The organism is Streptomyces sp. NBC_01549, from assembly GCF_026339955.1.
Taxonomy (GTDB): Bacteria; Actinomycetota; Actinomycetes; order Streptomycetales; family Streptomycetaceae; genus Streptomyces.
This window is the reverse complement of sequence record NZ_JAPEPW010000002.1, coordinates 2,049,522-2,105,906: the sequence shown is the minus strand read 5'-3', so window position 1 is coordinate 2,105,906 and position 56,385 is coordinate 2,049,522. Positions and strand designations below refer to the sequence as shown.

The 56,385-nt window shown below is 67.5% G+C and carries 49 protein-coding genes and 9 pseudogenes (2 of these 58 running past the window's edge); 20 read left to right on the top strand and 38 right to left on the bottom strand.

All coding sequences use genetic code 11. The features are described 5' to 3' along the window. Positions 1-411, bottom strand: the 5' portion of a protein-coding gene (locus OG819_RS44780) for a Sir2 family NAD-dependent protein deacetylase (protein ID WP_266630713.1). 321 nt of this gene lie to the left of the window's left edge; only the first 411 of its 732 coding nucleotides appear in the window; it begins with the start codon at positions 409-411; its stop codon lies off the left edge, out of view. 35 nt (positions 412-446) lie between these two features. Here OG819_RS44780 and OG819_RS44775 point away from each other — a divergent pair. Next, a pseudogene (locus tag OG819_RS44775) lies at positions 447-977 on the top strand (histidine phosphatase family protein); the annotation flags it as partial. A gap of 101 nt (positions 978-1,078) precedes the next feature. Here OG819_RS44775 and OG819_RS44770 read toward each other — a convergent pair. From OG819_RS44770 to tgmA, 3 genes and pseudogenes are all read right to left on the bottom strand, one after another. Continuing rightward, positions 1,079-1,223, bottom strand: a pseudogene (locus OG819_RS44770) (IS5/IS1182 family transposase); the annotation flags it as partial. Positions 1,224-1,426: 203 nt separating this feature from the next. Continuing rightward, the gene (locus OG819_RS44765) at positions 1,427-2,383 is read right to left on the bottom strand and encodes an MvdC/MvdD family ATP grasp protein (RefSeq protein WP_266630715.1); all 957 of its coding nucleotides are present in this window, start codon (positions 2,381-2,383) and stop codon (positions 1,427-1,429) included. A 14-nt stretch (positions 2,384-2,397) separates the two neighbouring features. Further along, entirely contained in the window at positions 2,398-2,589 is a 192-nt protein-coding gene (gene tgmA / locus OG819_RS44760) for a putative ATP-grasp-modified RiPP (RefSeq protein ID WP_266634831.1), read from the bottom strand. Between the two features lie 286 nt (positions 2,590-2,875). On the opposite strand from tgmA, the gene OG819_RS44755 reads away from it, so the two are divergent. After that, positions 2,876-3,364 (top strand): DUF4291 domain-containing protein, encoded by a 489-nt coding sequence (locus OG819_RS44755; protein WP_266655579.1) that lies wholly within the window; start codon positions 2,876-2,878, stop codon positions 3,362-3,364. 172 nt (positions 3,365-3,536) lie between these two features. Here the strand turns inward: OG819_RS44755 and OG819_RS44750 are convergent, their stop codons facing one another. Continuing rightward, complete coding sequence (locus tag OG819_RS44750; RefSeq protein ID WP_266655141.1) at positions 3,537-4,166, bottom strand: hypothetical protein; 630 nt, start codon at positions 4,164-4,166, stop codon at positions 3,537-3,539. 306 nt (positions 4,167-4,472) lie between these two features. Here OG819_RS44750 and OG819_RS44745 point away from each other — a divergent pair, with 306 nt between their 5' ends. After that, on the top strand, positions 4,473-4,892 hold the full coding sequence (locus tag OG819_RS44745; protein ID WP_266655139.1) for a hypothetical protein: 420 nt from the start codon (positions 4,473-4,475) through the stop codon (positions 4,890-4,892). 243 nt (positions 4,893-5,135) lie between these two features. On the opposite strand, the gene OG819_RS44740 is transcribed toward OG819_RS44745, so the two are convergent. After that, positions 5,136-6,089, bottom strand: coding sequence for an IS481 family transposase (locus OG819_RS44740; protein ID WP_266651254.1), 954 nt, complete (start codon positions 6,087-6,089; stop codon positions 5,136-5,138). A gap of 118 nt (positions 6,090-6,207) precedes the next feature. Further along, positions 6,208-6,852, bottom strand: a complete 645-nt coding sequence (locus OG819_RS44735; RefSeq protein ID WP_266630722.1) for a CBS domain-containing protein — start codon at positions 6,850-6,852, stop codon at positions 6,208-6,210. 230 nt (positions 6,853-7,082) lie between these two features. Between OG819_RS44735 and OG819_RS44730 the strand changes: the two are divergent. Both OG819_RS44730 and OG819_RS44725 read left to right on the top strand, forming a co-directional pair. Further along, positions 7,083-7,238, top strand: a pseudogene (locus OG819_RS44730) (peptide-methionine (S)-S-oxide reductase); the annotation flags it as partial. Between the two features lie 420 nt (positions 7,239-7,658). Beyond that, the gene (locus OG819_RS44725) at positions 7,659-8,957 is read left to right on the top strand and encodes an ISAs1 family transposase (protein ID WP_266650140.1); all 1,299 of its coding nucleotides are present in this window, start codon (positions 7,659-7,661) and stop codon (positions 8,955-8,957) included. Positions 8,958-9,197: 240 nt separating this feature from the next. On the opposite strand, the gene OG819_RS44720 is transcribed toward OG819_RS44725, so the two are convergent. The 3 genes from OG819_RS44720 to OG819_RS44710 form a co-directional block, all read right to left on the bottom strand. Next, on the bottom strand, positions 9,198-14,594 hold the full coding sequence (locus OG819_RS44720; protein ID WP_266655137.1) for a hypothetical protein: 5,397 nt from the start codon (positions 14,592-14,594) through the stop codon (positions 9,198-9,200). Between the two features lie 373 nt (positions 14,595-14,967). Beyond that, the gene (locus OG819_RS44715; protein ID WP_266655135.1) at positions 14,968-15,261 is read right to left on the bottom strand and encodes a Tn3 family transposase; all 294 of its coding nucleotides are present in this window, start codon (positions 15,259-15,261) and stop codon (positions 14,968-14,970) included. Positions 15,262-15,472: 211 nt separating this feature from the next. Beyond that, positions 15,473-18,523: a Tn3 family transposase gene (locus OG819_RS44710; protein WP_266655133.1), complete on the bottom strand. Its 3,051-nt coding sequence runs from the start codon at positions 18,521-18,523 to the stop codon at positions 15,473-15,475. Between the two features lie 59 nt (positions 18,524-18,582). Between OG819_RS44710 and OG819_RS44705 the strand changes: the two genes are divergently transcribed. Further along, positions 18,583-20,070 carry a transposase gene (locus OG819_RS44705; protein ID WP_266655131.1) on the top strand — a complete coding sequence of 496 codons (1,488 nt, stop codon included), beginning with the start codon at positions 18,583-18,585 and terminating at the stop codon, positions 20,068-20,070. A 44-nt stretch (positions 20,071-20,114) separates the two neighbouring features. Here OG819_RS44705 and OG819_RS44700 read toward each other — a convergent pair whose 3' ends face one another. Further along, on the bottom strand, positions 20,115-21,776 hold the full coding sequence (locus tag OG819_RS44700; protein WP_266655129.1) for a hypothetical protein: 1,662 nt from the start codon (positions 21,774-21,776) through the stop codon (positions 20,115-20,117). Positions 21,777-21,971: 195 nt separating this feature from the next. On the opposite strand from OG819_RS44700, the gene OG819_RS44695 reads away from it, so the two are divergent. Beyond that, positions 21,972-22,664 carry a hypothetical protein gene (locus tag OG819_RS44695; RefSeq protein WP_266655127.1) on the top strand — a complete coding sequence of 231 codons (693 nt, stop codon included), beginning with the start codon at positions 21,972-21,974 and terminating at the stop codon, positions 22,662-22,664. A 10-nt stretch (positions 22,665-22,674) separates the two neighbouring features. Here the strand turns inward: OG819_RS44695 and ssb are convergent, their stop codons facing one another. Further along, positions 22,675-23,130, bottom strand: coding sequence for a single-stranded DNA-binding protein (gene ssb / locus OG819_RS44690; protein WP_266655577.1), 456 nt, complete (start codon positions 23,128-23,130; stop codon positions 22,675-22,677). Between the two features lie 257 nt (positions 23,131-23,387). Here ssb and OG819_RS44685 point away from each other — a divergent pair, with 257 nt between their 5' ends. Next, positions 23,388-23,948 (top strand): recombinase family protein, encoded by a 561-nt coding sequence (locus tag OG819_RS44685; protein WP_266655125.1) that lies wholly within the window; start codon positions 23,388-23,390, stop codon positions 23,946-23,948. Between the two features lie 287 nt (positions 23,949-24,235). Here OG819_RS44685 and OG819_RS44680 read toward each other — a convergent pair whose 3' ends face one another. Next, a complete protein-coding gene (locus OG819_RS44680; protein ID WP_266655123.1) occupies positions 24,236-25,345 on the bottom strand; it encodes an ISAs1 family transposase in 1,110 nt (369 codons plus the stop codon). Between the two features lie 427 nt (positions 25,346-25,772). Next, positions 25,773-25,982, bottom strand: coding sequence for a hypothetical protein (locus OG819_RS44670; RefSeq protein ID WP_266655121.1), 210 nt, complete (start codon positions 25,980-25,982; stop codon positions 25,773-25,775). 340 nt (positions 25,983-26,322) lie between these two features. On the opposite strand from OG819_RS44670, the gene OG819_RS44665 reads away from it, so the two are divergent. After that, positions 26,323-26,763, top strand: a complete 441-nt coding sequence (locus OG819_RS44665; protein WP_266655119.1) for a hypothetical protein — start codon at positions 26,323-26,325, stop codon at positions 26,761-26,763. A gap of 40 nt (positions 26,764-26,803) precedes the next feature. Here OG819_RS44665 and OG819_RS44660 read toward each other — a convergent pair whose 3' ends face one another. Both OG819_RS44660 and OG819_RS44655 read right to left on the bottom strand, forming a co-directional pair. Further along, complete coding sequence (locus OG819_RS44660) at positions 26,804-27,226, bottom strand: hypothetical protein (RefSeq protein ID WP_212726660.1); 423 nt, start codon at positions 27,224-27,226, stop codon at positions 26,804-26,806. Further along, complete coding sequence (locus OG819_RS44655) at positions 27,223-28,053, bottom strand: IS5 family transposase (RefSeq protein ID WP_266653077.1); 831 nt, start codon at positions 28,051-28,053, stop codon at positions 27,223-27,225. Before OG819_RS44655 ends, OG819_RS44660 begins: the two co-directional genes overlap by 4 nt. A 686-nt stretch (positions 28,054-28,739) precedes the next feature. On the opposite strand from OG819_RS44655, the pseudogene OG819_RS44650 reads away from it, so the two are divergent. Then, a pseudogene (locus tag OG819_RS44650) lies at positions 28,740-28,949 on the top strand (cell division protein FtsK); the annotation flags it as partial. A 256-nt stretch (positions 28,950-29,205) separates the two neighbouring features. Continuing rightward, positions 29,206-30,639: pseudogene (locus OG819_RS44645) on the top strand (replication initiator). Between the two features lie 111 nt (positions 30,640-30,750). Here the strand turns inward: OG819_RS44645 and OG819_RS44640 are convergent. The 5 genes and pseudogenes from OG819_RS44640 to OG819_RS44620 form a co-directional block, all read right to left on the bottom strand. After that, positions 30,751-31,164, bottom strand: coding sequence for a hypothetical protein (locus tag OG819_RS44640; protein ID WP_266655635.1), 414 nt, complete (start codon positions 31,162-31,164; stop codon positions 30,751-30,753). Positions 31,165-31,170: 6 nt separating this feature from the next. Then, positions 31,171-31,371: pseudogene (locus tag OG819_RS44635) on the bottom strand (zinc ribbon domain-containing protein); the annotation flags it as partial. A 237-nt stretch (positions 31,372-31,608) separates the two neighbouring features. Next, on the bottom strand, positions 31,609-31,980 hold the full coding sequence (locus OG819_RS44630) for a recombinase family protein (protein ID WP_266630734.1): 372 nt from the start codon (positions 31,978-31,980) through the stop codon (positions 31,609-31,611). An 88-nt stretch (positions 31,981-32,068) separates the two neighbouring features. Further along, positions 32,069-32,377 (bottom strand): hypothetical protein, encoded by a 309-nt coding sequence (locus OG819_RS44625; protein WP_266655117.1) that lies wholly within the window; start codon positions 32,375-32,377, stop codon positions 32,069-32,071. 126 nt (positions 32,378-32,503) lie between these two features. After that, entirely contained in the window at positions 32,504-33,469 is a 966-nt protein-coding gene (locus tag OG819_RS44620; protein WP_266655115.1) for an alpha/beta fold hydrolase, read from the bottom strand. A gap of 57 nt (positions 33,470-33,526) precedes the next feature. Here OG819_RS44620 and OG819_RS44615 point away from each other — a divergent pair, with 57 nt between their 5' ends. After that, entirely contained in the window at positions 33,527-34,114 is a 588-nt protein-coding gene (locus OG819_RS44615) for a TetR/AcrR family transcriptional regulator (protein WP_252846659.1), read from the top strand. A gap of 36 nt (positions 34,115-34,150) precedes the next feature. Here OG819_RS44615 and OG819_RS44610 read toward each other — a convergent pair whose 3' ends face one another. Together OG819_RS44610 and OG819_RS44605 are read right to left on the bottom strand one after the other, a co-directional pair. Next, complete coding sequence (locus OG819_RS44610; RefSeq protein ID WP_266655113.1) at positions 34,151-34,675, bottom strand: ISAs1 family transposase; 525 nt, start codon at positions 34,673-34,675, stop codon at positions 34,151-34,153. Further along, positions 34,669-34,827, bottom strand: coding sequence for a hypothetical protein (locus OG819_RS44605; protein ID WP_266655111.1), 159 nt, complete (start codon positions 34,825-34,827; stop codon positions 34,669-34,671). The genes OG819_RS44610 and OG819_RS44605 overlap by 7 nt, the downstream gene beginning before the upstream one ends. 32 nt (positions 34,828-34,859) lie before the next feature. Here OG819_RS44605 and OG819_RS44600 point away from each other — a divergent pair, with 32 nt between their 5' ends. Both OG819_RS44600 and OG819_RS44595 read left to right on the top strand, forming a co-directional pair. After that, positions 34,860-35,306: a hypothetical protein gene (locus OG819_RS44600; RefSeq protein WP_266655109.1), complete on the top strand. Its 447-nt coding sequence runs from the start codon at positions 34,860-34,862 to the stop codon at positions 35,304-35,306. A 588-nt stretch (positions 35,307-35,894) separates the two neighbouring features. Further along, the gene (locus tag OG819_RS44595; protein WP_266630748.1) at positions 35,895-36,260 is read left to right on the top strand and encodes a hypothetical protein; all 366 of its coding nucleotides are present in this window, start codon (positions 35,895-35,897) and stop codon (positions 36,258-36,260) included. 66 nt (positions 36,261-36,326) lie between these two features. On the opposite strand, the gene OG819_RS44590 is transcribed toward OG819_RS44595, so the two are convergent. Together OG819_RS44590 and OG819_RS44585 are read right to left on the bottom strand one after the other, a co-directional pair. Then, the gene (locus tag OG819_RS44590; RefSeq protein WP_266428582.1) at positions 36,327-36,779 is read right to left on the bottom strand and encodes a hypothetical protein; all 453 of its coding nucleotides are present in this window, start codon (positions 36,777-36,779) and stop codon (positions 36,327-36,329) included. Positions 36,780-36,897: 118 nt separating this feature from the next. Continuing rightward, on the bottom strand, positions 36,898-37,284 hold the full coding sequence (locus OG819_RS44585; protein ID WP_266630750.1) for a hypothetical protein: 387 nt from the start codon (positions 37,282-37,284) through the stop codon (positions 36,898-36,900). Positions 37,285-37,318: 34 nt separating this feature from the next. On the opposite strand from OG819_RS44585, the pseudogene OG819_RS44580 reads away from it, so the two are divergent. Together OG819_RS44580 and OG819_RS44575 are read left to right on the top strand one after the other, a co-directional pair. Then, a pseudogene (locus tag OG819_RS44580) lies at positions 37,319-37,411 on the top strand (DUF4291 domain-containing protein); the annotation flags it as partial. A 486-nt stretch (positions 37,412-37,897) separates the two neighbouring features. Beyond that, positions 37,898-39,211: a vanadium-dependent haloperoxidase gene (locus OG819_RS44575; RefSeq protein WP_266655107.1), complete on the top strand. Its 1,314-nt coding sequence runs from the start codon at positions 37,898-37,900 to the stop codon at positions 39,209-39,211. 177 nt (positions 39,212-39,388) lie between these two features. On the opposite strand, the gene OG819_RS44570 is transcribed toward OG819_RS44575, so the two are convergent. From OG819_RS44570 to OG819_RS44550, 5 genes and pseudogenes are all read right to left on the bottom strand, one after another. Next, a complete protein-coding gene (locus tag OG819_RS44570) occupies positions 39,389-39,709 on the bottom strand; it encodes a hypothetical protein (RefSeq protein ID WP_266630754.1) in 321 nt (106 codons plus the stop codon). Continuing rightward, positions 39,709-39,948: a hypothetical protein gene (locus OG819_RS44565; RefSeq protein WP_266655105.1), complete on the bottom strand. Its 240-nt coding sequence runs from the start codon at positions 39,946-39,948 to the stop codon at positions 39,709-39,711. The genes OG819_RS44570 and OG819_RS44565 overlap by 1 nt, the downstream gene beginning before the upstream one ends. Positions 39,949-40,585: 637 nt before the next feature. Continuing rightward, positions 40,586-40,942, bottom strand: a pseudogene (locus OG819_RS44560) (NUDIX domain-containing protein); the annotation flags it as partial. Positions 40,943-41,116: 174 nt separating this feature from the next. Then, positions 41,117-41,980: an ABC transporter permease gene (locus OG819_RS44555; RefSeq protein WP_266655103.1), complete on the bottom strand. Its 864-nt coding sequence runs from the start codon at positions 41,978-41,980 to the stop codon at positions 41,117-41,119. Beyond that, entirely contained in the window at positions 41,977-42,888 is a 912-nt protein-coding gene (locus OG819_RS44550; RefSeq protein WP_266655101.1) for an ATP-binding cassette domain-containing protein, read from the bottom strand. The genes OG819_RS44555 and OG819_RS44550 overlap by 4 nt, the downstream gene beginning before the upstream one ends. A 133-nt stretch (positions 42,889-43,021) precedes the next feature. Between OG819_RS44550 and OG819_RS44545 the strand changes: the two genes are divergently transcribed. Both OG819_RS44545 and OG819_RS44540 read left to right on the top strand, forming a co-directional pair. Continuing rightward, complete coding sequence (locus tag OG819_RS44545; RefSeq protein ID WP_266655099.1) at positions 43,022-44,191, top strand: histidine kinase; 1,170 nt, start codon at positions 43,022-43,024, stop codon at positions 44,189-44,191. Further along, positions 44,188-44,847 (top strand): response regulator transcription factor, encoded by a 660-nt coding sequence (locus OG819_RS44540; protein WP_266655097.1) that lies wholly within the window; start codon positions 44,188-44,190, stop codon positions 44,845-44,847. The genes OG819_RS44545 and OG819_RS44540 overlap by 4 nt, the downstream gene beginning before the upstream one ends. Before the next feature lie 114 nt (positions 44,848-44,961). On the opposite strand, the gene OG819_RS44535 is transcribed toward OG819_RS44540, so the two are convergent. From OG819_RS44535 to OG819_RS44515, 5 genes and pseudogenes are all read right to left on the bottom strand, one after another. Beyond that, positions 44,962-45,366, bottom strand: a complete 405-nt coding sequence (locus tag OG819_RS44535) for a hypothetical protein (RefSeq protein WP_266655095.1) — start codon at positions 45,364-45,366, stop codon at positions 44,962-44,964. Continuing rightward, positions 45,366-47,723 carry a hypothetical protein gene (locus tag OG819_RS44530; protein ID WP_266655093.1) on the bottom strand — a complete coding sequence of 786 codons (2,358 nt, stop codon included), beginning with the start codon at positions 47,721-47,723 and terminating at the stop codon, positions 45,366-45,368. Before OG819_RS44530 ends, OG819_RS44535 begins: the two co-directional genes overlap by 1 nt. Further along, on the bottom strand, positions 47,720-49,465 hold the full coding sequence (locus OG819_RS44525) for a site-specific integrase (RefSeq protein WP_266655091.1): 1,746 nt from the start codon (positions 49,463-49,465) through the stop codon (positions 47,720-47,722). The genes OG819_RS44530 and OG819_RS44525 overlap by 4 nt, the downstream gene beginning before the upstream one ends. A gap of 240 nt (positions 49,466-49,705) precedes the next feature. Continuing rightward, positions 49,706-49,846: pseudogene (locus OG819_RS44520) on the bottom strand (NUDIX hydrolase); the annotation flags it as partial. Between the two features lie 139 nt (positions 49,847-49,985). Next, complete coding sequence (locus OG819_RS44515; RefSeq protein ID WP_266630760.1) at positions 49,986-51,107, bottom strand: ADP-ribosylglycohydrolase family protein; 1,122 nt, start codon at positions 51,105-51,107, stop codon at positions 49,986-49,988. 148 nt (positions 51,108-51,255) lie between these two features. On the opposite strand from OG819_RS44515, the gene OG819_RS44510 reads away from it, so the two are divergent. Further along, positions 51,256-52,185 carry a transposase gene (locus OG819_RS44510; protein ID WP_266647792.1) on the top strand — a complete coding sequence of 310 codons (930 nt, stop codon included), beginning with the start codon at positions 51,256-51,258 and terminating at the stop codon, positions 52,183-52,185. A 175-nt stretch (positions 52,186-52,360) separates the two neighbouring features. Next, positions 52,361-53,479 carry a glycerate kinase gene (locus tag OG819_RS44505; protein ID WP_266634835.1) on the top strand — a complete coding sequence of 373 codons (1,119 nt, stop codon included), beginning with the start codon at positions 52,361-52,363 and terminating at the stop codon, positions 53,477-53,479. A 128-nt stretch (positions 53,480-53,607) separates the two neighbouring features. Here the strand turns inward: OG819_RS44505 and pssA are convergent, their stop codons facing one another. The 3 genes from pssA to OG819_RS44490 form a co-directional block, all read right to left on the bottom strand. Further along, a complete protein-coding gene (pssA, locus tag OG819_RS44500; RefSeq protein ID WP_266634837.1) occupies positions 53,608-54,426 on the bottom strand; it encodes a CDP-diacylglycerol--serine O-phosphatidyltransferase in 819 nt (272 codons plus the stop codon). 22 nt (positions 54,427-54,448) lie between these two features. After that, positions 54,449-55,096 carry a phosphatidylserine decarboxylase gene (locus tag OG819_RS44495; RefSeq protein WP_095851695.1) on the bottom strand — a complete coding sequence of 216 codons (648 nt, stop codon included), beginning with the start codon at positions 55,094-55,096 and terminating at the stop codon, positions 54,449-54,451. Between the two features lie 180 nt (positions 55,097-55,276). Beyond that, positions 55,277-56,385: the 3' portion of an acyl-CoA dehydrogenase family protein gene (locus OG819_RS44490; protein WP_266428568.1), read on the bottom strand. 97 nt of this gene lie beyond the right edge of the window; only the last 1,109 of its 1,206 coding nucleotides appear in the window; its start codon lies beyond the right edge, outside the window — the gene reads right to left on this strand; it ends in the stop codon at positions 55,277-55,279.

Genomic DNA, 56,385 nt, shown 5'->3' with positions numbered 1-56,385 from the left:
GGCCTCGACCCGCGCGAGCGCGTCCTCCATCGGCCCCTTGGCATGACACTTGGTGCACACGACGGTACGCGCGGTGCCATGCAGCTCGATCACCTTGCGGGCCGGCATCCCGGCGAGCTGGTGCAACCCGTCCACGTTCTGCGTGATCACCCGCACCGGCACCCCGGACCGCTCCAGCTCGGCCACCGCCCGGTGGGCCGCGTTCGGCTCCGCCCGCAGTGTCCGGTTCTTGCGCCGCATCTGCCACGACCGCTGCCGGATCTCCGGATCATCCATGTAGAAGTCGTACGTCACGAGCTTCTCGGCCTCCGGATCCCGCCGCCACAGCCCGTTCGGGCCGCGATAGTCGGGGATCCCGGAATCGGTGGAGATACCGGCGCCACTGAGGATGGCGACGAGGGGCTTGTTCATGGGCCGAGGGTAGGCCGCCTGCCCGGTCAGGGCGAGTGGATATCGGGGGCGGCCGAAGCCAGACACCGCGTCGCTGGGCCGGCGACGCGGACGCTCTCCGTCGCGGTGAACGGCAGTCGAAAATCAGTGACCGCCTGAAACTGCTTACCGACGTGGGCGAGGCCGCAGCCAAGTCGCTCGCTCCGAGGCTCGCCCGACGCCATCTGGTCGCCGTGTTCAGCAGCCCGCTGAGCCGCGCTGTGCGGACGGCCGAGTTGGCGGTCCTGACCGGTGTCAGACCCGATTCCGACCTGATGGAGTGGGACTACGGCGGCTATGAGGGCCTGACCGCGGCGCAAATCCAGGAGACGAGGCCGGGCTGGGACCTGTGGCGGGACGGCGTCATTCCCGGCGACGCCGCCCATCCTGGCGAGCAGCTCCAGCAGGTGGCCGCGCGCACGGACGCGGTGCTGGACCGGATCCGGCCGCTGTTGGACGATGGCGACGTCGCCGTCGTCGCGCACGGTCATCTGGCACGCGTGCTCACCGTGCGCTGGCTCGGCCTCGACGCGTCCGCCAGCCGACTGCTCGGCCACCCACATCCAGGCACCCTCAGCTTCCTGGCCACCGAGGACGAGCAGCCCTTCATCGCCCCGCCTGGAACGTCCCGTAGCGGCAGCGCGCTGCTTCACGCCTGCTGCGAGAGGCGCCGGAAGCAAATGAGCGCCGCGGCGATGCCGGCGAAGGCCAGGAAGTGTTCCGCCTTGAGCTCGTAACGGCGGTGCAGGCGGCGGCACCCCGGCCAGCCACGCCACCGTCCGCTCCACGGTCCAATTCCTAGACGACCGGATGTCGGCTTCTGGTGCCGCGGTTGTCACGGGCCAGCAGTAGTCCCGCCAGAGGGTTGTGAGCGAGGCTTGACGTGGATCATCAAGCCGCGTTCATGGCCTCTTCCATGGCAGATCCCCCCACGCGCAGCAGTGCGCTGAACGGGTGCCGTGGGCGAAGCTGGGGCGGCACGCGCGCGGTGGTCGCCTCACCGGTCGGTCTCAGGTACACGGCGAGCCGCCTTGCGCTGTGACAGCCATAGGGCGACCGCCTCCGCGATCGGCTGACCGGTCTCCAGTTCGACGAAACCGAACTGGCCGCCCTGGTTGCACTCCAGGAACCACCACAGGCCCTCCTCGTCCTCGGCGAAGTCGAAGGCGGCGTACGCCAGTCCGGCAAGGGAGACGTACTCGTGCACCGACTTGCCGATGCGATCGGGTACCGAGACCACCTCCCAGGAGTGCTCGGTGTCGCCGTAGCGCCCGTCCACCTGGCCGGGCCCGGCAGCCTTCCGCGCGGCGAACAGCCGAGTGCCGACACAGGTCAGACGAATGTCGGCGCGCTTGGGTATGTAACGCTGCAGCAGCGCAGGGCCGGCCGCGACGGCGGAGAAGTCCGCGTCGGGTCGGATCAGGGTGGTGGGCAGGGTCAGCGCGGGATCACCGGGCGGCGGTCCCGAGGCGGACTTCACCACCACGTCTCGGTGCTCCTCGGCGAACTGCTGTGCCAGGCGCGGGGCCGCGGTGAAGACGGTCGGCGGTACGGCGAAGCCGCTGAGGTGAGCGACCCTCAACTGCCATGGTTTCAGGCGGGCCCGGTCGGCGTTGGGCGGATGGTTCATCCATCGCGTGGAAGCGGAGAAGAGCATTCCGAACAGCGCCTGACGGGTCTCGGCGGTCAACCACGGCGAGGGGTGTGTCGCGTGCGCCGCCGGTTCGCCGGGCCTGCGCACCCATACCGAGCGCAAGCCTCCCATGCCGAGTACATGTCCGTTCACCGACAGGTGGCCGTCGAAGTCGCCGTGGGCGTAGTGAGCGGACAATACGACCTTGTCCGGCACGTCGGCGGGGTCCAGCCGCATGACGGGTGTCCCCATCTCGTGCAACTTGGCCACCACCATGTCGGCGGTCACGTCCTCTTCGGACGTGAGGATCAGCGCAGTCATTCGGTTACGGGGCGTCAGTCATCGAAGTGCGTCTGGGAACCGGCGGTGGATGCGGTCGTGCCGACAGCCAGCAGCAGGTCCGGGTCACTGACGGCCGGGCGGCCGTCGGGAAGCACGTTCAACTGACGCGACTCGTCGAAGTGGTACGGCGTCACCACGGTCGGAAGCCCTTTGGGGAAGGCGTAGTTAAGGGTGAACGGTCGCACTCGAAACCTCCACAAATGCACATAGCCTGCATGCGGTCCCCACGCGCCCTTGCGTAAGGAACTCTCGCTTTCTGTCACATCGTGGTGAAGGTCATCACAGGTGCGCCGCATGATTCGCATCGCGCGCATCAACAGCATCACTGTTCTCACCTTCCCCACAAGTCACACATCGAATGGAGCGTCAGAACTGTCACAGGGGTACGAACGGTGACTGCTTCCTCACTCACAGAGGGTCTTCACGGCCCCTTTCATGCGCAAATCAGTGGTCATCCAGCAGTGAAGTGGGCTGGGGGGCGAAAAGGTCTGCGAAAACGGATTGACCTGGATCAAGCCGTCCTTTCTGTGGATGATGTACCGCTGCGGCTGGGCGACGAAGGCCGGGCAGGAGACCGTCCTGGCCATCGAGATCACCCGCGACGGTTTCGAATGGGTGTTGCGCCACGCCTGCCTGTCGAGCTACGTACGCGGGCTGCACCCCGACCGCAGCACCTGGCAACGTCAGCTCAAGCGCGCACCGGCCCGGGTTCAGTGGGACCCCGAGCGTGACCTGCACCTGCGGCCCCTGACGTATCGTTCACTCCAACTCGGCCTCTCCGGCGAGGCCGTAGGGCGATACGCGGACGAGTGGACGGTGGCCATCAGCGACGTGACTCCGCTCGCCCGAGAGGTCCACGACCTCGTAAGCCGCAGCGAGCTGGACGCTGCCGCGGGACTGCTGCCCCAGAAACGCCCCTACCCCGCCGGGGACGAACTCCTGGCCATCCTGCGCCCGTGACCGACAAGTTCACCGAACGGCCGACTGCCGCCTACGGGTCACACGGCAGCACAGGCCCGCCGGAACGGGGGTCAAGCTAAGTACCCCATTCGAAACCAACTGGGGTGCCTCGTGCCCGACGGGCATCGCTCCGGCCCCCGACGCCGAATAGCAGCAGGCAGGTCCTCAGCGATCAGTCCAGCGGCTCACGGCGCGGTTCCGGTGGGTGGATGCGATGGGCCGGGTCGGGGGGCTGGGTGGATTTGCCCGTTCGCCACAACAACAGGCAGCACAGGGCTGTCACTGTCAGACCGAGCAGCCATACGACTACCAGGCCGACCGTCGCACCGAGTGACCGTTGGCCATGGTCCGCCGCGAACGTTGCGGGAGCTGCCGCTCCGAGAGCGAGCACTGCCACCCCCGGGTAGGTGACGAAGTACGCATAGATCCACAACAACCCCGGAATGCCGAACCTCGCCGGGTTCTGGGCGACCCAGGATTCCCAGCCGAGGCCTCCCGGTATGCGTGGACTCAGATACTCGCGGATGTAACGGCCCAACTGTCCGATGCCGAGATGATCCTCGACAAAGCGCGAGCACAGCATGTACGTGCTGACCGGGACGATCAGCAAGAACCCGCTCCGGGACGTACCGGTGAGGGCGAAACTGAACACCGCGCCGGAGATGGTCAGTTGCAACGCAAGGATGTTGTGCTGAGTGGCCTGACGCTGAATGATCTCCTGTCTCAGGGCGGCGAATTCCGCCAGCGGCCCTTCGGTCCCGTGATCCGTTGATGTGCTCACCCAGTACCCCCGATTGTCCACCCGACAGCTCACTCTGATCGCACAGACGTCAGCATCACCAGATAGACGCAGGCCCGCAATACCAGCCGCTGCCGAACCGGATACGCATCCGTCACGTTCGAGTGCGCCCGCTGAAGGGCAGCAGGGGGAAGCAACAGTCCTCACCGAAAAAGGCTTGCCTCGACTCCAGGCGTGCGGCAGGTCCAGCCGCTGAAGGGATGTCGCTCACGCCCACGCTCCATGGCACGGCCGACAGGCCATGTGACAGCACAGACCTGACGGGACCGGTGTGTCATGCCCCATCGGGGTCGCGAAGTTCACCGAAGAGTGAGTGACTCGCTTCCGGGAGATCAAGCGGTACGGCTTGATCTCCCGGATCTGCCGGCGGACATCCGGCGGCGCCCCGGCGCCTACGGCCTGGACGGCACTTTCTGGTGCTACGCGGCCTATCTCAACGGGTGCCACGAGGGCAGCGGACGTACGGCGCTCGCCGGTTTCCGCGAGTGGCTGGCCGAAGAGCTGGGCCATGGCACCAACCTCATCTGGGAAGCACTCGCCCTCCGCCCCGTACTGCCGGCGGTCGACGCATCGCGCTTCCGGTCGCTGACCGCAGACGAAGACGCAGCCGCGGTGACTGGGCTCTTCAACCTGCTCGGGCAGTTCCGTGAGTCCAGGACGCCGAGCGATCAAACCGGGACGTACGACTCGACGCGCATCGCTCCGGCCCGCGAAGTCACCAACGACTAGGGCCTGTCCGGTCGATCATGGTGGAGGGGAGCAGCGCGCGCCCTGTCGATGCCGGTGAGCGGGGTGTGGTGCGTGCAGCTGCAAGGCGGAGGAGGGCGTCGACGTGATGGGGGTCCCCCCGCTCGAGCGAAGTCGAGAGTGGGGGAGTCGGTGACCGACGACAATGCCGCAGATGTGCGCCCGCCGCGGAGCGGCTGATGTCACCGCCACCCCGCGTCTCCGCCGTGATCGACCGGACAGGCCCTAGGTGTATTGACCCGTGAGGTTGGGGACGCGGCTGGCGGGTGGCTGGCCCTTGAGCGCGGTGTGTCCGCGGTGGTGATTGTAGGTGTGCAGCCAGTGCGGGTAGGCGTCGCGTCGTTCGCTCTCGGTTCGGTAGGGCGTCGCGTAGGCCCATTCGTCGAGCAGGGTGCGGTTGAAGCGCTCCACCTTGCCGTTCGTCTGGGGCCGGTAGGGCCGGGTTCGCTTGTGGGTGATCCCGGCTGCGGCGAGCGCGTCGCGCCAGAGGAACGACTTGTAGCAGGAGCCGTTGTCGGTCAGGACGCGCCGCACGGTGATCCCGCAGGAGGCGAAGTAGGCGTGGGCCCGCTGCCAGAACGCGGTGGCGGTCTCCTTCTTCTCGTCGGTGAGTATCTCGCTGTAGGCCAGGCGGGAATGGTCGTCGACAGCGTTGTGCAGGTAGCTCACGCCGGCGTTGGCGCGGTTCCTGCGGCCTGCCTGACGGCCGAGGACCTTGTGGCCGCCGCCGTCAGGGATGTTGCCGAGTTTCTTGATGTCGACGTGGACCAGGTCGCCGGGTGCCGGGTGTTCGTAGCGGCGGATGACCCGGCCTGTGGCGCGGTCGAGGTGGGAGAGGCGGGACAGGCGGTAGCGGGTCAGGATGCGGTGGACGGTGGCCGGGTTCAGCCCGAGGAGGTAGGCGATACGAGCCGGCCCCCAGCGGCGCAGGACGCGGACCTTGATGACCCTGCGCTCGGTGCGTGTCGGGGTCCGGCGCGGGCTGTGGTGCGGGCGGGAGGAACGGTCGGCCATGCCCGCCTCGCCGAGCAGGCGGTAACGCCCCGCCCAGCGGGCAGCGGTGGTGACCGATACCTGAAACCGTTCCGCGGCCCGGCGGAGCGGCCATCGGTCCTCGACGACGCAGCGGGCCAGACGCAGGCGGCCGGTCTCGGTCAGGGGTGCATTACGGTGGGGCATGAGGGCCTTCTTGTCGTTCGTGTGTAGACGTCGCAATCCACACCGAACCCGGAAGGCCCTCACTCGTTCAAGATCACCCAACCGTGATCACTGTCACCAACCTCCGTGGACAGAACACCTAGTCCGCCCGGGCGGCCGTGAGGTGGGCTTCCACGGCGACGACACCGTCGACGCCCTGGCACAGGCCCACGACCACCGGGCCGAGACGCGGTTCCGGGACGTGACCCCGCAGGGTAACGGCACCGTCCCGGACCTCGACCGCGACGGTGCCCTCTTCCAGGCCGAGGATGCGCCCCAGGACGTCCCGCTCGACCTCGCCGCGGATCTCAACGTCGGAGCGGATGAAGGTGTCCAACAGGTCACTGCGGCTGACGATGCCGGTGAGGAGCCCGTGGTCGCCGACCACCGGCAGCTGCTTGACGTGCCGCCTGCGGAGTTCCCGCGCGGCCCGGGGGATCGTCCAGTCGGCACGGGCGGTGACGACGGGGCTGCTCATGAGCGCGCTCGCGGTCCTGGCCCGGGCCTTGCCCCAGGCGCGCTCGTCGTTCCCGTCCTGCCCTTGCGGTTCGGGCATGCCGGTCTCGTGCCGCAGCACGTCTGACGCGGACACGACGCCGATGGGGGCGCCCTCGTCGTCGATGACCGGGGCCGCGGCGATGTCGTTCGCGTCCAGCAGGGCGGCGATCTCGTGGAACGGTGTGTTGGGGCGGAGGGTGATGACCTCCTCGGTCATCACGTCACCGACCGTGCGGCGGTACAGCATGGCATCGGCCTCCTCCGCTTCGTGACGGGGCGGCGCCCCGGCCTCCGCGGCCGTTCGTCCACCGTCTCCCCTACCCATGACAGCACCGCGCCGCTCCGGCGGCCAGTGACGTTCGGCCTTGCGGGGAGGGCCGGCGGTCCCACGGCGGCGTCCAGCGAGCCGATTACTGCATGGCCGACTCGCTTCGTCGAGCGCTGAGCAGCCGACAGCGCGGGCCAAAACACCCACCCTGGTCAAGCGAGAGCAGTCACCAGCAGTATCTTGCCCGCAACAGAAACGGGTACTGCGGGATCGGCGGGACGGGGGTCAAGCTAAGTACCCCGTTCGGCACGAACTGGGGGGCGTCTTGCCCGACGGGGGTCGCCCCCGCGCCGAACGCTGAATAGCAGCAGGGTGTGACCTTCTGAGCCCCTTCCTTGATCAAGGAAGGGGCTCAGTGCTGCTGTCCCTCGCAACTGCGAGTCAGTCCCGCTCGGCCCGCTTCGGTTATTTCCGAGTTACAACTTCCTCTACGGCTTCAAGGCGGCTCGCTCCGCTCTCCGCGCGCGGCCCGGCCCCCGGCCGGGCCTGCGCTCCTGTCTCCGCCCCGCTCCAGCCCGGCCGACGCCCGTGCCGTGCGCACAGCAATCAGCCGCCTGATGTCAGAGAAGGGGCACGTCGTGGCTGGGGCACGGCCCCGGCGTAGTTGATCTTTGATGGGTTTTGGGTCGTTTGCCCAGGGGGAGGGGTGTGAGTTGCCAGACGAGCGCGGCCTCTGATGATCTTTCAGGTTCCTACGCCAGAAGATCGTCTCAGGAGCCGCGCTCGTGTCCGCATCCTCCCTGATCAGCCCTGTCCTTGGCCAGCTCACCGATCTCGCGCTGTGGGAGGCCGAGCTCGCCGCCGACCCTGTGGCAGTGGAATCCGCGCTGGTCAGCAGGTTGCGGCAGGTCCCTGACCGGCGTGCGGAGCGTGGGCGGCGGCATCCCCTGGTGGTGATCCTGGTGCTGGCCGCGTGCGCGACGCTGGTGGTCGGTGGTGACTCCATGACCGCGATCTGGCAGTGGTCCGCCCGCGCCCCGCAGGTCAAACTGGCCCGCCTCGGCGCCCGGTACGACCCGCTGGCCGGCCAGTACCTTGTGCCCAGCGAGCGCACCTTCCGCCGCGTGCTCGCCGACCTGGATGCCGACGTGCTGGACGCGGCGACCTGCGCATACGTCACCGACGTCGCGACCGGAAAGGCACCGACGCCCGAGGTCCCGGACACCCCGGGGCCCATCGAGCGCGAACAGCGCCGCGCCGCCCAGCGGGCCGTGGAACACCCGGCGCCGGCCGGGCTGCTGCCCGCTGCGGCTCTCGACGGCAAGGCCCTGACCGGCGCCCGCACCGAATCGGGGCGGGTCTTCCTGGTCGGGGCGGTCGACCACGCCAGCGGCGCGGTCCTCGGCCAGAGGCAGGTTCCGGACAAGCGCGGCGAGGGCGAGGCGGCCCGCATGCTGCTGGCCCAACTCGCCTTGTCCGGCCGGGTGTTCACCCTGGACGCCCTGCACACCACGAAGAAGACCGCCCACCTGATCACGGACCGGCTCGACGCCCACTACGTCCTGATCCTGAAGGGGAACCAGCCGCTGGCCCGCGCCGCCGCCCAGGCGCTGCTGGCCGGTACCGACGCCGAGTGGACCGAGACCACCGAGGCCGAGGACGACCGTGGGCACGGGCGCACCGAGCGTCGCACGATCCGCACCGCCCAAGCCGACGACGCCCTCTTCCCCGGCGCGGGACAGGTCTTCCGCCTGCGCCGTGACACCGGCGGCCTCGACGGAACCTGGACCGGGAAGGAGATCGTCTTCGGCGTCACCAGCCTGCCCGCCCACCTCGCAGGCCCCGCTCACCTCAACCACTACGAGAGGGTCCACTGGTCCATAGAAAACAAGATCCACTGGGTGCGGGACGTCACCTTCCATGAGGACAACTCCCAGGTCAGGACCGGCACCGCACCCCGAGCACTGGCCAGCTTCCGCAACCTGGGCATCAGCACGCTCCGCCTGGCCGGACGAGCCAACATCGCCCACGCCCGCCGCGATCTCCTCAACCACAACGACGCCTTCGCCGTCTACGGCATCTGATCAACTACCACGAAGCCGGACACAACCGAACAACGCCGGGGCCGTGGGTGACCTCCGAGCGCCAGTCGGGCCACAACTCGTACATGTCGGCTGGGCCGCCCGCCAGCAGCGCGGGGACGGCGGGGCGGCGCCCGCCCTTGCTGCCCTTGGCCTCGGCGGCGCGCAGTCCGTCTTAAGTCAGTTCACGCTGGAGGTCACGCTGGAGTTCGCCGGCGGCGGCGAGTGTCTGCACCATGAACTTCACGGTAGCTGATCGTGAACGCTCGCGAACGAGTCAGTCTGGGCAGCAAATTCTGCGGTTCCGGCGTCGTCTGCTACCGGAGCATCACGGTCTCTGTCGGTGTCCACGCCAAAGATGGCAGGCGAGGGAGGCGTATGTTGGTTACTTTTCGCGCTATCTGCCCCACCTATCTCAGCCTCGACCGCATCAACACCGATTTCGATAATGTTTACCAGCAGTTCTTCATTGTACTGCCTGGCGTGTTGAAGTATACGGTCGCGGTCATTTTCTGCAGCCGTACGCCATCCCTGAGGGTAGCGAATTAGGATTCGTTGCACATCAGACCAGGATAGGTCTCCATGTATTTGGGCTTCAAAATACTCTTGGGTTCCCGCTCCGGATGCAATAATATCCCGCAACTCTGGATCGAAAGAAAATTCTGTGGCCTCTGCAAATGCAAGACGCACTACATCGTCATGACCGTGTGCTATAAGCGGATACAGATTTTCCTTTCCCGTGATCCCACTAGCCCCCTCCGCTGCATCTCTCCAGTCCATACTATCCATAGGCGTGAATGTGGTGCGATTCATGGTCTCTTTCTTCCACGTAAAAACCACATCGCCGTACATGGACAGCCCCTCAGGCCTCAACCGTGAGGTGAGTGCGGCATACTTAGGCATTTCACGTCCCGCCAGGCCGTTGGGGGGAAAGGAAGAACGAGATCTTCCCAGCGAAGATGCGTATCCCATGAGTTCTTCGGCGTCAGCTCGCGCCTCCTGCGCAGGAGAAGCTTGAGATGTTCCTGTCTCCCAGAAATTTCGGAACCTCCCCTCAGTATCAGACAAGAGTCGGTCGATTCGATCCACCGGCATATTGGTGGTGAGATCCATTGCGTGGAGCAAATGATTATGTACGCGTTCAACCAGGTCCTCTGGAGAAACCTCCGCGTACAGACGCTCCCAACCATCGCGGCGCATGCGAGAAACAGCACTCATTCTTTCTCGCTCAGCATACAGATGCGCCCTGCGTTGAATAACAACCAAAGCTGCTATCTGAGACTCTTTCAGCCTGGTCCAGGTCTGCGGTGGTCGAGTCCCCATGGTTTCAAGAATCGCTAGATTCTGTTCCACCTGACGTGCTCGTTCCTCATAAAAAACAGAAATGTCTTTCTCTCCCCCAAGGTGGGAGCGAAGTCGCTTTACTTCCCTTTTCATGTCTCTGACGGTTTCGCGGTAACTGCCACCACTGAGGGCATTTACTATCTCAAGATCACTCGAACTTGGGATCATGGCCTGAGTTGAGATTTTCTGGATTCCATCCTCATAATCCGAAGGATGGTTTGCCACAATCATTGGGCTGCCGCCAATAATTCTGGAATTTTCATCCCCTTCTGGCATGATGAGGGAAATATTTTTGAGATTTTCCTCCGCATCCCGAAGGTTCCTCTCCGAATGGGCCCTTAGGGCGGAGTCACCGTCAAGAGCATCGTTGCTGCGTGTATTGTTCCACTGTTTCAGAGCATCGCCGTAGGCGAAAATTAGCTCGTCGATCATCTGAGAAGTATTTTGGGGAATTAGATGATCGCTCGCTGGAGAAATATTGAGAAGTTCATACGCCCTATTGCGCAACTGCGTCACATCAATCAAGCCGTTTTCAAAATCTTCGAATTGGCGCAAAACTGATGCTCTCAAAAGATCCCGATCACCGTCGCTTGACTGGTCTTGCAATAGAGCATCTGGCAACGCCTTGGTGACGCCAGTGTCAAATTCAAAACTTTGCTCCGTCGCAGGATTCGGCCGTCCTGCGGATCTGAGGCGCACGTCTTCTTGTTCGGCGGTGAGTTGAGGCAGATCGCTGCCGTCGTGCCCGGTCACCGTGGAGTGAGCGAGCGTGGTCGTGAGGCCGAGTTGAGTCTTGGCATGTTCAAGCTCATTGAGTAGTCGTGTATATGATTCCAGCTTTTCAGAGATGAGGTTCGCGTGGACAGCGGCTTGGCGCTCGGTATCGAGTCGTGCAGCGAGTGCGTGGAAGCCGCTGCGTTGAGCAGCGGTGATGCCTGCCGACACTGGCAGCGTGCCGCTGCGCAGGTCGGTGGCCAGGGAACGGGCCTCGTGGGCCGCAGCGCTTGTGCTGATCGTCCCGAGTGTCGCGGTCTGGCTGTTCACGGTGTAGGCAAGCCCGAAGTTCTGGGCGAGGTCGAGCACCTCGTGCAGGGTGTGGTACGCAGGCTTTGTGGTGTGGTCGTAGTGCAGCCGCCAGAAGGCGAACACTCCGTAGGCCACTGCGCCGATCTCGTACCTTGAGCCGCCGAACCAGTCAGTCAGCTTGAACATCCTGACGGCGGTATACGACGGCCCGGCCCACACGGGTATCCGTCGCTCGCGCGCCAGAATGGTCCAGGCGGCGTTCTCGTTGCTGGTTTGCTGATGGTCTTTGGTGGTGCCGTCGGAGCGCACAATCGGGTTGCGGACACGGTCGGTCAACGAGGCCACGCGGTAGCCGTGCGCGTTGACCTCCGTTGTGCTCTGCTTCACGCCCGGCGTATCGGGCAGCATGCCGCTACCGTGCGTGCGGGGGGTGTGCTTGGGGATGTCGAAGTAATCGGCAAGGTCGTGCAGGACCATGACCTTCTCCCGCAGGTCGAACCGCGTGGGCTCGCGGAGCACCGCCAGCACGTGGTCCGGCTCGCGCCAGGTCGCGGCCTCAAGGTGCTCCAGGTGCGGTGGGAGGTTGTCGGAGTGGAAATAGGGCACGTACTGGCCAAGGCGCCGGCCCGGCTCGAATGAGGAGACGCCGCTGGCCAGCTCACTCCTGATGAGATCGGCGTTCGGTAGATCCGGAAGCCGATGCCAGATCCGGGCCAGGAGCACGTCTATCAGCTCTTCGACCTGGCCGTCTGCGAAGATCTGCTGCGCGAGCAGCTTCTCATTGTGCCTGTTCCCCTTCGCCTCGACCCAGCCGCTCAACCCTCGGGCCAACTCCGTGGCGTTGTTGTACTTCGCCTCAAACATCTTCGCGCCGAAATCCGGGTGTCGGCCGATGCTCCGTTCGAGCAGTTCGTGATGACCGCGGTGGCCGGTGGGCTCGACAATCATCTTCCTGAGCTTGACCTCGACCCGTGAGAGGTTCTCCTTGAACCCGTCCAGTTCGCGCTGACTCAAAGGACGCACGCCGGGCGCCGCGCCCGTCTGCTCCGTGGCGAGCCTCTGTTTCAGTCCGTCGATGAGCTCGACGAGACAGCTGCGCTGACGTGAAAGGATTTCGACGGGCGCTTGGCGTTTCATTTCCGCGATCTCCAGCTCGGCCGATTCCTTTCCAGCGTCCGCGGTCTGCGCGGCGAGGCTGTGCTCGCGCTTGCTGATCGCGTCCTGCACCTCGCTCTCGATCGTGCGGCTCTGCTCCCGGAATACCTCGGTCAGGTTTTGGCCCGCCACTTCCAGCGCGCCGCCGGCCAGGCCGCTTTTGGTGAAGAGGTCCGGCCCCAACGCCTCGGCCCGGTGGCCCGATCGAATCTGCTCAGCGACCAGTTCCCGGACACGCTGCTGGGCTTCGCGGATGCGCTCAGACTTGTCGTCGGTGCCTATCACGATCCGCGCACGGCCCAATAGTCCGTCGGCCTCCCGCATGGCGTCGCGTTTCCCCGCCGGATCCAAGTCGTGCTCGTCGGCCGGTCGAGCCAGGCCCAGCGCCACGAGTCTGCTGCTGCGGACGTCCAAGTACGTCTCGGCCACAGTGAGGCGGTCCCGCGCCTGCGCGAGGCGAAGTTCCGCCGCAGCGTATATCTGCGGGCTCAGGGAGCTTCCCGGCCCGTCCACCAACCCACGCGCCCGGCCCAGTTGCACATACGCCTGAATCAAGTCGCCGACCGCCGCGACAAGGTCCTCGCTGGAGCGCGCAAAGTCGTGCACGGCATCAGACCTCTCACGCCAAGCCGCCTCATCGAACGGTGTGACAGGCCTCTCACTTCGATCCGCCGCTCCCGTTGCGACGGTGAGCAGCAGGTCGGCCCGCAGGGTCTTCTCGGCCGTCTGCACCCCGGCTCCCAGGACATCGGGCGCCGGGGACAGTGTTACGGAGCTGCCCTGAGAAGTTGTGCGGGTCCACTTTGGTACGACGGTGGTCCCGTGGGTGCCAGGCAGCAGCGCGATGCGTGCCCGGGAAACGCCGGGTTCCTGATCCTTGTCGGGGGACAGGGCCGACGGCATGTTCACGGTGATCAGCTCCGGGCCGCCGAGTCCGCGCGCGACTTCTCTGCGTGCGCTGCCGGGTACCGCATCGCAGTCAGTCAGCAGCAGCACGCTCCTCGGAGACGGTCCCCAGGCAGGCCCGCCGGCCTGGGCCGCGGCCAGGTCCTTGCGCAGGCGCAGGCCGAAGGCCTCAGGGGTCTCCCAGTAGCTGACGTCCTGCTCCTCGTCGTAGACGGCGAACAGGCCGCCGTCGAAGTAGCACGCCACTATGGCCACGCCGTCGAGACTGAAGGGCAGCTCGCCCAGGTCCCGGCTGTGCCAGGGCCGGGATACCGCGCGCAGCAGCCCGGCGACCGGGTCGGTATGCGCCGTCGCCGCTGGCCTGTAGGCGTCGTTCGGCGTCCACTCCACGTGCGTGGACCCCAGCACCGCTGCGTTCAGGACGGACGCGCGGGATGCGCGGTCGCGTAGGTCGAAGTAGCACAGGCCCAGGGCACGCTTGCCGCCGAACATGTAGGGGCGCAGCCCTGCCGGAGCCCGGGTAGCGGAGGCCGAGCGTTCGACCAGCCAGTGCGCGGGACTGGAGGTGAAGCGGGATCGGTAGGCCCATCGCACCCGGTCACCGGCAGGTCCTTGGGGGTAGGCCGACCTGAACTGCCCGCCAAGGCCATCCGTGGTGCCGCGGACGCCCAGTCTCACCTTGCTCCCGGCGGTACGGCCGACCCCGTCGAGTGGTTTGACACCCACTGTCGTCTCACCGTGCGCCACCCAGGAGAGGCGCCCGAGCAGGTCGGCGAGCTGCTGTCGCGCACCCAGGCCGCAGGTTAAGAGCACCACCGGGTCCTCCAGCGCCCGCTCCGAGGTACTCAGCTCCGGCCTCGTCCCCAGCCACGAGCCCAGCGCCTGATCCGTGACCGGGTGCATCAGGCCGTCCACCATCAGACACATCTGGCCCTCTGGGGTCGAATGCGCCATGAGGAAAAACGGGTCAAGGCCCGGCGGCCACGGCCATGTCCGCCAGTCCGCAAGCACCGGCCACCGACTCGGCCAAAGGCCCAGAAGGTAGTAACCGGTGACATCGACCGCCGCCCCGTCAGAGGCCAGCTGCCCCGCGATCGGATCCCCGGCCGCGGCAGTACCCGCTGCCAACCCAGGCAAGGAGGCGTGTACGACACCGCCGTGCCCAGGTAAAGAACGCAGAGTGATATCCCTGCCGTCCAGTTTCGTCAAAAGCGGAGCATCTGTTTGAAACACCGAAAGTCCGTATCAGGTCGGGGTAGTTACGATTCAGCACTCCATCATGCCTTCCCCTCCTCAGGCGTGCGGGCCCCGGAGTCCTAGCCCAGACATCAGCCCCAAAGGGGGCAGGGTCTGACGCTTTGAGTGCCGGGGCACCCCGGCCAAGGCCGCACGCTGCCATTGCAGCACGCGGCTGGGAAGTGGAACAGCCGCTACCGCCAACGGCTGCACAATGAGGTTCCCCCGGGATGCGGGAGAGGCGGATCAGCTGGTCAGCTGCTTCGCGGGTGGGGCACTACCAGGGCCGACCGCCGTCCCCGGTGCCCGGTTTGCAGGTTCCGGCGGATCCGCCGGAACCGTCGAGCTAGTGACCTGCTCGTTTCGGACTGCCAGGTGGTTCAAGCAGCTGGGATCCGTTCCTCCTCCAGGGTACTGAGTCGACGTCGAGGCGGGTGTCGTAGTCCTCCGGGGTGATCCCGATCTCGTGTGTGGAGTACGCGCCGAACCGGTTGATGTGCTCGGTCAGGTACGGCGAGATCTCGGCCAGGTCCAGCGGGTCGATCTCCCAGCCCTCGGCCTGGAGCTGCCGCGCCACGTCGGCGATGTCCAGGGTGTTGTGGAAGGTCACCAGGTTGGCCAGCAGCGAGGTGAACTTCACCCACGGCGTTCCTCGCCGCGCTCACCGGCCACTGGCACCGCAACGCCCGCAAGCCCGCACCCCCCGGCGCACCCGGACTGCGCGCCTACCAGCACCGCGCCACCGCCGCCGGTCTCGCCCTGATCGGCTACCGCCTGAGCTGAACCATGGCGGCGTCCCGTTCATGCTGGTGGCCCCGACGCCGGGGCATCGGGGCCAGGGGCCACCAGCCCTACTCCTCCGCGGCGTCCGGATCCCGCAGTGGGCGCAGCGAGCCGTCGCCGTGGCTGCGGACGATCGGATACCGGCCGTGGAAATTTATGTGTTCATGGACCAGCGGAGAGAGCCGGGAACGGATCTCCTTGGAGACCGTGACACCGCCGATCTCCAACTCCCGTACGGCAGCGTCCATGTAGAGCGTATTCCACCAAACCACAGCATTCAGCGCCATACCCAGTGCACCGAGCTGATCCTCCATCCCCTCGCGGTACCCGTGCCGAAGCTCTCCGAGCCGCCCGAAAAAGATCCGGCGGGCCAGCGCGTGGCGGCCCTCGCCGATATTCAGCTGCACTCCGATCATCCTGCGGTACGCCTCGGAGTCGATGAACTGGAGCAGATGGAGAGTCTTGAAGATGCGCCCGTAGTGCGCGAACGCGTCGCCCAGACCGGTCATCCGGTCGCCGCTGGTCATCATTCGCAGCAGGTCGTACGCCCGTACCTTCCCCGTCTGCAAGGAGCCGGCGACGCGGAGCATGTCCTCCCAGTTCTGCCGGATCCGCTCCACCTGCACCCGTTGCCGGGAGACGGGCTGAAGCGGCCCGTAATCCCTGGCCAGGTCGAAACGCCACAATCGGGCATCGGAGATGTCCGCGATCCTCGGGGAGAACTGGTAGCCGCAGATCGCGAACAAACCAAAGACCAGGTCGCTGTACGAACCGGTATCCGTGATCACGATCTCCGGGCGGACTGGACCGTCGAGGTTGAACATCGCGTCCAGGATGCCCAGCGAGTCGCGCAACGTGCCCGGCATCACGATGCCGCCCAGACCCATCACCCGGTCCGAGACCACGTTGAGCCAGGTCGCCCCGCGCCCGGTCGAGAAGTACTTCCGGTTGGGGCGGCTGTGGATGGACCGCAGCGGCACGGTGAAGCGCATCCCGTCGGCGGAGGCAACGTGCCCGCCGCCCCAGTCCGAGGCGAGGGGGATGTCGCCCTGCCGGCCGACCAGCAGCCCGGAGGCTGCGCTCATACCGGGCAGGTGGAAGTAACCCCAGTCGGCAGCCGCCAGCCGCGAGCGGGTCAGCGCCTTCTCGCCGGGCTTGATGACCGGCTCCAGCCCGATATTCGTCGATTTCGACACCAGCAGCGCGGTCAGCGTGAGGTCGAGATCGGCCGGGCGGGCGACCTTCCCGCCGATGTGCTCGAACGGGTCGAACATGCCGGTCCGGGCATGGACCTCCAGCAACAGCTCCGGATAGTCCACCTTCGGCAGCATCTCGGCCACCGCGTCCCGCACCAACTGGTATCCGGCGGGCTCGGGGTCCGCCTCCAGTCTGTCCAGACGGATCTTCCCGTCCACGATGTCCACCGCCGCGTTGCCCGGCAGCCCCTCCGCGACGTGCGCGTACATCTCGTCCAGCAGCACCTCAAGCTCGCCCAGGTGCTCATCCGCAACTCCCGACAGCTCCAGCGCGGTCAGTACCCGGGGCCGGTTGACCTGCCAGTCCGGCCCGGACAGCAACCGGGCGCGCGGGTCACCCCAGTTGTCCGCACCTCTGGCGAACACATCCCGGCGCCTGAGCGCATTGTGCAAGGCCTCCAGCACACAAAACGTCCACGCGTGCTTGTCAATCAGCCCGTTCACCGCCAGCAGCGGATTGCCCAGCACCAGGCGCCGCCACGTCCCGTCCAGCATTGAGACGTCGATGTGCTCCGGGCCCGGCTTACGCCGCGCCTGCACCTTCGGCAGCTCCTTCAGCGCCTGAACGATCGGCGCGCCGGCCTTCGTCGCGCCCCACGGCACCACCTCAGCCAGCAGCGACGTGAACGGCCGCACCGTCGCGTACCGGTCCAGCAACTGCCTGCGCCACGAGGCATCCGCATCCTCACCACCGCCATCCGGCAGGAGTTCGGCAAGGTCCACGATCGCCTTGGCCAGCTCCTCACGGGTCACCAGCCGCTCGACCCGCTCCCACGCCTGCGCGAAACTCAACAGCACCGGCCCGTCGTCCCCCTCGGCCTCGACCTCGATGGGAACGTCCAGGAGTACGGAGACGGCGCCACGCAGCTTCGCCGCCGCCTTCCGCAGCTTCGGCAGCCCCTTCAACTGCGCCTTGCCGTCCTCGCGCTCCGCGCGGGCTAGCAGCTTCGTGGCCATCAGCACGTCGAACAGCGTCAGCGCGTCGTCGATCGAAGAGCCCTCCAGGCGCCGCATCGTCGCCAGCACCGTCGCCGTACGCCGCGGCTCGGCCAGCCGCCGCAACGTCGGCGCGTGCGCGCCCATCCCGTACCGGGCCAGCTCCGCCAGCTTCACCGGCGGCACCCGCCACAGATCCAGCCCACCCGCCCCAACGCCGCCGATGTCCCGGACCCGTTCCAGCGCGGCCTTCTGCCCCCGCCCGGACACATCACGAGGCCCCTTCCGCCACCGCTCCAGCACGGAGGTCTGCGCGCCGTCCGGCACGGTCAGCAGTTCCAGCAGCTCACGGCGGAACTCCGGCTCGACGGGTGCGTCCACCACCGAGTAAATCAATGCCTGCTCACCGGCACGGACCTCGCCGACCAGACGGGCCAACTGCGTGAGCCCAGGCAGCAGCACCCGGTTGCGCAGCAGCCACGTCACCGCCCGGTCGAACAATGCCCGCGGCCCCTCGCCCGAGACCCACACACGGCCCGCGATGTGCTCCCGCAAGGCCAGGTCGCCGTCCTCGAAGTCGCGGACCTTCAACAGCTCCCGGATCTCCCGAGCGTGCTCGTGCTGCGTCGGCAACCGCTCCGGATACGCCTTCAGACACGACGGATCATCGATCCCCAACTGCTCCGCCACGAACGCGGCCACACCCGGCGGCACCTCAGCCGGCACCTTCAGGAACGTGCCCAGCATCCGCACCGTGCCCCACTGCACCGCCCAGCCCGCACGATTATGCGCACGTCGCTTGGACGCCGCCTTCTCCAGCGCCACCGCGTCCAACCGGAAGAACTCCTCCAGCTCCTGAACCGACGGCTCCCCGGCAAAGCGTCCATACCGGCCTATCTGATCCTCTGAGAGGTACTCAACTGTCACAGATCGTCACGCTAAGCAGCGGAGATCACAGCCGTCCCACCAATGACCGAACCGAGACCATGATCAAGTCCTTAACGTTCAATCCAGCAGCATTACCGGCCGGACCCCAGCACCTGGGCGAGCTGGAGGTGCTCCTGGATGAGATGTACCGGCATGTCGCCGACAGCCTGCCCGGCAACGCGGCCGTTGACATCGTGGACGGGAAGATCAGTCTGAACCGACTGGAAGCGGACCCGCTGCCGGCCGGCTACCAGGTGGTCCACGACGCGGTCCAGGCGATGATGCCGCGGGTGGACTACCCCGAGCTGCTGCTGGAGGTCCACGCACGTACCGGGATGTACGACGCGATCGAGCACATCAGCGGCCAGGTCGCCCGCCCCGAGGATCTGGACCTGACGCTGACCGCGCTCCTGGTCCATAAGTCCACGAACATCGGCATGGAGCCGGTCATCAAGCCCGGCGAGCGGGCGCTGACCCGCAGCCGGCTGGTCAGCGCGGACCACGGCTACTTCCACCTGCCTGGACTGCGCGCCGCGTCGGGGCTACTGGTCGGCGCTCAGGACGGTATCGGGATCACCGAGGACTGGGGTGGCGGGCACGTCGCCTCGGCCGACGGCATGCGCTTCACCGTGCCGGTGCGCTCCATCCACACTCGGCCCAACCCCAAATACTTCTCGACCGGGCGCGGCGTGACCTGGTTGAACGTCGTCTCGGACCGCTTCATGGGCCTGGGCGGGATCGTCATGCCGGGCACCCTGCGCGACTCGCTGGGCATCCTGGACGCGGTCTTCAACCTGGACGGCCCGATCCGCCCCGAGATGGTCATCACCGACACCGGGTCCGTCAGCGACCTGGTGTTCGGGCTGTTCGCGATCTGCGGCTACCAGTTCTCCCCGCGCATCGCGGACATCTCCGACGCCCGGCTGTGGCGCTTTGACATGGCGGCACACTACGGGCCGCTGGAGCCCCTCTCGCGCCAGCGGGTCCAGGCCGCCCGGATCCGCGACCACTGGGAGGACATGCTCCGTGTGGCCGGCTCTTTGACCACCGGCACGGTCCGCGCCTACGACCTGCTGCGGATGATGAACAACGGCGACCGGATGACCGGCCTGGGCGACGCCTTCGCCGCGTACGGGCGGATCTTCAAGACCCTGCACCTGCTGCAGTTCATCGACTCCGAGGTGTACCGGCGCATGATCGGTGTGCAGCTGAACATCGGCGAGGGCCGCCACGCGCTGGCCCGTGCGATGTTCTTCGGCCGCTTGGGCGAGATACGCCATGCCTATAGGGACGGAATGGAAAACCAGCTCGGCGCCCTGGGCATGGCCCTGAACGCAGTAATTTTCTGGAACAGCCTCTACATCGACGCCGCCGTGAAGGAGTTGGAGGCCGGCGGTGTCAGCGTCTCTGCGGAGATCCGCTCCCGGCTTTCCCCGTTGATGCATGAGCACGTCAACTTTCACGGTCGTTACCCGATCGTCCGCTCGCACCCGGGCCAGGCCCTGCGCCCGCTGCGCGACCCGCACGCCGAGCAGGGCACAGGCTGACCGACTGCCTGATGCCCTTGCTCCGGTTCGCCCGACCAAGGGCATCAGGCGCGGGGCCCCAGGGCGTCCAGCGCCTGGGTGTACTGCTCCAGGCCGGGCGCCTGGCCGGGTGCGGCCCGCAGGACTTGGTTCAGATGTCCGGACAGTACGTCCGCCAGTCGGTCCAGGACCTGTTCTCGGGACAGGCCGGCGTCGCGCAGCCGCTGAGCGGCCGGCCACAGTTGGGCCGGGTTGTCCAGCCAGAGCTGGTTGGCGAGTACCTCGTGCACCGGGTGCAGGCGTCGGGGTACTTTCCGGGCTCGCATCTCCTCCTGGACGATCAGCGCGCGTTCCTCCTCGTCGGCGGGGTCGAGGTCGTCCACCTCGTCCGAGTCGATGTCGCGCGGGACCCAGCGGTGCCCGGGTTCGGGGACGGCGAAGATGCGCCGGTCGATGACGGCCTGCAGGACATCGCCGTCGTGCCCGTTGTGGTCGATGTCGGCGATGTATGCCCGCAGCGGGTGCGCCGGGAACGCTGCGAGTGTCCGCGGTAGGGCGGCTATCCGGCGGCGCAGTGTCCTGAGCACCTCCTTGCGGTCCTGCTTGGGCAGGTACTGCTCGGCCACCCAGGTGTAGTAGCTGCTGATCGCGGCGGACGCTTCGTCCAGCAAGGCGTCAGGCAGGAGGAGAGAGCCGGGCAGGGCATCGGTGAAGATCCGGGTGAGGGTGCCCGGTCCGATCCGGCGCGGGTCCCGGCCCAGAACATCCACGGACAGCCCGATGAGCAGCTTGGGTGCCACCCGTGCGGTCGCGGTAGCCTGCGCGGCCCCGGCCGGGGAGGCGAGATACTCGCTGGCCAGCGCATCGCGGGCTGTCTCGTCCCAGATTTCGGCCAGTGGCCGCCTGTCGGGTTCGCAGGTGCCGGGATCGAGTTGCCGGCTGCGGGCGACGGCGAAAGCAGTGGTCTCGAAGAACTCTGAGTCCGGTCGGACATCGGGCCGGGCGGGGCTTGCCAGCCCGTGGGCCAGGAAGGCGGTCAAGGCGTCCTTGACGGCGTGGTGAGCCGCCGTGTGCGTCAGCGGCAGCAGCTCGCTTCCGTCCTTGCGGGCGGTCTTGGCCAGGTGTTTACGGCATCCCTCGGTGTCGTCGACGACGGTGATGTCGGTGGCGGCCCCGTGCCAGGAGTCGTCCCGCTCGATGAGGATGCCGTGCAGGCGGTCGCCGTCGCGGTGAACGAAGGTGCACAGGATCTGCTCAAGCTCGCCGTAGCGGTCCACGGTATGCCAGCAGTCACCGGGCATGGCCTGCCCGAGCAGGTCGAGCCAGCGTGGCTGCGGCCAGGACCGGCCCTGCCGCGCGGCAGCAGCGGACATCCGGTCGGCGGCCGAGACCGCGGGCTCGTGAAGCGCTGCCGGCCCGACAGCCGCCAAGCCGCGGAGCATCGCGCACGCCTCGGGGCGCCCAGCCCGCTCCAGCTCCTCGACCAAATCCAGCAACGCTGTCGCCAGACTCGCCGGGTGAGGGCTACGTTCCTGCAGCAGCCCGAGGTGGGTGCTGATCCACAGTTCCGCTTCGAGAGCATCAGGCAGGGCGGCGAAGTCCGGGCCCGCGTCGCAGAACGCTCGGTACACCGGCTTCAGCCCCGGCAGCCGCAACCGGGCGGTGCCACCAGAGCGTCGGGACGGCCGTCGGGCGCTGCTGCCGGACTTCTTACGCGGCTTGCTCACTGGACTCACCCGAGCATTGTGGTGCATCCGCAGAAAATGCCCCACCGGCTTCACCGAACACACCCCATGGCGGCGCAGTCGGCGGGCCGCTGGAGTCGCGGGAGAAGCAGCATGCGAAAGAGGCAAGCCTCCACCAGGCCCGGCGACGCCGGCTCAGGTCGTCTTGCGGGCGTTGTCGGTGGCACACTGCCGGGCATGGCCCCGATCACGATCGATGAAGCGCTGAGCCGGTTCCTGGACGAACAGCGGGAGCGGCTGGCCCCACGTACTTTCCGTAACTATGACGATGTGATCGGCCTGCTGCGGGACTGCATGAACGGATACGGCCCCAACCTGCTGTCGGGAGCGGACCACGACCGCTGGCGGCGCGCCTATGACGACGGCGATGAGGACGCGTTCTGCACGCAGATGGACGCCTCCTACATCGACAGCATGCTGGATGAGTTCCTCGGCTACTTCATGATCCGTAAGGTCATGGCCGGGCAGGAACTGCTGCAGGCGTCGGGCACGGTGACCAAGAAGCTGGTCGGCTGGCTCGCCGAACACGGTGTGATCGACCAAGCGGCCGCGGCGAGCGGGACCGAGCGCGCCACCGAAGCCGCCCGCGATCTGCCCAAGGCCGAACGTCTCGCCGACGCTCTCTACCAGCTCACCCTCAACTGCCCAGTCCGTAGCCCGGAAGCCGCGGGGCGGTGGATCGATGACGGCATCCCCATGCAGATCACCAAGGTCGAGCCCGGGAAGCTGTGGTTCCAGGGCGACATCGGACCGCTCCCCGTCCCCCGCAAGGCCAGCGAACTGGCGCAGCCCGGCTGGCGGGTCACGGTGGTGCTGGCCTTCGCGCAAAACCGGTGGTGGCTGGTCGAGGTTGGCAACGTCTACCCGTAGCGTCCCAAGATCAAAACGGGGGTTCCGCAGCGGAGTCGTCTGCGTCGTCGACGGGAGCTGCCGGCCGCACGGGGCTGGCTGTGGCCCACGGGTCGTCGGGCGCGGTCTCACGCGGCGGGGCGGGGCGGGTGGTACGGGTGATCGTGACGGTCGCGAACGTCATCGAGGCGCCCACGTCGTCGACGTCCAGCACCATCCGGGAGCGCTTCTCTCCCTCCGGGGTCTCCCACCGGTCGGTCCGCAGCCGGCCTGCCGCCACCACGCGGGCGCCCTTCGACAGAGACCCGGCCAGGTTCTCCGCCAGCTGCCTCCAGGCGCTGCAGTCCAGGAACGTCGGCTCCCCATCCCGCCAGGTGTTCGTATCACGGTCGAACGTACGCGGGGTCGAGGCCACCGTGAAGCGAGCGACGGGGACCCCCGCAGGCGTGAACCGCAACTCCGGGTCGTCCACAAGGTTCCCGATCACCGTCAACGGAAGCTCATTTCGCATGCAGGAAGCCTCCCACACACCAGTGACAACGCTCCCGGCATCTCCTTGCCGGCTGCGCCGCACGTGGTCATCCCACACGGCCTTCCCCTCGGAGGTGCCCCACCCCACTGGATCGGTAACGATCGTTCGCGATACACGAAGATCTATCTGACGTTCCCCCAGGTCGCGTATGTAACGCTACCCACGTACGCGTCTATGTCACGCATACCCCTGTTTGCGTTACAGTTCTCGCCATGAGAATCGGCGTCGCTCGGGTATCTAAACGGGATCAAAACCCTGAAGCGCAGCAAGATGCCCTGAAGGCCGCGGGGTGTGAACAGATCTTCACCGACAAGGCATCCGGCAAGCTCGCCCGCCGCCCCGAACTCGGCAAAGCCCTCCTCGTCGCCCGCGAGGGCGACCAACTCGTGGTCACCAAGCTCGACCGCCTTGGCCGCTCCCTGGAGAACCTCATCGAGCTGTCCAAGGACCTCCAGGCCCGCGGCGTCGACCTGGTCGTGATCGACCAGGGCATCGATACCTCCACCGCCGTCGGCAGGATGTTCTTCCAGATTCTCGGCGCGGTGGCCGAGTTCGAGCACGCCCTGATGTCGGAGCGCACAGTGGACGGTCTGGAGGCCGCCCGCGCCCGAGGCCGCACCGGAGGGCAAAAACCCAAGCTCGGCCCCCGTCAGGTAAAGCTGGCGCGGGAGATGTACGACTCCGGCGAACTAACCGTCCAGCAGATCGCTGACGAGTTCGGCGTCACCCGACCCACCATCTACCGCCACCTCGGCAAGACCACAGCACCATGATCAATCCTTAACGCGCAATCCTGGAGCGATATCGGCGTCACCCCAAGCCCGTGTCCGAGTTCCTCAACCCGTCGCAGGCCCCCAGCGGCCCGACTTTCCACGTGAAGATCGACGGGTCGCAGAACGTTGCAGTCGGAACGCAGAGCAACTTTACGCAGAACAACACTTCGGGCGTTGATCCGGCAGTACTTGCTCAGCTCGTTCACTTCGCGACGGTGGCTCGGCAGAGCCTGCCCAGCTCCACGGCCCCGGCGTTGTTCGGTTGTGTCCGGCTTCGTGGTAGTTGATCAGATGCCGTAGACGGCGAAGGCGTCGTTGTGGTTGAGGAGATCGCGGCGGGCGTGGGCGATGTTGGCTCGTCCGGCCAGGCGGAGCGTGCTGATGCCCAGGTTGCGGAAGCTGGCCAGTGCTCGGGGTGCGGTGCCGGTCCTGACCTGGGAGTTGTCCTCATGGAAGGTGACGTCCCGCACCCAGTGGATCTTGTTTTCTATGGACCAGTGGACCCTCTCGTAGTGGTTGAGGTGAGCGGGGCCTGCGAGGTGGGCGGGCAGGCTGGTGACGCCGAAGACGATCTCCTTCCCGGTCCAGGTTCCGTCGAGGCCGCCGGTGTCACGGCGCAGGCGGAAGACCTGTCCCGCGCCGGGGAAGAGGGCGTCGTCGGCTTGGGCGGTGCGGATCGTGCGACGCTCGGTGCGCCCGTGCCCACGGTCGTCCTCGGCCTCGGTGGTCTCGGTCCACTCGGCGTCGGTACCGGCCAGCAGCGCCTGGGCGGCGGCGCGGGCCAGCGGCTGGTTCCCCTTCAGGATCAGGACGTAGTGGGCGTCGAGCCGGTCCGTGATCAGGTGGGCGGTCTTCTTCGTGGTGTGCAGGGCGTCCAGGGTGAACACCCGGCCGGACAAGGCGAGTTGGGCCAGCAGCATGCGGGCCGCCTCGCCCTCGCCGCGCTTGTCCGGAACCTGCCTCTGGCCGAGGACCGCGCCGCTGGCGTGGTCGACCGCCCCGACCAGGAAGACCCGCCCCGATTCGGTGCGGGCGCCGGTCAGGGCCTTGCCGTCGAGAGCCGCAGCGGGCAGCAGCCCGGCCGGCGCCGGGTGTTCCACGGCCCGCTGGGCGGCGCGGCGCTGTTCGCGCTCGATGGGCCCCGGGGTGTCCGGGACCTCGGGCGTCGGTGCCTTTCCGGTCGCGACGTCGGTGACGTATGCGCAGGTCGCCGCGTCCAGCACGTCGGCATCCAGGTCGGCGAGCACGCGGCGGAAGGTGCGCTCGCTGGGCACAAGGTACTGGCCGGCCAGCGGGTCGTACCGGGCGCCGAGGCGGGCCAGTTTGACCTGCGGGGCGCGGGCGGACCACTGCCAGATCGCGGTCATGGAGTCACCACCGACCACCAGCTCGACCATCTGCGCTCCGCCGGTCAGTGGAGTGTCCGGCTCGGCGGGATGCGGCTATCGGCACAGCGGCGGGTCGCATCCCCGCACATCCGACGGAGCCGGTTCGCCCGGTCGGCTGACGATGCCTCCAAGACGCACGGACGCGGTCTGCCTCGGATGGAACCGGTCGCTCACGTCGTATTGGTGCAGATCGCCGGTTCGCGGACCACCACCGCTCCTCGAACACGCCGGGCCGGTCGTCCACAGCGCCCTTGCCGCACCACAAGCGCACCAGACAGAGCGGGGAACAGCGGGGAATCACGGTGAAAGCAGCCGAGCCCGACGAAGCCGCGCTGTGGCCGTTCAGCCAGGTCAGCGTCCGAACCGGCCACAAGTGATCGCAGCTTCCCAAGCTGAGTGCTCTGGACATCGAGTCTCATCAGCAGCGGACGCACCCTCACGAGTAGAAGCCGGTCCCGTACTCGTCACGGGTGCATACGAAATCGTCTGGACGTTCCACCCTCAGCACCTCGTACCTGGCGGCAAAAACGTCCAGGGCCTCATGAAGCGAGCAGCCCAGGTGGTCACGGAGTGTCTTGAGGCCGCGGATGATCTGGTTGCTGAGGATGTGGTCGTCGGCAACGTTGACTGCGACACCATCGGTCACGGCTGTGATCGAAGCTGATCGGTGGCTCGTCGACAACAGGGTTTGCCGCCATGGACTGCCCGACGGGGACGAGTAAGGCATCACCGCCTCGTGGCGTGCTCCGCATCCAGTCGGCGGCCCGCCCAATCTTGGGCCGTCTCTGGGCCGTCCGACGCCGCTCGACAGCAGCCGACAACGACCAAATGGCGACCACTCAGGGGCTCACGTCCACCGCCCTGACCAGCAAAAACCCAGGTCATCAAGATCCCCGGCAAGACCCAGGGCAAGAAGAAGCCGAGGCCACAACGGCAATCGGCTGGTCAGGACGTCTCATCGCCTCCACCATTGGCCCATCGATCGGTTGCAGCACAGCGCTTGGCAGTACGTAGCGGAGGTACTCCGACCCGAGGAGCTCCCGATGCTCGCTGCGCATGCGCTCGTCGACGGGCGTGATTCCCCTGCCCTGCGCGAGCTCGCCGGACTGCCGAGCAGGAGCGACGAGACCGAGATCCGTGAGCTGTATGTTCAAGCCCTGCACGAACTCGGCATACCTCTTCCCGACGAGGAGGCAGCCGGCCGATGCCTCCTCGTGAGACTCGCGTTCGGTCTTGCGAAAGACGAGCTGAGCCCCAAGGGCGTAGCCGACCGGTTGTCAATGACGGTCGCGGCCCGCACCCAGGAGGAAACACGGTTCCTCTCCGTCGCAGCGGACTACAGCGAATGGATCGGCCCTGACGACCTCCCGGGATGGGAGAACGATCTGAGAGTGCGGAACGTGGGCTCTTGTCCGTTTCGTGGTTGAGGTTGTGGAAGGACCGCTGGTCGCGGGTGGGGGGTGGTCCTCAGGCGCCGGGGCAGGCGAACAGGCCGGGTTCGGGTTCGATGAGGATGCCCCGGCTGACCAGGCGTTTCAGTTTGCAGCGGATGCCTTCGGTGTTCTTCGGGAGGATCGGCAGGTCGAGGGCCTGGCAGAGGTCGCGGGCGCGTATCGGCCGGCCCGCGTCGGTCAGGGCGGTAAGGATCTGCTGGTAGGCGGGGTGGTCCGGGATGTCGGGGCGGTCCGGCCCGGTGGAGGGTGAGGGCAGCGGGAGAGTGAGGAGGGTCTTGCGGGTGATGCGCAGGTTCTCGCTCTCCGCGTCGAGTTCGCCGAGCTGCCGGGTGAGCTCTTCGATGCGGGCCCGGAACTGCCCGGCCTGGTCGTCCAGTTCGCGTTCGCGGGTCTCGATGTGTTCCAGGATGACTTTGACCTGCGGGTTCTCGCTCATGCGGTCCTCCAGGAGGCGCTGGTGGCTCCGGTGAGGCGACGGCTCATGACGGAGGCCATCGCCCACAGAACGCGGGAGCGGGAGGAGGCGGGGCGGTGTTCGTAGTCGCGTACGAGACGGCGGTAGAACATTAGGATCCCGTTCGTCTGCTCCACGATCCACCGTTTGGCCTGTGGAACGAAGCCCTTGTCGTCCGGGTTGCGCTCGACGATCTCGACGTCGATACCCACGTTCTTGCCGTGCTCGACGACCTTCTTCTTGAAGCCCTGGTCGACCAGGGCCTTTTTCACCGTGTCGCACTGCTCGGTGACAGCGTCCAGCAGGGCGATGCCGGCGGTGTTCTCGTGCGCGGAGGCGGGCAGGACGACGCAGTCAATGACGAGGCCCAGCACGTCCACGGCCAGGCATCTCTTCCTGCCCGGCACCCTTTTCGCGGCGTCCCGGCCCGTCGTCGTGGCCGGGACGCCGACGGCGGCGTGGATGCTCTGTGTGTCCAGGACCACCAGGCTCGGGTCGGCTAATCGTTTCCGCTTCTCCCGCAGCTGCCAGCGCAGCAGGTCGTGAATGTCCTGGTCGGTGCCCTCGTCGCGCCAGAGGTAGAAGTAGTACTTCACCGCTCCGGGCGGGGGCATGTCATGGGGCAGGAACTCCCACTGACAACCCGTGCGGTTCTGGTAGAGGATGGCGTTCACGATCTCCCGCATCGCGTACTTCCCCTGATGCCCGCTGACTGACGGATGCCGGGCCTTCCATGCCGTGATCACGGGTTCGAGGAGCTCCCACTGCTCGTCGGTGAGATCACTCGGGTACGGCTTGCGCATGCTCATGCCACAACTCAAGCGAACCCCGAACTCCTGACCACCAGCGATGCCCCAACATCACACCATCGAGCGATGACAAGACCGACGGAACGCCACATCCCGCACTCTGAGAACCGCGGCCCACTCGTTGACCGCCTCTACCGACCTCGGCGCCGACATCGGCGTGCCGAGTTCGCGGCGCGACTGACTCACCCGCCTGAACGTGCTCCCGTGCCAATCCCGTGGCAGATACTGCGGGGAACCACGGGGAACAGCAGTCACCCCACCCAGCACACCCTCAGGCCATGACGCCGCTCAGCAGCAGGTCAGCAAGCCTCTCGGCGCCGTAGAACCCGAGCTTCCCAAGCTGAGAGCCCGGTGGGTTGTGCCCGGTCGCGAGGCGTGTGGTGCCGCTTCGACCTCGACGGCACGACGTAAGAGATCTCCGGGCCACCTCCCCTGTCTACTCCCACGCGATCGGGAGTGGAAGGCGGGCCGGACGCTGGCCGGAGTCTGACCACTCCGGCCACAAGAGGCGCGGCTCCTCGGACCATCCCGGGGGCTCCCCTCCCGAGCGAGGGGCCGCGCTTCACAACCTCATACCGAGACCGGACCACCCCCGCGCCTGGCAGCAACTGGGGTGGTCCGGGAGGGGACACGACGGTCCCCGGTGCCTGATGGTACCGGGGCCGTCGTGCTGCATATCGGCCCTGGAGCGCATGCGTGCCTGCCGCACGGCGGGGGTCCGCTCCATCTGGGAGCTCCCCGACAAGCTGCGTCCCATGCCGGTCGTCGTGATCGTCGACGAGATCGCGGAGCTCCACCTCTCCGATGGCCGGCGTGAGAGCAAGGCGGAAGCCGAACAGTGCTCCACGCCCCTGCTCCGCCTGGCCCAGCTCGGTGCCGCGCTCGGCATGTACCTCGGCCAGACCCCCGTCAGCCTCACCATCAACGGCTTCCTCACCTGGGTGCTGAGCGGCTTCTCCCACTTCTAGACCGGCAGGAAGGACCAACGCCATGCCCATGCCCGGCGTGAGGTGCCCCCACTGCAAGGGCGACGGAGCCCGCAGAACCTGGACCGGACGGCTCCACCGCTGCCGCGTCTGCCGCGGCACCGGAACCATCCGCTGACCCAGCCCATCCCCGCCCGACCACCCAAGGAGTGATCCCCATGGACGACTGCGCGCCACCCACCATCACCCGAGCCGCTTCGGCGGCCCACCCCGGAAGGTCACCACCATCACACCCGAGTTCACCCCGGCTGACAGGCGCGCCGCCCTGAACCGCGCGGCGCGCCTGCGTCAGCTCACCGAAACCGACCGAGACGCGATCCGCATCGCCCAAGATCCGAAGTTCACCCGCTGGCTGGAGCAGATCACCGCAATCGGCGGCTGCTCCCACCCCGTCCACCTCTCCGGCTCGACCACCACCCTGGACGGCACAACCGGCGAGATCATCCACCGCTACGACACCCGTACCGAAGCCGGCGAACGGCTCCTCGTCCGCTGCCGCAACCGACGCGCGACCGTCTGCGCACCGTGCTCGCGCCTCCACGCCGGGGACACCTTCCACCTCGTCCGCGCGGGCCTCCTGGGCGGCAAGAACATCTCTGCCAACGTCCGTCATCGGCCCCGGCTCTTCGTCACCCTGACCGCTCCGTCCTTCGGGCCCGTGCACGGTGCCGGGGAGCGCTACCGTCCCCGTCGCGACCGGTCCGAGTGAGACCACGGGCGCCCTCTCGGCTGCGGGGCCGTCCACGACGCGACCGATTCCCTCGTCGGCCAACCCCTGTGCGCCGACTGCTACGACTACACGGGCCATGTGCTGTGGCACGCACACGCGTCCAAGCTGTGGGACCGGTTCGTCATCGACGTCCGGCGGCGCCTGGCCTCCTCGGTCGGCGTCGTACAGTCCCGATTCGCCCGGCACGCCCGGCTGTCCTTCGCCCGCGTCGCCGAGTACCAGAAACGGGCGGCCGTCCACGTGCACGCCGTCGTCCGCCTCGACGGCCCGAACGGACCCGACGACGAACCCCCGGCCTGGGGGACCGCGGAACTGCTCATCGATGCCGTGCGCGCCTCCGCCCGGCGGGTCCTGGTCCGCACGCCGTACAGCCCGGCCGTGGGTGAGCTGGCCCTCCGCTGGGGAGTCCAGATCGACGCCCGTCCACTGCACACCGATGGCGACGGACCCGACGACGACGCTGTCGCCGCGTACGTTGCCAAGTACGTCACGAAGGGCGCGACCGAGACAGGCTCCGGCACCGACCACCCGCTCGCCAGCTGGGGCGAAATCGAGACGGCACCCGTGAGCGACCACGTCCGCACCCTCATGCGCACCTGCTGGCACCTCGGCGGCCTCCCCGAGTACGAGCCCCTCCGCCTCCGGGCCTGGGCTCACGCACTCGGCTACCGCGGCCACATCCTCCGACATACCCGACGCAGTCACCGAACGGCAGTGGCGCTACGTCGGCTCCGGCCACACCCCCGGCGCGGCACTCATCGCTTCGGGCATCGCGGCGGACTTGGCTGCCAGCCGAGAGGCGGCCCGGGAAGCGACAGGCGATTTCGTAGGGGGCGCCCTTGGTGCCGGATGAGCTTCGGAAGCGGGTAACCGCGTCTCGTGCCCGGCAAGGGCTGCCCCCGGTAATCGAGGATCTCGCCGTGATCGAGCGTGTAGCGCAGGTTTTCGAGCTCGTTGATCCAGTACGGCTCGACGGCTCGCCTAGCCCTGGGCGACCCAATCGAAGACGAAGCGATCGGGGTCCCACCGCTTGTGCGGGTCCGCCGGACGCACTTCGATCGAGCGGACGCACGCCGTAATGATGGCTCGGCGCTGAGAGTTATTCATCCGCTTCCACCTCGCTTGCATGTCCTCGAAAGTGCCAACGAACCCCGAGAGCACAGCCACACGGGAAACCTTCGCCAAGCTCGCGCGGTTCCGCTCCAACCGCTCCTCGATCGGCTGCCGCGCGATCATCCATTCCTTGCGGCTGGTACGTCGCTCTCCCATGTCGCGGGCCAGTTCTTCGAGCTCCTGCTCATCGGCCCGTACGTCGTCGTACAGATCGGTGCCCGCCGTGTCCTGCTCTCGCAGCCTCTCCACAAACGTGGGTGATTCAAGGGCGGCGAGCACCATGTCACGTACGTGGTCGTCCGTGCGCTCGGCGTTCGTGGCCGTACCGGCGCATGCGTTCGTACCTGGCGTGTTCGGGCACACGTAGCGCGGTACACCGCTCCTCGGGCGACCGCTCATCCCCCATCCGCAAGGCTTGCCATCGGCCTTGGGCTTGCCGCAGCGCAGTACCCCGGAGAGCAGATAGCTCCGCTTCGTGGAGCCCTCCACGTTCCTACGTCGCGTCGGGTCGCTCAGAACCTTCCGGACGCGATCCGAGTCCTCGTGGCTAATGATCTCCGGCCAGACAGCATCGGCGACGATCTCACCAAGCAGCGGGCGCGTTGTCTCCCATGAGCTTCGGGGCGTGTGTTCACGTCGTCCGCTGATCCGCGCGGAAGCGAACAAGCGGCGCAGCCCGCCGGGCTTCCACGGTTGGCCAGCCGGACTGACGATCTTCCGCTCCTGTCAGTCCCGGCAGATGCTCGACAGACTCTCATTGGCGAGTACGCGCCGGACCCCTTCACGGATCATCTCGGCCTCGCTCTCACGGATGGTGAGTCGGTCCTCCTCGTAGCCATAGGGGCGTTTACCTCCCCCGGCTATGCGCCCGGCCTCGGCGGCCTGGCGCCGCTGCCGCTTCTGGCGCTCGGCCTTGTGCTCGGCCTCGTGACGGGCTGCGGCACCCAGCATGCGGGCCACCATGCGGCCGGTCGGTGTCGCGAGGTCGATCTCCCCGCTGACCGTGGCGAGCTCGACGCCATGGCGGTCGGCAAGGTCAATGACGTCCTCCAACTCGCGCGGGGACCGGGTCAGTCGGTCGACGTGCCAGACGGCCACCGCACCTTTTACGGTCAGGATCCAGCGTGCGCCGCGTTCGGCGAGGTAGGTGACGGCTCGCGCTGGCAGCGCAGCGCGTCCGCGGTGATCACGGTGTGTCGCGCAGGTCGCCGATCTGGTCCAGCAGCGGACGGAACCGGGTGATCTCGTTGGTCCTGCCGTCGACGTCAGTGTCGGCAAGCACCGCGGCGGTGACCTGATCGCAGGCCGCCATCACGTGCCGGGCGGCAGTGTCGACGGTGCGAGATCCGTGTAACGCCTTGCCGTCGGCGGTGATCGCCCGCTGGCCTGTCGCATCGCTTTGTCGACTTTGGACGATGGGGTGGCGGCCGGCGCCGGCGCGGAGCAACGCCGCGATCATCGCGGCCGGGACCCTGCGGTAGCTGACTGTGGACATCGACATTCTTCCTCGCGAACCACCGACGGCATACGCATCGCCGTCGATTCTTGGCACGCGGGAGGCGCCGCAACGTGAATGAGCGGGGGCGCAAGACAGACACGGCGAAGCTCCGCCACGAATGTGTCAGCCGTGCGGCACGCCTGCTATCGGTTTGCCACCGAGGAAGTCCTCCAGGATCTCGGTAAACCGCGCCGGCTGCTCCTCGGCCACGTAATGGCCGCAATCGTCGAGGACCACCCCGGTGACATCGTCGGCCGCCAGCCGCATCGTCTCGGCGACCATCGCGCCGCTGTACCGCGCGCCGCCGATGGCGAGCACCGGCAGCGTCAGCCGGGTCTTCTTGCGCTGCTCGTTCTGCGCGATCGTCTCGTCCAGCGCCCGGTAGTACGCGAAGCTCGCCCGCAGCCCGCGAGGATCCGCAACGATCGCATCGACGTAGACGTCGACGGCGTACGCGGGGATCGCGTCCGGGGTGGCTGCCTTCTTGGCGAACTGGTAGCCGAAGAAGAGCCGCTCCCGCCCCCGGACCAGCTCCTCGTTGAGGTCGGTGAGCCGGTTGAAGCCGAAGTGCCAGAGCCGCTGGTTGACCGCGGCCGGGCTGAAGACCGATGGGGTCGGCGTGAGACCGGGGATAATGGCGTCGACGACGGCGAGCCGGCCCACCCGCTCGGGGTGATCGGCAGCGAGGGCGTATCCGGTCCACATGCCGATGTCGTGGCCGACCACGTCGAACCGGTCGTGCCTGAGCGCGGCCATCAGAGCGACCAGATCGGCGGCCAGCGTGCCGGCGTCGTAACCGTCGTCGGGCTTGTCGGAGAGCCCGGCCCCGCGCGAGTCGACGGCGACGACGGTGTGTTCGCGGGCGAGCGCGGGCATCACTTCCCGCCAGGCGTACCAGGTCTGTGGCCACCCGCCGACCAGCAGCAGCGGTGGGCCGTCCCCGCCGGTGACCGCGTGCAGCCGCAGCCCGTTCAGCTCCACGAGCCGGCTAGTGAAGACGTCGGTGAACCCGTCGGGCAGCCGCAGTGAACTCAAGCTTGTCGTGCCGTCGGCCGTACTCATCATGGAACGATCAGTGCAACTTGTCATGTCGGCGACCATACACATCTTGAAACGATCGGTGCAAGATGTGTAGGCTGACGAACCATGGCGGGCCGCAAGCAATTCGACGTGGACGAGGCGCTACGACGCGCGATGCACGTCTTCTGGCGCTGGGGCTATTCGGAGGCCTCGATCGACCGCCTGACCGAGGGCACGGGCCTGGGCCGGAGCTCGCTCTACGGCACCTTCGGCGACAAGAGCACCCTCTTCCGGAAAAGCCTCCAACGGTACGCGCAGACCTACCACCCGCTGTACGACCAGGCACTGTCAGGCCCCCACCCGAGCCCGAGCGCCGTTGTGGCCGCCTACCTGCAGGTCACCCTGAACCGCATCGCCGACCCGACGGTCCCGGATGGCTGCCTGCTCACGGTGTCGGCAACGCAGTTCCCGGCCCTCGACGCGGAGGGCCGGGCGATGGTCCGCGCCATGATCGACGGTTTGCGGGCGATGCTGGAGCAGGCGTTGCTGGCGGCGGGGGCCGATGATCAGGAGGCGGCAGAGCTGGCGTTGTGCACGCTGGCAACGAACAAATCCCTGGCGGTGCTGAGCCGCGCCGGCTTCTCGAGCGAAGACCTGGCAACCGTCGCCGCAGCCGCCGCCCGTATCCCCGGGAGACGACATCCACTACCTTGAGTAGTGCGATGGACACCCAGGGCCCCGGCAAAATCGTTAGATGATGCCGAGTAGTGCCAGTGGTCGGGTGCTGTCGCGGGCGTGGTGGCGGTTGGCGGCGGCGATGTTGGTGACGCCGGTGATGCGGAGTGCGCCGATGGCGGCGTTGCGTAGGGCGGCCATGACGTGTGGTCCGGTGCCGGTGCGGATTTGGGAGCGGTCTTCGTCGTAAGTGACATCGCGGACCCAGTGGATCTGGTTCTCGATGTGCCAGTGGCGGCGGATCCACGCGGCGAGCTGTGCTGGCCGGGCCTGGTGCACGTGCAGGTTCGTGATCGCGTAGACGGTCTCGGTGGTGAAGCGTCTCGGCTGGACCAAACGGTGCCGCCGGCGGCGGATCTGGATGGCCTGGGCGGCGTGCGGGAAGTCGATGCCGGTGGAGACGTTCAGGATCTTCAGGGTGCGGATCTCGCGGCGGCCGTGTCCGCGGCCGGCCTCGCGGGTGACGTCCGGGACGGCCCGCCAGGGCAGGCCGGCCAATTGCTGGTGCAGGGTGGGCTGGTTGCCTTTGACGGTCAGCATCCAGTCGGCGCCGCGTTCGGCGAGGTAGGTGACGTGATCACGGTGCCGCGCAGGTCACTGATCTGGTCGAGCAGCGGTGCGAAGCGAGTGATCTCGTTGGTCTTGCGGTCGACGTCGGTGCTCGCGAGGACGACGCTGGCAACTGCTTGCACGGCACGGACGGGGCGCCGAGGCCATCGAGGTGATGCGCGCGCTGGACAGTGCCGAGGACTGGGTCGTCGACCTGCTGTGCGGGCTGTTCGCCGCCGAGGGCCGCGCCGAGGAGGGGCTCGCCCACCTGGACGCTGTCAAGGCCCGGCGGGGCAAGGAGGAGTGGGAGCTGTTCCGGCTGCGGGGCCCGCTGCTGGTCGCCTGCGGACGGCTGGACGAGGCAGTGGAGGAGGCCCGGGCGCACCCCGAGGGCGGGAGCCCGTACGCGATGGAGAGCCTGGCCACCCTGTTGGCCGACGCCGGACGCCCGGAGGAAGCTGTCGCCGTCCTGGATACGGACCGCCTGGACCACCGACGGGCTCTCGGTCCGCTACTGGTGGAGCTGGGCCGGGCCGAGGAGGCCGTGGTGCTGCTGCGGACGCCGCGCCCCTCCGTACCCCTGCCGGAGCCGACGGGGTACAGCGACTGTCCGCCGTTCTAGGCAGGCACTTGCATCTGTCGCATCCGGCCACCCCTCGGTGGAACCTCCCGGAGTGGATGCGCGACACCTCCCGAGCGTGGTCCCTGACCCGGTGGGAACGGGACTGGACGGATGATCCTGAATCCGGCCCCTGACTGATCTGCGGGTTACAGGACCTTGCCTTCTGCACCCGGCAAGGTCTGATTCCGCCAGCTTCTCTGGACCGGGAAGTCATCTTCCCGGTGCCCCAGGCCCACGATTTCCCCGGCGGTATGTGCGTCGCGTGCGGGGACGGAAACTGAACCGGTTATCCGATACCGGTCGCCAAGTGGCTCTACCGGTTCCTGATCGAGCAGGACATGGCGGGATGCAGAAGCGCGGCGTATGACCCCGGCCCCGTAGTGCCGGAGTACCTGCCGATGGCGCCCGATGAGCGCACACGCGTCAGCCATGGCCCGGAACGCGGCATGTAGACCGGCAACGCCGAACGAGATGTCCCCCCAAGGTCCGTGAACACGGCTTGACTTGGATCACCAAGGCGCGTTCACAGCCCGATGCGGGGTCGTAAGCTCTCCCGCTGGTGGTCGACACAGCTTGTGGGGGGCGAACATGGAGAGACCGGACGACCGCATCGCATCGGTCCTGCGCTTCGCTGCTGAACTCGTCGCCTGGGTGGCCACTCCCTGGGCCTTGTCCACGTACTCATGGCTGCTTGCCGTCTTGGCGGTGGTGGTACTGATCGGCCTCCCGACCGTCTTCTCCACTCCGGGAGACAAGGCGCAGGTGATCATCCCTGTCTCGGGTACGGTCACGATCCTGCTCGTGCTGCTCCAGCTCGCTGCTGCCGCGATCGCCGCATGGTTGGCATGGCCCATCTATGCGGCAGTCCTCGTGTCTCTCCTGGTGGCCGCCACCCTCGTCACGGAACGTCAACGCTGGCAGTGGCTACTCTCCACGGACCGGCACACCGGCTGAGTCGCGGAGGGATGACACCGGAGTGCGTTCGCTCTCCGGGCGGGCCCGCCACTTCCCGGCCTCTCCCTACCCTTCAGCGAAGTAGGTATACGGCGCCACCGAGACTCCTTCGGAGACCGCGCGTTCGTCGTCCTCGCCGGCTTCCGGGTCGAGGTCGCGCGCCCACAACGAATGCATGGACCACACGGAGAAGCCGGCGTGGAAGTCGTGGCCGATGTCCGAGGGTGTACTCGAGTGCCCCAGGGCGTGGAGGTCCGCGACGACGTCATCCAGAAAGCGATGGGTCAGCTGAACCCCGTCGTAGTGCGCTTCGGCATCGCCGCCTTCGCCGCTGTAGCCGATCTCCACGAGTTCGACCGTCTCGTCAGCCGCGTAGGTGATCACCAGCGTGGGTGAGGTGGTGTAGACGGCCCGCTGTCCGCCCGGGCCGTGATACGGCGACCCGACGCGCTCCTCGACCTGCGAGCGCGGATCGCCGATCCTGACGAGGGCCACGCCTTGCCCTGGGATGATCTCCATGGTGACCATCCTGCCAGCCAGGACAACCATTCGGGAGTCCGCAGAGAGACCAGAGCGCTCCAGGTTTTTCCGGTCGCTGGTCGCCTCCGATCACCAAACGCGGCGACCAAACGCCCACTCACCGGGTTGGCATGCCTCCGTGCGGGCTGTTGACCACCAAGGGCAGTGACCCTTCGGCGAGGTAGCGGTGCCCGGGGAAATAGTCGATGTGGAGGTGGCCGCCGTCCTCGGCCGTGGCCATGTCCCGCAGATTCTCCGCGAGTACTGCTCTGCCGGCGGAGTCACCGCTGATCACAAGGATCTGCCGCTCGGCGTCCCGGTGGATGAGGACGCCGGGACCGGAAGTACCTCTGACCTCGACCCCGGCCAAGTCGTTGCCGCCCGGCGAAAAGATGGAGTTGAACAGCCCCTCGCCCTGGGCCACCGCGCTCGCCAACCCCGTCAGCTCTTCGGCCGAGGCGGAGAGATCCACTTCGCCGTACCCGGGGTCTGAGACCAGTCTCAAGGGTGTCACTCCTCCAACGTCGGACTCCCATGATGCCTGCCTGTCGAGCTATGTACGCGGGCTGCACCCCGACCGCAGCACCTGGCAACGTCAGCTCAAGCGCGCACCGGCCCGCGTCCAGTGGGACCGACTGCCGGCCCATCTCCGTCCACGGCGCGCGGCTCCTCGGCAGATGGCCTTCCACCGCGCCGTACGTCCGCAGATGGATACGGCCATACAAATCGGCCCGACCGGGGCGCTGTTGAGTCCTCAATGCCGCCGGGTTTCACGACCACGTGGTCCAGCTGCCCGACCAAGCGCGATCGCTTGACCGGATACTGCCAGGCGGCCTTCTGCTGGATCTTGGTCGTCCGGATGGCCTGTTCGCTGTTCTTGTCGAAGGGCACCCGCCAGTCGAAGGCGAACGGGAGCACGTGGTCGCGTTCGGTGAGGCGTCGAGGGCGCCCTGGGCCTGCCCTGTTTGCGGCGAGTTGTCTTGCTCATGCAGTGGGCCGTTGCTAAGCCTTGGGCACTCGACTCCACGGAGGACGCTGTGTATCAAGAGCCCCCTCTTCTCGTTCCTCCGCGTTCACGTGTCCGGGGATTCACCTGCGCCGTCGCGGCCATCGCCCTCGTGACGCTCACCGCCGCGACAAGCCCCCACGACGCGGACACCCGGACCGCGGCGGCCCCGGCAGCCGTGGTCCGCGAGTGGAACGCCATCGCCACCGACACGATCAAGACCAGCCTTGGCCCACGCCCCTCCGGACAGGCGGCGATCTGGGAGGGGTTCGTCTCCGTCGCCGTGTACAACGCCGTGGTGGGGATCGAAGGCGGCTACGCCCTGTACAAATGGCACGAGCGCGGTCCGGCCAAGGCATCCTCCGCGGCGGCCGCCGCCACTGCGGCCCACGACGTGCTGCTCACCTACTTCCCTGCCTTCAAGGAACGGCTCGACACCGCCTACGCGGACTCGCTCGCCGCTCTTCCGGCCGGTCAGGCCAGAGACCGGGGCGTTGACTACGGAAAGCGCGCCGCCGCCCGCATCATCGAACTACGGGAAGGCGACGGAAGGTTCGCGGACGTTCCTTTCACCGCTTCCCCGGCACCGGGGGTCTGGCGGCCCACCCGGCCCGCGTTCCAGCCCTTCATCGACACCTGGCTCGCCAGGCTCCGCCCCCTCCTGCTCGCCTCCCCGCAGCAGTTCCGCCCCGGCGGACCACCCGCCATCTCCTCGGCCGCCTACGCCGAGGATGTCCAGGAGTTGAAGGCCATGGGCGGGAAGACCGGCTCAGGCAGGAGCGCGCAGCAGACCGAGACCGCCCTCTTCTTCAGCGGCAACCTGGTCGAACAGGTCCAGACAGCCGTACGCGACCACGCCACCCGGCACCGGCTCGGCATCGCCGAGACGGCCCGGCTGTTCGCCGCGGTGAACGCGTCGGCGACCGATGCCGTCGTCACGGCATGGGACGCCAAGCTCCACTACGGCACCTGGCGGCCGATCACCGCCATCCGCCTCGCCGACACCGACGGCAACCCCGCGACGACGGCAGACCCGGCCTGGGAGCCGCTGCTCCTCACCCCACCACACCCGGACTACATCGCGGGCCACACGACCGTCGCCGCCGCCGTTGCACGCGCCCTGACCGGCGTCCTCGGCACCTCGCGCATCGACCTCCACGTCCCCTCCGAGGTCACCGGCACCACGCGGTTCTACGGGTCCGCCGACGGCCTCAACCGGGACGTCGTCGATGCCCGTGTGTGGGGCGGCGTCCACTCCCGCACGGCGGACGCGGTCGGCTGCCGGGCCGGCACTCGCATGGCCGCCTGGGCGCTGGACCACTACTTCCAGCCGGTCTCCAAGGACGGCACCCAGCCGTCCGCGCCGACACGAACGGCTCGGCAGGACAGGCCCGTCGGTGGGGCTACGGCGGCCTCTTCGCGGTGACCGACGGGACCGTGCAGATAGTGGCAGGCCTGTCCCAAGGCTCGGCGCCCGGCGGCGGACCGTTGCAGATCACGGTCACTCACCCCTGAAATCGCAAGCCCGGACGCGTGGCTGTCGGACAGAGCGTTCGGAGCACTCGCCGCAGGACCATATGGGTAGGTCGACGCAGCCATGGCCCTAGACGGCTTGACCGCCTGTCACCCATCGGATCACCGCGATCACACCCAACAGCACGGCGGGGCCCACCCACCACCACCCCATGATCCGTCGCACCGACGGCAGCAGCCACAGCACCGCCACCGCACCGGCAGCCCCGATGGTCAGGACGCACGAGAGAACGATGCCCGCATACGCGTCGTCGTCCCAGGGCCCGGACGGACGGATGGTCAGTGCCGTCCAGCAGAAGTACGCAGCGACAAGGGTGAGCAGGATCAGTGGAACGGCGAGGACCAGGCGCAGGCAGCCGCGGTGGTTGTCCACGTGGGAAGGGCTGGTCATCAGCGCAGTGCGTTCCTTACCTCGTCCAGATTGTTCGTAAAGCCACGCCCGTAGGCCTGGGCGTCGTCGGTCTGCCAGTACGGGCCACCGTTGTAACGCGCGGCGAGTTCCTGATACTGGGCGGGCGTCATCTCCTCCGCAGGCACGTTGGCGAACTCGCTCTCCGCCTTGAGCTGGGCCAGGTACTCCGAGGCGATGAAGATGTTCCGCGCAGGGTCCTGGAGAGAATCCTCCACCATGCCGCATGCCGCGTTGCTGGTCGGTGAGGTGGTTGGGGTCGTAGCCGAGGACCTCGGCTACGCGTCGCACCTGGATGGCGATGGGCCCCATGGACGTGTTGTCGGGATCGCAGCCGAGACGCCAGGGGAGGCTCTCGGGGGCGATCGGACTGAGTGGGGAATCGGCCTGTTCGCGGAGGGTGTCGGTGATGTCGTCCAGGATGCCGGGCTGTCCGTCGATCTCCTGCCAGGCGATACCGGCGACCATGTCCGGCGGGAGCCCCGAGTTCTGAGCCGCCGCCTTGATGATGTCCTTGTTCGCCGCGATCCAGTCGGCGCGCTCCCGGGCGTTGGAGGGCGGGCTGCAGTAACTGTCCTTCGCTCCCGAGAGGTTGGCGACCTGGAGGCGGATGTCGCGCAGGGTCGGGGAGACGATGTCGTTCCCAGCGATGGGGTAGTAGTCCTGCTTGGGACCGCTGCCGGGCAGATGCGGATTCGTGCGCGCCTCGGCTGCCTCTCGCCACAAGTCGGCGAACGGGGCCGCCGACGTCTCCCCCGCGGCCGAGAGTTCGAGCCGTAGTGCGGCGCACGGGAATTGTGCCGATCAATGCCCAGTAAAGGTAGGGAAGCCGCCGAATCCGACAGAGCCAACCGGCCACTAGCCCATCCGGTGGCCGTTCTCCAGCTCCGCGGTTCCCTCGCCCTCGGCCAGCACGTCCAGCGCGGCGAGGACCCGGCGGCCGAGTGCGCTCGGCAGATACTCGGCCAGCTCCTCCCGTGGCACCAGCCGCCACGACAGGAGTTCCTCCTCCTGCAACCGGATCGCCTTGAGTTCCTGTTCGCCGAGGACTCCGCCGTCGTACAGGTAGGCGACCAGCGGGGGCCGCGCCGTCCCGTGTACCCAGTCGACCGCGAGCAGCGGGCCGAGCACGATGTCGAGACCGATCTCCTCGGCGGTCTCGCGGCGCGCGCCCTGGCGCGGGGTCTCCCCGTCGTCCGACTCGATGGTGCCGCCGTTATGAACAGTTCGCATGTCTCAACCCCTCAACCGTCTCAGCAGGCGCGCTGCACGGCGCGACTCAAGGAGGTATGGATGAGGGCGGTGTGTCTCAGCGGCGACTCCAGAATCCTGCAGGTTCGGCTTCCCCCTGTACTGGGCGGAGAGGGGCTGCATACAGCCGAGCCGGTCTCAGACATCCCGGCGCCGCACGACGACCACGGCGACGGCCACCGAGACGAGCGCCCAGGCCGCGAGCGCTATCCAGGAGCCCGTGATCGTGGCGGGGAATGCGCCCAGGCTGGTTTGGGAGTCGGGGTTCAGCGTCAGCCGGCCCTGGGCGGCGAGCGGCAGGTGGTTGCCGATCTCCTTCAAGAACCTGTACCTCTCGCCACCGAAGAGCATGGGCAGGATGAAGAGCATGCCTACTGCTGAGACGATCGAGGCCGTGGCGTGTCGTAGGACGGCGCCGAGCGCCATGCCGATGAGTGCGCATACCGGGATGACCAGCGCGTATGCCGCAACGGCCCGCAGACAGCCGGGGTCGTGGATCGAGAGGCCGACGTGGCGTGAGGCCAGCATCGCGTTGGTGGTGAAGAACGACGTCACGGAGACGATCACACCGAGAACGAGCGTGATCGCCGTGACGAGAACCACCTTGGCCGTGATCACCGCACGCCGGTCGGGGGCGGCGGCGAGCGTGGTACGGATCATTCCGGTGGCGTACTCGCCGAAGACCGTAATGGCACCGAAACTGGCCGCGGCCAGTGCCATGACGTCGGCGGCGATGCTGCCCAGGCCGTGAAACAGCGGGTCGTACTTGAAGGGCGGGAAACCGGGCAGCGGGGGATGCGGCTGGTCGATGTACGTCAGGTCGGAGCGGACGGCGTTCACGTTGATCGCGATGGCGACGACGGCACTGAGGGTGAGCACCCAGTAGGTGGACCGGAGCGACCGCATCTTGATCCACTCAGCGGCAAGCAGGTCGACGAACCTGGCCACCGGTTCGGCGGCGCGCTCGGACGGACTGGTGCCGGAGAACGTCGTTGTGCTCATCGGGCTTCTCCTGCGAGGTATTCGACGCTGTCGGCGGTGAGGGACATGAACGCCGACTCCAGGGACGAGGTGTGGGTGGCGAGTTCGTGCAGCACCAGGCGGTGCCGGTGGGCAAGGTCGCCGATCCGGGCCGAGGTCAGACCGGTGACCCGGACTGCCTGGTCGCTCTCCCGGCGCACCGACGCACCCTCGGCGATCAGCACGGCCTCCAGGGCCTCCAGGTTGGGCGAGTGCACGGTCACGCCCAGGGAGGTGTTGCGGGCCGAGAAGTCCTCCAGGGTCTGGTCGGCGATCAGCCGGCCCTGGCCGATGACGATGAGCCGGTCGGCGGTGTGCTCCATCTCGGCCATCATGTGACTGGAGACGAACACGGTGCGGCCCTCGGACGCCAGACGACGGAACAGACCACGCACCCACAGCACGCCCTCGGGGTCCAGACCGTTCAGGGGCTCATCGAACAGGAGCACTGGCGGATCGCCGAGCAGAGCCCCCGCGATGCCGAGACGCTGCTTCATCCCGAGGGAGAACCCCCCGATCCGGCGCCGCGCAACCTTCGCCAGCCCGACCTCTTGGAGGACCTCGTCCACGCGGGACAACGGGATGCGGTTGCTACGGGCCAGAGCGGACAGGTGCGCCTGTGCGCTGCGTCCGCCGTGGACGTCTTGAGCGTCCAACAGCGCGCCGACGTGGCGCAGTCCGCGGGGGCGGTGCGAGAAGGGAACCCCGTCCACGGTGACGGTCCCACTGGTGGGGGCGTTCAGGCCCAGGATCATCCGCAGCGTGGTGGATTTGCCTGCGCCGTTCGGGCCGAGGAAGCCGGTGACCTTGCCCGGTTCCACGGTGAAGGTCAGGTTGTCGACGGCGACGGTGTCGCCGTATCGCTTGGTCAGTCGGGTGGATTCGATCACGGGGTCCAAGCTGCCGGGGAGGGCGCGGAGCCGGCATCGGCCGGTGGTTCACACTTATGAGCCCGGCTGGTAGCCCGGGGGATTACGCCCGTGGGCCAATGCCCCGGCGGACGGGCATCGATAGGATCGATCGATGATCGCGACTCCTCATCCACCCCGGCTCAAACGCGTGCCACCGGGTGTGTGGGTGGCGGCCTTCTGGTCGGCCCTCATCCTGGTGCGTATGTTCCAACGACCGGACGAGCTGCTGCGTCTGCTCCGGTACAACGGCAACATCGAAGACGCACCGCTCCTGGTCACCGCCGTCGTCACGACCGTGGGCGCGCTGCTGCTGTTCCGCGCCCCGCTGGCGGCCGTGGCCATCGCGCTCGCGGGCACCGTCTTCTCCCTCGGGATGCCGGTGCGGGAGACACCCTTCGTACTCTTCCTCCTGGCCGACGCGGCAGTGGGCTACACCGCTGCGACCCGCTCACGGCGCGCCTCGGTACTCGCCGCCGCGCTGCCGGCCGGCACGCTGGCCGGCTACACGCTCTGGCGGCTTGCTAGTGGTTACTTCTTCAACCTCGCGGTCCCGGCCGCCCTTGCGTCGACCGTCGTCATCGCCTGGCTGATTGGCAACACGATCCATCAGAACCGGGCGCACGCAGACACGGTGCGCGCCCAGGCCACGCAGCAGGCGGTCACGGCCGAGCGGCTGCGGATCGCCCGGGAGCTGCACGACATGGTCGCGCACAACATCGGTATCATCGCCATCCAGGCCGGCGTGGGCAGCCGGGTCATGGACACCCAGCCCGCCGAGACGCGCAACGCGCTCAACGCCATCGAGGCCACCAGCAGGGAGACCCTCTTCGGCCTGCGGCGGATGCTCGGCGCGCTCCGGCAGAGCGACCAGGAGTCCGCGCCGCTCGACCCGACCCCGGGTCTGGCCGCGCTTGATCAACTGGTTGGGAAGACCGCAGCCGCCGGGGTCCGGGTCGACGTCCGATGGCGGGGGGACCGACGTGATCTGCCCTCCGACGTCGACCTCGCGGCCTTCCGTATCGTCCAGGAGGCGGTCACCAACGTGGTGCGGCATTCCGGCACCCGGGACTGCAGCGTGACGGTCGACTACCGCCTCGACGAACTGTCCGTCGATATCGTCGACCTCGGTTGCGGCGGCACCGTCGCAGATTCCGGATACGGCATCGCCGGTATGCGTGAACGGGTCAGTCTGCTGCAGGGCGAATTCAGCGCCGGGCCGCGCCAGGAAGGCGGCTTCCGCGTGGCAGCGCGGCTGCCGGTACCCGTGGAGGCGGGACAATGATCCGTGTCGTTCTGATTGACGACCAGCCCCTGATCCGCACCGGCCTGCGTGTCCTTATCGCCGACACCCCCGACCTGCAGGTAGCAGGGGAGGCTGGGAACGGCACCGAGGCGGTGGAGCTGGTCCAACGGCTACGGCCGGACGTCGCCATCATGGACATCCGCATGCCCGAAATGGATGGCATCGAGGCCACTCGCCGGATCAACGCGGATCCGGAGTCGAAGACCCGTGTACTCGTCCTCACCACCTTTGACGACGACGAGTACGTCTACGGCGCGCTGCGCGCCGGAGCGAGCGGTTTCCTCGTCAAGGACATGCCGCTGGAGACCATCCTCGACGGGATCAGGATCGTCGCCGCCGGTGACGCTCTCATAGCTCCGAGCGTCACCCGCCGTCTCATTGGGGAGTTCGCCGCACGGCCCGAGCACACCCTCGCCAGCCGGGTTGTAGTCGACAGCATCACCGGCCGGGAACGCGAGGTCCTGACCCTCGTCGGCCGCGGCCTGTCCAACACCGAGATCGCCGAGGAGCTCTCCATCAGCGTGGCCACGGCCAAGGCGCACCTCGCACGGCTCTTCACCAAACTCGACGCACGCGACAGGGTCCACCTCGTCATCCTCGCTTATGAGATCGGCCTGGTCGCGCCCACACGGTGAGGTCCACCCGCAGATGTCCCCTCGGCCGCAGTGATCCGCCCAATCCGGTTCCCGAGCCCTTTGCCGTCGTGCTTCTCGGCTACATACGCACCTCAGCGTGCGCATCCCGACTCGTCATACTCCGCCGTTGAGAACGGTGAGGCGGCTCTGCTGCTGCTTACTCAGCTTCTTCTTCAGATCGATGTTCTCGTGGTAGAGGTTGGCCGTCACCGTGGCCAGGGCGTCAAGCTTGCTCTGCAGCTCGGTGACCTTCAGGTTGGCCTTCCTGAGCTTCGCCTTGAGTTCAGCGATGGTTTCGTCACGCTGAACCTCGCCAGGCGTACGGAGGACAGGTTGCGGGATGCGGGCGTTCCACTCGGCCAGGATGTCCTCGGCCCGATGGACACTGGCATGGCTGACCTGGGCTTCGCGGGCCAGATTCTCCTTGGTCAGCGCGCCGTCACTGTGCAGAGGCTCTCCGGCAAGGAGCCGGGCCATGGCTTCCCGGAGTTTGACGGCAGTAGCGGCGGACACCGGCATCAGAGGTTCTCCTTCAGCTTGTCGATCTGCGCGGTGGCGGTGCGGACCTCGTCGAGCCGGGTCTGGGCCTGCTCGCGCAGCGGCTTGGAGAGCTTCTTCTTCAGGAACTCCATCAAGTCGGACTCCTCCATGCGCCAGATCCGCTCGTGCGACAAGGTGAGGACGGAATTGCGGCAACGCGATGGTTGGCAGGCGCCCAGCAGTGGGGCCTGGCCGCGCTGAGCAGGCGGGAGTTGGTTGTGGCACTCTGCGGTGGGAGCGTTCCAGAGGCAGTGGTTGACCGTGCCCAGGTGGAGGTTCGCGAACTCGTCCCGCAGGAGGGTGATCTCCAGTCGCTCGTCTGCGACTTGGGCCCGCAGCGTCGAGTTCGCCTCGATGGCGGCGTTGACCTTGTCGAGCCCGGCGTGAAAACGGGCGGCACCGGGGCCGACCGCGATGGTGGCCCCGCTTCGGCGGGCCTTGAGGAGTCCGGCCAGCTTCTGGGCCGCCGCGGTCTGCAGATCGGTGTCGAACTCCTTCGCCCACTTGGCATCGGTCTTGCCGTAGGCACCGGTAAGGCGATTGGCCAGCGCCCGGCGCGCGGCGTGCTTGAGCTGAATGCCCAGGGCGATGTCGCCGTCCGGCTGCTGGCTGGCGATGATTGACATGGTCCTGCGGAACATGTGCGGGCGTACCCGCCCAGGAGGGATCTCCTCCAGACCAGTGAGGTGCCGGGTGGTATTCACCGTCTCGATAAAGAAGTCGATGTCGTCGGCCGCCGAGATCCCGGCGCGTGCTCGTCCGGCAGGCCCGTCCTCGCTGGGAGGCGCCATCGAGGCGAAGATGTGCGTGTCGTGCCAGGTCAACCGTTCGGCCACTGCCAAGGCCTGCGCGACCGGCTCGATGATCCACCAGTTGGCGCGTGGCCTTGAAAGATCTCCCTTGGATTTCTGGGAGCCGATCGCCGGTGCTCCGTAGTGCTGGGTGAGCGCACCGCGCTGGATTTCCTGGATTTCGCTGTCTCGCATCGCACTCAACGCCGCCACGAAGATGTAGCAGGATGCCCGGAGCATCCGCAGATCCCTGTCCAGTTGCCTGTCCGAGTACACGGTCCGGCGCTCGCCGACTGCGGCTTGTAGCACCAGATCGCGTCGACGGCGCCCCTGTTTGCTGCCGCTGCCGAAGACATCCACCCGCTCCGAGGTGTCATAGAGCAGGGATTCCAGTGCCGACCACACCGGCTCTCCGGGAGCGAGCCGACTCGTTTCAGCGTGAACGGGGATGAGATTTGCCGGGTTGGCAAGCCATTTCTGGAGCGTGGCATCCATGGACGGTGATGAGCGGCGGCGTGTCGCGTAGTCGGCGTAGTCCGATTCGAACTGCTTGGCGGCGGTGGGGCGGACAGGCCGGATCCGGCCAGTGCTTTCGATCATCCGCGTGACCTTCTGCCGACGTTCCGTGCCTTGCCGGTTGTTCTTGGTGGCGAAGACTGTCGAGCTGGCTCCTGCCGTCACCGCTCGGCTCAAGGAGCTCCAGATGGGTGAGCCCTTCGGGTTGACCCTGTTCTCGCGGTCGCTGACGGGTACCAGGTTGGCCGGGTTGGTCAGCCACAACTCCAGCTTTTCGTTGATGACTTCGGCACTGAGGGTGGCTTGGGTCAGCCGGGGTGCTGATGCCCGCTCTGCTTCGCGGTCGCGTTGATCCAGGATGCTCGCGGAATATCGATCGATATAGGACCAGGCGGCCCGTAGAAGCGGCCACCAGACTTCCGGTGCGATCGAGGGTGTAGCCAGCTCGTCACCAGTGGCGACCTTGGCCACGTCGCTGTCTGTCCGACCTGGCCAGGGGTCTTCCAGTGGGGCGGTGCCTGTGAGGACGGCGGAGAAGCGGACCAGGTGGCGTACGGCTCCCACCGCGCTGCGCACGGACTCCGGTTTTGTACTTGACGCACAGTGGTCGACGTAGGCCTGCCAGTCCTCGAGCGACCAGAAGTGCAAGCTGTCCGGCATCTTTTCGCGACGCGCCCAGGCCCCGAGCTGCGACACGCTGAAGCAGACCTTGATGACCGTGGCGGTGGCCCACTTCTTTCTGGGCAGGAAGATTCCGGCGTTCCGCAAAGCTTGGTGATTGGGGTTGAGCATGCTGAATGCCACTTCCCGTACGCGCAAGTTCCAGACCGGATCGATCGGGAACACACACTTCCACTGTGCCGGGATCTTGTTCGCCGGCCGTCGGAGGCAATCGCAGGGCCACTCATCGATGCGACCGAAGGCCGGCCCCCGAACGCCGGGGAGCTGCCCCGGCATACTGGCGTAGACGGGTTCATCGTCAGCGAAGGTCCGAGAGACCGGCCTGTCCATCGCGGCGGGAATGGTCATCGGTCGTACTCCGTTCGCATGCCCAACGACAGATTCAGTCGGATGTCCTGCTCCTGGATGGCCCGGCGCGCTGCGGGAATGTGCTCAGCGCATTCCTCGAACACTTCGGCCAGCGCCTTGGCCTGGCGGCCCCACACCGCATCCCAGACCGGCGGTGGCTGCGTCAGGCGCATCCGTTCGATGTGATCGGACAGCAACAACTGCTGCGGCAGTTGGGAGACGAACACGACCGCATTGGTGCAGACCATGCACATGGCCGGGGCGACATGACAGAGCTTGCCGGGAGTGCTGTGCGGCGAGTCATGAGGGTTCTTGCAGTTGGTGACGCCCATGTCGAGCTCGCCGGCACTCAGGGCGGCCCCCTGTTCAGGACTCACCCCCAGCGCGTGGGCGACTTCGGGCTCACCGAGGCGGGACTGTACATCCGACCACCCTGCGGCCTGGCGAGCGGCCAAGTCCGCGTACGTGCGGTCCTGATCGTTCCAGTCCTTCACCGCACGGGAGACGAGCAGGTTCGTCTTCCGCTTGTAGGTCAGATATCGCATGGTCGATTCGGGACGGCGATGCCCGAGGAGCCGCATGACGGTCAGGAACGGGTTACGGGACACGTGATCTGCCGCATAGGCGTGCAGGCGGCCGGTGAGGCGCTGCTGTTCCTCGTCCTGGGCGCGGACCAACTCGGTCAGTTGCTCCAGCATGTATACGGCGAAGGTATGGCGAAGATCATGGATCCGGACCTGCCCCGGCATCTCCAGCGGCAGATTGTGTTCGGCCGCGACCCGCACCGCTCTCGCGTGCGCGTCGGCAAAGACCTGCTCCCAGCGCTGGCTGCTGATCATCCGTCCGTTGCGCCCGACGAACAGAGCCATAGACTCCAGCCCGTGCTCGCCCTCAATGACTGTGATCCGCCGTAGTGGCGCCTTCATCGCTTTGATCCTGTACGTGCGTCGCCGGCCGTCCTGGACGCCGCTGACCTTCATCGCGCGCGTGTCGATGTCATCGACTACGAACAACTCATCTCGCTGCCGGTGCAGGTTCTTCGCGGCCTTGCGAAGGAAACCGGCCCGCTCGGTCCGTCGGTACCAGTCCAGTTCGCGCAGCGTGGAGTCCTGGATTTCAGTGGTTCTGGGAAGGCCGAACTTCGCGATCGCCTGCAGTTCGACTTCCTTGGTCGAGCCGTCCCGACGAGGAGAGCCGACTTCGATGTCGAGCAACGCGCTGAACTCCCGCAGCCGCAGGCCCGTCGTGATGGAGAGATTCCCGCCGCAGCTGTCCCGCAGAGCATGGCCGGAGCGGAAGGCGGGATCCGCCGTGCCGTCGGGTAGCAGCCCACGCAGGCCGACCCGGTCCAGGAACCACCATTGCTCGAACGTCAGATGGCGTACATCGAGTTCGCTGGTCGCTCCCCAGTTGAGGATGTCGCGGCCGTTCTTCTTGCGATAGTACGGGCGCCGGTCGAGGAGCCGGGCTTCATCGACGGCCCAGTCGTAGAACCTGTTGATTGTGGCTCTGCGGCGCTTCCAGGTAGCCGGCGCCATCGGCTCGTCGCGGTACTCGATGCAGTAATCGCGGTAGGCGATCAGATCGTCCTCGGTGGCAGACAGCAGGTCGGACGGGGGATCCAGGCGTGCGAGGAAGTCGTCCAGGTCGAGGAAGTCGTAGGTGTAGTCCCGCAGCGACTTGGCCTCAAGGGTCTTGGCGAGCTCGTAGAAGAACGAGCAGTGCGGCTCCAGCGGTCGCATGTCCGCGCCGAGGAAGAAGGGAGTTCCGTCCTTGAGAGCCCTGCTCCGGCTCGTGTACGTGGCCCCGTCCAGAGCCACTCCGGGCACTGCCTGGTAGTGACGACGGGCGGTGACGCGTGACGTGAAGAAGTAGTCCATGGCTCTCCCTGAGACAACGAGGTGACCATGTGGCTAACGACTCTCCAGCGAAAAGGTAGCTGCCGGGCCGATGCTCTGAGACATCTAGGGATGCTTTGCCTAACCGCCGGGAAGGGCCCAGCCCTCGCGGTAGTTCGGCTCGACGAGCAGCACCCGGCCGTCACCGTCGCGGAAGAGCGCGGCGGCTCCGGCGAGGACACGGGGGAGGCCCGCGATGTACGTGGCGAAGTCTGGAGTGGTCATCCCCGAAGCGTAACGAGCCCCCGCACCCGTTCCTCGGACGTGCCGCCCGGCTCCGCGCAGTGGCAGATCAGGCTGAGCAGGGGTGCCACCTCCAACGCCAGCCGTACGTACGGGACTTCGAGGGCGCCGACGACAGGACCTAGGACCGGCCCCGGACATCGCGACCCGCATCGGACGGATGCCGGGCCTCGGCCTTCGACTCCGTCAGCGCGAGCGTCCGCGCGGCCAGCTCACTGATCCGTACGCCGTCGAAGCCGAACACCGCGCTGCGTACGGTGTCCTCCAGCGGGTCCTTCCACTGCGCGGGAATGGCCGCGGCCCCGCACAGGACCCCGGCCACTGAGCCCGCCGTCGCGCCGTTCGAGTCGGTGTCCAGGCCGCCGCGGACGGTCAGTGTGATGGTCCGGGTGAAGTCGCCGTCGCCGTACAGCAGCCCGGCCGTGAGGACGGCGGCGTTGGGGATCGTGTGGATCCAGCCGAGCCCGGCGGTCTCCTCGGACACCGTGGTCAGCGTGTCCTCCCAGGTCATCCGGGTCTCGTGGAGTGTGAGCACCCGGCGTACGGTGCGGGCGAGGCGGCTGCTCGCGGGGATGACGGTCAGCGCCGTGTCCAGTGCCTGCCGGACCGTGGGCGCGGTGAACGCGGCCGAGACGAGCGCGGCCGCCCACATCGCCCCGTACACGCCGTTGCCGGTGTGGGACAGCACGGCGTCTCGACGGGCGAGCGAGGCCGCCCGGCTCGGCGCCCCCGGACAGGTCCACCCGTAGACATCGGCTCGGATCAGGGCGCCGATCCACTCCTGATAGGGATTGTCGTACGTCGCTGTCAGTGGCGGTTTGATGCCGTTGGCGAGGTTGCGGTACGCGGCCCGCTCCGCGGTGAACGTCTGCAGATACGGCAGCCGCAGCAGCCACAGGTCGCCGACCTGCTCGGTGCTGAAACCGAAACCGTGCGTCTCCAGCAGATGTAGGCCCAGGATCGCGTAGTCGACGTCGTCGTCACGACAGCTGCCGTGGATCCGGCCGCGCACGCAACTTCGCCACTCGGGCCGCAGCTCGAACTCGTCGCCGTCGCCGTCGGTGACGGGCTCGGGAAGATAGTCGGTGAGCGGCAGGGCGGCGGCCTGTCGCAGATAGCGGTCGATGCGGTCCCGCGTCCAGTGGTCGCCCTGCTCGACCGGTTTGCCGAGCATGTTGCCCGCGATCCGGCCCAGCCAGCCCCCGAGGACGCGGTCCGCGAGCTCAGTGCCCACAGAGGTCATAGTTCCGGTTTACCCGATTCCGGGCATGAGCGTGCGGTGTTCCACCGTCCGGTCGGGGCATGACGACGGGGGCGTCCGCCGGTTAACGACGTGGTGCGCGGTAGCTGAAACCCCGGTCTGAGCATGCGAACGGCCGTGCGGGACGATCATGATTGTGACGTCAAGAGGGGCCCGCACGGCCTTGAGCCATCGTATCTGCACCGGGATCCCGCGCCGTCGCCTGGGCAAGCTGGTCGCGGAGTTGGCCGGGCCGTGGGTGGCCGGGCAGGAGTCCCAGCTGCGTGAACGCCGGGGCCATGACCGGCAGCGCGCCGCCGGAGCGGGTCCCGACCACCAACTCGTCTTCACCGACCGGGTCGTCGCCACCCTGGTCATCCTGCGCTTCCAGCTTCCGCATGCCGTCCTCGCCCTGTTCTACGAGGTGGACCGCTCCACGATCACCCGCGCGGTCCACGAGATCCGCCCCCTGCTCGCCGCCCGCGGCTTCGCCGTCCCTGGAAGTCCCGACCTGCGCCTTCGCACCCTGGCCGATGTCTTCGCCTACGCCGCCTCCCACGGAGTGGAACTGCGGATCGACGCCACCGAGGTCCGGGTCCGACGTCCACGGGCGAACAAGCCCGGACGCCGGGCATTCATCTCCGGGAAGATGCGGCAGAACACCAAGAAGGCCACCGTCGTCACCGACGAGAAGGGCCGGACCCTGTGGGCGGGTGCCTTCCGGCCCGGCCGCCAGCACGACCAGACCGCGCTGAAGACCGAGGGCATCTGCGACCTGTTCGAGAGGTTCCCCCAGGTCAAGGCCAAGGTCGACGCCGGCTACCGGGGACTGGCCAAGCAGTTCCCCGCCCAGGTCCAAGCGCCGCCGCTGAAGCCGAAGAAGGATGCCCCGCCCGAGGACCTGGCGGCCTGGGAGGAAGCGCGCAAGCAGCAGTCCTCCGAGCGGATCTGCGTCGAGCACGCCAACGCCGAGCACAAGCAGTGGCGGCCCCTGCAACGCTGGATCGGACGCCGCGAGTACTTCGACCAGACCTACCAGGCCATCGCCGGCCTGGTCTCCGACCGCGCGGCCATGCGGTAATCAACCACCAGCCAACCCGCCAGGCCAACACGGCCCGACCTCAATCGCGCACCCCGTCGTAAGGTCGCAGCGGCGCGACTGCCTTGACGTGTGCGAGGCCGGAAAGCAAGGGGAATGCAAGGTGGCGGACTCTGCTGTGAAGACGACACGTGCGGGCACCGGGCGTGTTCCGCGGGTGCTGATCGCCGCGGACAAGTTCAAGGGGTCGCTGACCGCCGTACAGGTCGCGGAGCGCGTCACGGCCGGGTTGCGCCGCGTCGCGCCGGATGTCGAGATCGAGGCGCTGCCGGTGGCCGACGGCGGCGACGGGACCGTGGACGCGGCGGTCGCGGCCGGGTTCGAACGGCGGGAGGTACGGGTCGCCGGCCCGCTGGGCCACGAGCTCACCGCCGCCTTCGCGCTGCGCGGCGACACCGCGGTGGTGGAGATGGCGGAGGCGAGCGGGTTGCAGCGGCTGCCCGCCGGGGTGTTCGCGCCGCTGACGTCGTCCACGTACGGGTCCGGGGAGCTCTTGCGGGCCGCCCTGGACGCCGGGGCCCGGACGATCGTGTTCGGTGTGGGCGGGAGCGCGACGACGGACGGTGGTGCGGGGATGCTGTCCGCGCTCGGGGCGCGGTTCGCGGACGTGGAGGGGGAGCCGGTGGCTCCCGGCGGTGCGGCGCTGAGTGACGTGGCGACCGCGGACCTGTCCGGACTGGACCCCCGTCTGGCCTCCGTGGACTTCGTCCTCGCCAGCGATGTGGACAACCCGCTCACCGGACCGAAGGGCGCGCCCGCCGTGTACGGCCCCCAGAAGGGGGCGAGCCCCGACGACGTGGAGATCCTGGACGCGGCTCTCGGGCACTTCGCCGCGGTTCTGGAGCAGTCGATCGGGTCCAGGGCCACGGAGTACGCCGCGGCGCCGGGAGCGGGGGCCGCGGGCGGTATCGGCTACGGTGCGCTGGTCCTGGGCGCCCGGTTCCGTCCCGGTATCGAGGTGATGCTCGATGTCCTCGGCTTCGCGCCCGCGCTGGCCAGGGCCACCCTGGTGATCACCGGTGAGGGATCCCTCGACGAACAGACCCTGCACGGCAAGGCTCCGGCGGGGGTGGCCGCGGCCGCCCGTGCCGCGGGCAAGGAGGTCGTCGCGGTGTGCGGGCGCCTGGCGCTGCGCCCGGAGGCGCTCGGCAGGGCCGGCATCCGGCGTGCGTACCCCCTCACGGAGGCCGAGCCCGATATCGCGCGGTGCATCTCCGACGCGGGGCCGATCCTGGAAACGGTGGCCCAGAACATCGCCCACGACTTCCTGACCTGACCCCGTTCTTTCCGCCGGAGAACCCGTTTCGAGAGAACCGTTTAGAGAGAACCCGTTGCGGCGGATACAGCGAAGGGGCCCGAACCGGATTTCCGGTTCGGGCCCCTTCGAGCGTGTACGAGGAAACGCTACGGCAGCTGCGCCGCCCGCGCCTCACGCCGGTTGTCCCGGAAGTTGTTCACGCGCCGAGCCGTCGCGAACAGCGGAATCACCGCACCCATGACGAGCTGCAGCGCACAGCCGGTCTGGAGGAGGAGCTGACCGCTGGGGGCGTCGAAGGCCCACGCCGCCAGGAGGCCCATGGCCAGGACGAGCCAGGAGAGCACCGCCACCGCGAGGCGCCCCCGCGGCTTCGGGTACTCCACCCGGCTCACCATCAGCCAGGCCGTGCCGAGGATCGCCATCAGCGTCGCCGCGAAGGGAAGCTCCAGGAGCACGATCGAGACCACCGTCAGCGCTCCGAAGGGCGACGGCATGCCCTGGAACGTGCCGTCCTTCACCGTGACGCAGGAGAAGCGGGCGAGGCGGAGGACGACCGCGAGCAACACCACGATCGCGCCGAGCGCCGCCACTCTCTGGTGGGCGTCGTCCGCGACCATGCCGTAGACGAGGACGAAGTACGCCGGGGCCAGGCCAAAGCTGATCAGGTCGGACAGGTTGTCCAGTTCCGCGCCCATGGGGGAGGAGCGCAGCTTGCGGGCGACGAGGCCGTCGAACAGGTCGAAGACCGCGGCGCAGAGCATCAGGATGACGGCCGTGGCGGCGCTGTGGCGCCCCATGCCCGACTCCTGGCTGCCGGTGAGGTGCGGGATCAGAATGCCCGTGGTGGTGAAGTACACCGCCATGAAGCCGCACGTGGCGTTGCCGAGGGTGAGGGTGTCCGCTATTGAGAGGCGGAGAGAGAGGGGCATCTCCTCCTCGTCGCCCACCTCGTCGGCCTCCGGCACCCAGCCGGCCTGTGTCTCAGGATCAATCACGGTCAATTCGAGTCACCCCAGCCACGGTCTTCTGACCAACTTCCACATCGACCTCGACACCCTCGGGGAGGTAGATGTCGACGCGCGAGCCGAAGCGGATGAGACCGATCCGGTCGCCCTGCTCGACCTTCGTACCCTGCGGGATATAAGGAACGATACGGCGGGCGACCGCGCCGGCGATCTGGATCATCTCGATGTCGCCGAGTTCGGTGTCGAAATGCCAGACGACGCGTTCGTTGTTCTCGCTCTCCTTGTTGAACGCCGGAACGAACCCACCGGGGATGTGCTCGACCGAGGTCACCGTGCCGGAGAGCGGCGCGCGGTTCACGTGGACGTTCAGAGGGCTCATGAAGATCGCGACGCGGGTGCGTCCGTCCTTCCACGGCATGATGCTCTGCACCACACCGTCGGCGGGCGAGATGACCCGGCCCGGGGCGATCTCGCGCTCGGGGTCGCGGAAGAACCACAGCATGCCGGCCGCGAGCGCGGTGGCAGGTACGGCCACGGCCTTGGCGGCGCCGGAGCGGCGTGCCTTGGCCAGGCTGAGTGCTGCGGTGGCAACGGTCGGGAGAAGCCACGGCGATGCTCCGCGCGCGAGGCGGACCCGGCCGCGAGGTGCAGAGGTTTGGCTGTGGGGCATGGATGACCTTCGTAGCGGATGATGCCGCGCTGGAACGGGGGACGGCGGCTTTCCCGGGATCGTACCGGTCATGGGCCACAACTGGGCAAGCCAAGAAGTCGAGTCGGCGGCCCAAGAGTGTTGACGGGGTGTGATCTTGTTCTCGAAGAAAACACCCCGAACCCGGACATCAAACCCCGCTCAACCCTGAAGTCGATACTCTTCGAGCAGTCGGCGCCCGATGATCATTTTCTGGATTTCGGCGGTACCTTCGCCGATCAGCAGCATCGGTGCCTCGCGGTAGAGACGCTCGATCTCGTACTCCTTGGAGAAGCCGTAGCCGCCGTGGATCCGGAAAGCGTCCTCGACGACTTCCTTGCAGTATTCGGAGGCGAGGTACTTCGCCATCCCTGCTTCGAGGTCGTTTCGTTCTCCGGAGTCCTTTTTGCGAGCCGCGTTCACCATCATTGCATGGGCCGCTTCGACCTTGGTGGCCATTTCGGCCAGCTTGAACTGGATGGCCTGGTGCTGTGCGATCGCCTTGCCGAAAGTGTGACGCTGCTGGGCATAGGAGACACCCAGCTCGAAGGCGCGCTGTGCGACACCGCAGCCACGTGCCGCCACATTGACGCGGCCGACCTCGACTCCGTCCATCATTTGGTAAAACCCTCGGCCCGTGGTGCCGCCGAGTACACGATTGGCCGGAACGCGCAGTCCGTCCATGATGAGCTCGGTCGTGTCGACGCCCTTGTAGCCCATCTTGTCGATCTTCCCGGGAATGGTGAGGCCGGGGCGGACCTCTCCGAAGCCGGGCTCCTTCTCGACGAGGAAGGTCGTCATTGACTTGTGCGGCGCGGTGCCCTCGGGGTGTCCTTCGTCACTTCGTACGAGCACGGCAACCAGGTTCGACGAGCCGCCGTTCGTCAGCCACATCTTCTGACCGTTCAGGACGTACTCGTCGCCGTCCTTGACCGCCTTCGAGGTGATCGCGGAGACGTCCGAGCCGAGACCCGGCTCCGACATCGAGAACGCGCCGCGCACCTCGCCCAGGGCCATCCGGGGCAGGAAGTGGTCCTTCTGCTCCTGTGTGCCGTGCTGCTTGAGCATGTACGCCACGATGAAGTGCGTGTTGATGATGCCGGAGACCGACATCCAGCCGCGGGCGATCTCCTCGACGCAGAGCGCGTAGGTGAGGAGGGACTCGCCCAGGCCCCCGTACTCCTCGGGGATCATCAGGCCGAACAGGCCCAACTCCTTGAGGCCGTCGACGATCTGCTGGGGGTACTCGTCGCGGTGCTCCAGCTCGGTCG

Excerpts from the sequence above, each read along its gene's own strand:
- OG819_RS44735 (WP_266630722.1), bottom strand. The coding sequence starts at position 6,852 with ATGCTGTACCGCCGCACGGTCGGTGACGTGATGACCGAGGAGGTCATC.
- OG819_RS44525 (WP_266655091.1), bottom strand. The coding sequence starts at position 49,465 with ATGCGACCGCTGGAGCCGCACTGCTCGTTCTTCTACGAGCTCGCCAAG.
- OG819_RS44495 (WP_095851695.1), bottom strand. The coding sequence starts at position 55,096 with ATGCCCCACAGCCAAACCTCTGCACCTCGCGGCCGGGTCCGCCTCGCG.
- OG819_RS44640 (WP_266655635.1), bottom strand. The coding sequence starts at position 31,164 with ATGGTGCTCGCCGCCCTTGAATCACCCACGTTTGTGGAGAGGCTGCGA.
- OG819_RS44695 (WP_266655127.1), top strand. The coding sequence starts at position 21,972 with ATGGCCCCGATCACGATCGATGAAGCGCTGAGCCGGTTCCTGGACGAA.
- OG819_RS44740 (WP_266651254.1), bottom strand. The coding sequence starts at position 6,089 with ATGCCCCACCGTAATGCACCCCTGACCGAGACCGGCCGCCTGCGTCTG.
- OG819_RS44620 (WP_266655115.1), bottom strand. The coding sequence starts at position 33,469 with ATGACAAGTTGCACTGATCGTTCCATGATGAGTACGGCCGACGGCACG.
- OG819_RS44705 (WP_266655131.1), top strand. The coding sequence starts at position 18,583 with ATGATCAAGTCCTTAACGTTCAATCCAGCAGCATTACCGGCCGGACCC.
- OG819_RS44515 (WP_266630760.1), bottom strand. The coding sequence starts at position 51,107 with ATGACCTCTGTGGGCACTGAGCTCGCGGACCGCGTCCTCGGGGGCTGG.
- OG819_RS44565 (WP_266655105.1), bottom strand. The coding sequence starts at position 39,948 with ATGGTGGAGGATTCTCTCCAGGACCCTGCGCGGAACATCTTCATCGCC.
- OG819_RS44530 (WP_266655093.1), bottom strand. The coding sequence starts at position 47,723 with ATGACCATTCCCGCCGCGATGGACAGGCCGGTCTCTCGGACCTTCGCT.
- OG819_RS44600 (WP_266655109.1), top strand. The coding sequence starts at position 34,860 with ATGCGCGCGCTGGACAGTGCCGAGGACTGGGTCGTCGACCTGCTGTGC.
- OG819_RS44610 (WP_266655113.1), bottom strand. The coding sequence starts at position 34,675 with ATGCTGACCGTCAAAGGCAACCAGCCCACCCTGCACCAGCAATTGGCC.
- OG819_RS44535 (WP_266655095.1), bottom strand. The coding sequence starts at position 45,366 with ATGCCGGTGTCCGCCGCTACTGCCGTCAAACTCCGGGAAGCCATGGCC.
- OG819_RS44655 (WP_266653077.1), bottom strand. The coding sequence starts at position 28,053 with ATGAGCATGCGCAAGCCGTACCCGAGTGATCTCACCGACGAGCAGTGG.
- OG819_RS44595 (WP_266630748.1), top strand. The coding sequence starts at position 35,895 with ATGGAGAGACCGGACGACCGCATCGCATCGGTCCTGCGCTTCGCTGCT.
- OG819_RS44625 (WP_266655117.1), bottom strand. The coding sequence starts at position 32,377 with ATGTCCACAGTCAGCTACCGCAGGGTCCCGGCCGCGATGATCGCGGCG.
- OG819_RS44540 (WP_266655097.1), top strand. The coding sequence starts at position 44,188 with ATGATCCGTGTCGTTCTGATTGACGACCAGCCCCTGATCCGCACCGGC.
- OG819_RS44765 (WP_266630715.1), bottom strand. The coding sequence starts at position 2,383 with ATGACTGCGCTGATCCTCACGTCCGAAGAGGACGTGACCGCCGACATG.
- OG819_RS44615 (WP_252846659.1), top strand. The coding sequence starts at position 33,527 with ATGGCGGGCCGCAAGCAATTCGACGTGGACGAGGCGCTACGACGCGCG.
- OG819_RS44555 (WP_266655103.1), bottom strand. The coding sequence starts at position 41,980 with ATGAGCACAACGACGTTCTCCGGCACCAGTCCGTCCGAGCGCGCCGCC.
- OG819_RS44545 (WP_266655099.1), top strand. The coding sequence starts at position 43,022 with ATGATCGCGACTCCTCATCCACCCCGGCTCAAACGCGTGCCACCGGGT.
- OG819_RS44660 (WP_212726660.1), bottom strand. The coding sequence starts at position 27,226 with ATGAGCGAGAACCCGCAGGTCAAAGTCATCCTGGAACACATCGAGACC.
- OG819_RS44590 (WP_266428582.1), bottom strand. The coding sequence starts at position 36,779 with ATGGAGATCATCCCAGGGCAAGGCGTGGCCCTCGTCAGGATCGGCGAT.
- OG819_RS44570 (WP_266630754.1), bottom strand. The coding sequence starts at position 39,709 with ATGACCAGCCCTTCCCACGTGGACAACCACCGCGGCTGCCTGCGCCTG.
- OG819_RS44510 (WP_266647792.1), top strand. The coding sequence starts at position 51,256 with ATGATTGTGACGTCAAGAGGGGCCCGCACGGCCTTGAGCCATCGTATC.
- OG819_RS44685 (WP_266655125.1), top strand. The coding sequence starts at position 23,388 with ATGAGAATCGGCGTCGCTCGGGTATCTAAACGGGATCAAAACCCTGAA.
- OG819_RS44680 (WP_266655123.1), bottom strand. The coding sequence starts at position 25,345 with ATGGTCGAGCTGGTGGTCGGTGGTGACTCCATGACCGCGATCTGGCAG.